The sequence below is a fragment of the Actinomadura geliboluensis genome (genome assembly GCF_043197915.1).
In the GTDB taxonomy this organism is placed as follows: domain Bacteria; phylum Actinomycetota; class Actinomycetes; order Streptosporangiales; family Streptosporangiaceae; genus Spirillospora; species Spirillospora geliboluensis.
This window is the reverse complement of sequence record NZ_JBICUA010000005.1, coordinates 57,672-115,342: the sequence shown is the minus strand read 5'-3', so window position 1 is coordinate 115,342 and position 57,671 is coordinate 57,672. Positions and strand designations below refer to the sequence as shown.

45 protein-coding genes (2 of these 45 cut by a window edge) are annotated in these 57,671 nt (G+C 70.0%); 14 read left to right on the top strand and 31 right to left on the bottom strand.

The genetic code is table 11. The features are described from left to right. The 13 genes from ACGFI1_RS18050 to ACGFI1_RS17990 all read right to left on the bottom strand — a co-directional run. Nucleotides 1-3,449, bottom strand: the 5' portion of a protein-coding gene (locus ACGFI1_RS18050; RefSeq protein ID WP_392786437.1) for a phosphotransferase. The gene continues 13 nt to the left of window position 1, outside the view; 3,449 of the gene's 3,462 nt are visible here — the first part of the coding sequence; its start codon is at nucleotides 3,447-3,449; its stop codon lies beyond the left edge, outside the window. A 116-nt stretch (nucleotides 3,450-3,565) separates the two neighbouring features. After that, the gene (locus ACGFI1_RS18045; protein WP_392786435.1) at nucleotides 3,566-6,307 is read right to left on the bottom strand and encodes a BTAD domain-containing putative transcriptional regulator; all 2,742 of its coding nucleotides are present in this window, start codon (nucleotides 6,305-6,307) and stop codon (nucleotides 3,566-3,568) included. Then, nucleotides 6,304-6,699 carry a pilus assembly protein TadG-related protein gene (locus ACGFI1_RS18040; protein ID WP_392786433.1) on the bottom strand — a complete coding sequence of 132 codons (396 nt, stop codon included), beginning with the start codon at nucleotides 6,697-6,699 and terminating at the stop codon, nucleotides 6,304-6,306. The genes ACGFI1_RS18045 and ACGFI1_RS18040 overlap by 4 nt, the downstream gene beginning before the upstream one ends. Before the next feature lie 44 nt (nucleotides 6,700-6,743). After that, nucleotides 6,744-7,196 (bottom strand): TadE family protein, encoded by a 453-nt coding sequence (locus ACGFI1_RS18035; RefSeq protein ID WP_392786431.1) that lies wholly within the window; start codon nucleotides 7,194-7,196, stop codon nucleotides 6,744-6,746. Next, nucleotides 7,193-7,582, bottom strand: a complete 390-nt coding sequence (locus ACGFI1_RS18030) for a TadE/TadG family type IV pilus assembly protein (protein WP_392786429.1) — start codon at nucleotides 7,580-7,582, stop codon at nucleotides 7,193-7,195. Before ACGFI1_RS18030 ends, ACGFI1_RS18035 begins: the two co-directional genes overlap by 4 nt. A gap of 2 nt (nucleotides 7,583-7,584) precedes the next feature. Continuing rightward, nucleotides 7,585-7,809 (bottom strand): hypothetical protein, encoded by a 225-nt coding sequence (locus ACGFI1_RS18025; RefSeq protein WP_392786427.1) that lies wholly within the window; start codon nucleotides 7,807-7,809, stop codon nucleotides 7,585-7,587. Nucleotides 7,810-7,845: 36 nt separating this feature from the next. Then, nucleotides 7,846-8,736 (bottom strand): hypothetical protein, encoded by an 891-nt coding sequence (locus tag ACGFI1_RS18020; RefSeq protein ID WP_392786425.1) that lies wholly within the window; start codon nucleotides 8,734-8,736, stop codon nucleotides 7,846-7,848. Continuing rightward, nucleotides 8,733-9,614: a type II secretion system F family protein gene (locus ACGFI1_RS18015; protein ID WP_392786423.1), complete on the bottom strand. Its 882-nt coding sequence runs from the start codon at nucleotides 9,612-9,614 to the stop codon at nucleotides 8,733-8,735. The genes ACGFI1_RS18020 and ACGFI1_RS18015 overlap by 4 nt, the downstream gene beginning before the upstream one ends. Beyond that, nucleotides 9,614-10,990, bottom strand: a complete 1,377-nt coding sequence (locus ACGFI1_RS18010) for a CpaF family protein (protein WP_392786421.1) — start codon at nucleotides 10,988-10,990, stop codon at nucleotides 9,614-9,616. The genes ACGFI1_RS18015 and ACGFI1_RS18010 overlap by 1 nt, the downstream gene beginning before the upstream one ends. Further along, nucleotides 10,987-11,820, bottom strand: a complete 834-nt coding sequence (locus tag ACGFI1_RS18005; protein ID WP_392786419.1) for a hypothetical protein — start codon at nucleotides 11,818-11,820, stop codon at nucleotides 10,987-10,989. Before ACGFI1_RS18005 ends, ACGFI1_RS18010 begins: the two co-directional genes overlap by 4 nt. After that, nucleotides 11,817-12,410 carry an SAF domain-containing protein gene (locus tag ACGFI1_RS18000; protein ID WP_392786417.1) on the bottom strand — a complete coding sequence of 198 codons (594 nt, stop codon included), beginning with the start codon at nucleotides 12,408-12,410 and terminating at the stop codon, nucleotides 11,817-11,819. The genes ACGFI1_RS18005 and ACGFI1_RS18000 overlap by 4 nt, the downstream gene beginning before the upstream one ends. Before the next feature lie 119 nt (nucleotides 12,411-12,529). Continuing rightward, nucleotides 12,530-13,294, bottom strand: coding sequence for a hypothetical protein (locus ACGFI1_RS17995; protein WP_392786415.1), 765 nt, complete (start codon nucleotides 13,292-13,294; stop codon nucleotides 12,530-12,532). A 3-nt stretch (nucleotides 13,295-13,297) separates the two neighbouring features. Beyond that, a complete protein-coding gene (locus tag ACGFI1_RS17990; protein WP_392786414.1) occupies nucleotides 13,298-13,648 on the bottom strand; it encodes a hypothetical protein in 351 nt (116 codons plus the stop codon). Nucleotides 13,649-14,507: 859 nt separating this feature from the next. Here ACGFI1_RS17990 and ACGFI1_RS17985 point away from each other — a divergent pair. Then, nucleotides 14,508-19,349 (top strand): DEAD/DEAH box helicase, encoded by a 4,842-nt coding sequence (locus tag ACGFI1_RS17985; RefSeq protein ID WP_392786412.1) that lies wholly within the window; start codon nucleotides 14,508-14,510, stop codon nucleotides 19,347-19,349. Between the two features lie 292 nt (nucleotides 19,350-19,641). Beyond that, a complete protein-coding gene (locus ACGFI1_RS17980; RefSeq protein ID WP_392786410.1) occupies nucleotides 19,642-20,358 on the top strand; it encodes a GIY-YIG nuclease family protein in 717 nt (238 codons plus the stop codon). Between the two features lie 88 nt (nucleotides 20,359-20,446). Here the strand turns inward: ACGFI1_RS17980 and ACGFI1_RS17975 are convergent, their stop codons facing one another. Further along, on the bottom strand, nucleotides 20,447-21,247 hold the full coding sequence (locus tag ACGFI1_RS17975) for a helix-turn-helix domain-containing protein (RefSeq protein ID WP_392786408.1): 801 nt from the start codon (nucleotides 21,245-21,247) through the stop codon (nucleotides 20,447-20,449). Between the two features lie 128 nt (nucleotides 21,248-21,375). Between ACGFI1_RS17975 and ACGFI1_RS17970 the strand changes: the two genes are divergently transcribed. After that, nucleotides 21,376-21,576, top strand: coding sequence for a hypothetical protein (locus ACGFI1_RS17970; protein WP_392786406.1), 201 nt, complete (start codon nucleotides 21,376-21,378; stop codon nucleotides 21,574-21,576). 96 nt (nucleotides 21,577-21,672) lie between these two features. Here the strand turns inward: ACGFI1_RS17970 and ACGFI1_RS17965 are convergent, their stop codons facing one another. Together ACGFI1_RS17965 and ACGFI1_RS17960 are read right to left on the bottom strand one after the other, a co-directional pair. After that, nucleotides 21,673-22,971: an AlbA family DNA-binding domain-containing protein gene (locus ACGFI1_RS17965; protein ID WP_392786404.1), complete on the bottom strand. Its 1,299-nt coding sequence runs from the start codon at nucleotides 22,969-22,971 to the stop codon at nucleotides 21,673-21,675. Between the two features lie 365 nt (nucleotides 22,972-23,336). Then, on the bottom strand, nucleotides 23,337-23,984 hold the full coding sequence (locus ACGFI1_RS17960; RefSeq protein ID WP_392786959.1) for an ArsR/SmtB family transcription factor: 648 nt from the start codon (nucleotides 23,982-23,984) through the stop codon (nucleotides 23,337-23,339). On the opposite strand from ACGFI1_RS17960, the gene ACGFI1_RS17955 reads away from it, so the two are divergent. The 5 genes from ACGFI1_RS17955 (at nucleotide 23,880) to ACGFI1_RS17935 (ending at nucleotide 27,417) form a co-directional block, all read left to right on the top strand. Then, nucleotides 23,880-24,224, top strand: a complete 345-nt coding sequence (locus ACGFI1_RS17955) for a hypothetical protein (protein ID WP_392786402.1) — start codon at nucleotides 23,880-23,882, stop codon at nucleotides 24,222-24,224. The two genes, ACGFI1_RS17960 and ACGFI1_RS17955, sit on opposite strands and share 105 nt — an antisense overlap. A 74-nt stretch (nucleotides 24,225-24,298) precedes the next feature. Further along, nucleotides 24,299-24,775 carry a hypothetical protein gene (locus ACGFI1_RS17950; protein ID WP_392786400.1) on the top strand — a complete coding sequence of 159 codons (477 nt, stop codon included), beginning with the start codon at nucleotides 24,299-24,301 and terminating at the stop codon, nucleotides 24,773-24,775. Nucleotides 24,776-25,090: 315 nt separating this feature from the next. Then, a complete protein-coding gene (locus ACGFI1_RS17945) occupies nucleotides 25,091-25,450 on the top strand; it encodes a PadR family transcriptional regulator (RefSeq protein ID WP_386870297.1) in 360 nt (119 codons plus the stop codon). Further along, on the top strand, nucleotides 25,450-26,943 hold the full coding sequence (locus ACGFI1_RS17940) for an ATP-binding cassette domain-containing protein (protein WP_392786397.1): 1,494 nt from the start codon (nucleotides 25,450-25,452) through the stop codon (nucleotides 26,941-26,943). The genes ACGFI1_RS17945 and ACGFI1_RS17940 overlap by 1 nt, the downstream gene beginning before the upstream one ends. Nucleotides 26,944-27,021: 78 nt before the next feature. Then, nucleotides 27,022-27,417, top strand: coding sequence for a hypothetical protein (locus ACGFI1_RS17935; RefSeq protein ID WP_386870291.1), 396 nt, complete (start codon nucleotides 27,022-27,024; stop codon nucleotides 27,415-27,417). A 13-nt stretch (nucleotides 27,418-27,430) separates the two neighbouring features. Here the strand turns inward: ACGFI1_RS17935 and ACGFI1_RS17930 are convergent, their stop codons facing one another. Both ACGFI1_RS17930 and ACGFI1_RS17925 read right to left on the bottom strand, forming a co-directional pair. Then, nucleotides 27,431-28,759, bottom strand: coding sequence for an HEXXH motif domain-containing protein (locus ACGFI1_RS17930; RefSeq protein WP_392786395.1), 1,329 nt, complete (start codon nucleotides 28,757-28,759; stop codon nucleotides 27,431-27,433). Beyond that, nucleotides 28,728-30,026, bottom strand: coding sequence for an FxsB family cyclophane-forming radical SAM/SPASM peptide maturase (locus tag ACGFI1_RS17925; RefSeq protein ID WP_392786394.1), 1,299 nt, complete (start codon nucleotides 30,024-30,026; stop codon nucleotides 28,728-28,730). The genes ACGFI1_RS17930 and ACGFI1_RS17925 overlap by 32 nt, the downstream gene beginning before the upstream one ends. A 137-nt stretch (nucleotides 30,027-30,163) precedes the next feature. Between ACGFI1_RS17925 and fxsA the strand changes: the two genes are divergently transcribed. Continuing rightward, on the top strand, nucleotides 30,164-30,352 hold the full coding sequence (fxsA, locus tag ACGFI1_RS17920) for an FxSxx-COOH cyclophane-containing RiPP peptide (RefSeq protein ID WP_386870285.1): 189 nt from the start codon (nucleotides 30,164-30,166) through the stop codon (nucleotides 30,350-30,352). A gap of 33 nt (nucleotides 30,353-30,385) precedes the next feature. Here the strand turns inward: fxsA and ACGFI1_RS17915 are convergent, their stop codons facing one another. Genes ACGFI1_RS17915 through ACGFI1_RS17905 form a run of 3 tightly spaced genes read right to left on the bottom strand, consistent with a single transcriptional unit; the run spans nucleotide 30,386 to nucleotide 33,498 of the window. Beyond that, nucleotides 30,386-31,300, bottom strand: a complete 915-nt coding sequence (locus ACGFI1_RS17915) for a TIR domain-containing protein (RefSeq protein ID WP_386870283.1) — start codon at nucleotides 31,298-31,300, stop codon at nucleotides 30,386-30,388. A gap of 25 nt (nucleotides 31,301-31,325) precedes the next feature. Beyond that, a complete protein-coding gene (locus ACGFI1_RS17910) occupies nucleotides 31,326-32,459 on the bottom strand; it encodes a hypothetical protein (protein ID WP_392786392.1) in 1,134 nt (377 codons plus the stop codon). 10 nt (nucleotides 32,460-32,469) lie between these two features. Further along, nucleotides 32,470-33,498 carry a TIR domain-containing protein gene (locus tag ACGFI1_RS17905; protein WP_386870279.1) on the bottom strand — a complete coding sequence of 343 codons (1,029 nt, stop codon included), beginning with the start codon at nucleotides 33,496-33,498 and terminating at the stop codon, nucleotides 32,470-32,472. A gap of 365 nt (nucleotides 33,499-33,863) precedes the next feature. On the opposite strand from ACGFI1_RS17905, the gene fxsT reads away from it, so the two are divergent. Together fxsT and ACGFI1_RS17895 are read left to right on the top strand one after the other, a co-directional pair. Continuing rightward, nucleotides 33,864-37,799: an FxSxx-COOH system tetratricopeptide repeat protein gene (gene fxsT, locus ACGFI1_RS17900; RefSeq protein WP_392786390.1), complete on the top strand. Its 3,936-nt coding sequence runs from the start codon at nucleotides 33,864-33,866 to the stop codon at nucleotides 37,797-37,799. A 43-nt stretch (nucleotides 37,800-37,842) separates the two neighbouring features. Further along, nucleotides 37,843-38,838: a hypothetical protein gene (locus ACGFI1_RS17895; RefSeq protein WP_386870275.1), complete on the top strand. Its 996-nt coding sequence runs from the start codon at nucleotides 37,843-37,845 to the stop codon at nucleotides 38,836-38,838. Between the two features lie 14 nt (nucleotides 38,839-38,852). On the opposite strand, the gene ACGFI1_RS17890 is transcribed toward ACGFI1_RS17895, so the two are convergent. The 3 genes from ACGFI1_RS17890 to ACGFI1_RS17880 form a co-directional block, all read right to left on the bottom strand. Next, the gene (locus tag ACGFI1_RS17890) at nucleotides 38,853-39,728 is read right to left on the bottom strand and encodes a DUF4231 domain-containing protein (protein ID WP_386870273.1); all 876 of its coding nucleotides are present in this window, start codon (nucleotides 39,726-39,728) and stop codon (nucleotides 38,853-38,855) included. 53 nt (nucleotides 39,729-39,781) lie between these two features. Beyond that, nucleotides 39,782-40,888 carry a hypothetical protein gene (locus ACGFI1_RS17885; RefSeq protein WP_392786387.1) on the bottom strand — a complete coding sequence of 369 codons (1,107 nt, stop codon included), beginning with the start codon at nucleotides 40,886-40,888 and terminating at the stop codon, nucleotides 39,782-39,784. A 566-nt stretch (nucleotides 40,889-41,454) separates the two neighbouring features. Continuing rightward, nucleotides 41,455-42,495, bottom strand: a complete 1,041-nt coding sequence (locus tag ACGFI1_RS17880; protein WP_392786385.1) for a helix-turn-helix transcriptional regulator — start codon at nucleotides 42,493-42,495, stop codon at nucleotides 41,455-41,457. A 62-nt stretch (nucleotides 42,496-42,557) separates the two neighbouring features. Between ACGFI1_RS17880 and ACGFI1_RS17875 the strand changes: the two genes are divergently transcribed. After that, nucleotides 42,558-43,700, top strand: coding sequence for an epoxide hydrolase family protein (locus tag ACGFI1_RS17875; protein ID WP_392786383.1), 1,143 nt, complete (start codon nucleotides 42,558-42,560; stop codon nucleotides 43,698-43,700). A gap of 52 nt (nucleotides 43,701-43,752) precedes the next feature. Further along, nucleotides 43,753-44,382, top strand: a complete 630-nt coding sequence (locus ACGFI1_RS17870) for a LysE family translocator (RefSeq protein WP_386870265.1) — start codon at nucleotides 43,753-43,755, stop codon at nucleotides 44,380-44,382. Nucleotides 44,383-44,409: 27 nt separating this feature from the next. Here the strand turns inward: ACGFI1_RS17870 and ACGFI1_RS17865 are convergent, their stop codons facing one another. The 7 genes from ACGFI1_RS17865 to ACGFI1_RS17835 all read right to left on the bottom strand — a co-directional run bounded on the left by ACGFI1_RS17865 (nucleotide 44,410) and on the right by ACGFI1_RS17835 (nucleotide 57,435). Continuing rightward, nucleotides 44,410-48,630: a CHAT domain-containing protein gene (locus ACGFI1_RS17865; protein WP_392786381.1), complete on the bottom strand. Its 4,221-nt coding sequence runs from the start codon at nucleotides 48,628-48,630 to the stop codon at nucleotides 44,410-44,412. Between the two features lie 36 nt (nucleotides 48,631-48,666). Then, a complete protein-coding gene (locus tag ACGFI1_RS17860; protein WP_386870261.1) occupies nucleotides 48,667-49,743 on the bottom strand; it encodes a hypothetical protein in 1,077 nt (358 codons plus the stop codon). A gap of 323 nt (nucleotides 49,744-50,066) precedes the next feature. Next, nucleotides 50,067-53,006 carry a protein kinase domain-containing protein gene (locus tag ACGFI1_RS17855; protein WP_392786378.1) on the bottom strand — a complete coding sequence of 980 codons (2,940 nt, stop codon included), beginning with the start codon at nucleotides 53,004-53,006 and terminating at the stop codon, nucleotides 50,067-50,069. Beyond that, nucleotides 53,003-53,563: an FHA domain-containing protein gene (locus tag ACGFI1_RS17850; protein ID WP_386870257.1), complete on the bottom strand. Its 561-nt coding sequence runs from the start codon at nucleotides 53,561-53,563 to the stop codon at nucleotides 53,003-53,005. Before ACGFI1_RS17850 ends, ACGFI1_RS17855 begins: the two co-directional genes overlap by 4 nt. Beyond that, on the bottom strand, nucleotides 53,551-54,189 hold the full coding sequence (locus ACGFI1_RS17845) for a 4Fe-4S single cluster domain-containing protein (RefSeq protein ID WP_386870255.1): 639 nt from the start codon (nucleotides 54,187-54,189) through the stop codon (nucleotides 53,551-53,553). The genes ACGFI1_RS17850 and ACGFI1_RS17845 overlap by 13 nt, the downstream gene beginning before the upstream one ends. Further along, nucleotides 54,177-56,135, bottom strand: a complete 1,959-nt coding sequence (locus tag ACGFI1_RS17840) for an AAA family ATPase (RefSeq protein ID WP_386870253.1) — start codon at nucleotides 56,133-56,135, stop codon at nucleotides 54,177-54,179. The genes ACGFI1_RS17845 and ACGFI1_RS17840 overlap by 13 nt, the downstream gene beginning before the upstream one ends. Next, nucleotides 56,125-57,435, bottom strand: a complete 1,311-nt coding sequence (locus ACGFI1_RS17835; RefSeq protein WP_392786375.1) for a hypothetical protein — start codon at nucleotides 57,433-57,435, stop codon at nucleotides 56,125-56,127. The genes ACGFI1_RS17840 and ACGFI1_RS17835 overlap by 11 nt, the downstream gene beginning before the upstream one ends. A 212-nt stretch (nucleotides 57,436-57,647) precedes the next feature. Here ACGFI1_RS17835 and ACGFI1_RS17830 point away from each other — a divergent pair, with 212 nt between their 5' ends. Next, nucleotides 57,648-57,671, top strand: partial view of a hypothetical protein gene (locus ACGFI1_RS17830; RefSeq protein ID WP_386870249.1) — the start only. The gene runs 609 nt beyond the window's last position; only the first 24 of its 633 coding nucleotides appear in the window; the start codon lies at nucleotides 57,648-57,650; the stop codon falls past the right edge of the window.

Genomic DNA, 57,671 nt, shown 5'->3' with positions numbered 1-57,671 from the left:
GCGAGCAGGTCGGGGCGGTGGTCACGTAGCCATCCAGTGATCCATACCCCGTCGGTTTCGGTGAGCCCAACGGCTGGGGCGTCGATTAGGCGGCGCAGCATCATCAGCGGCAGTAGTCCTGTCAGGGCTGCTTGGTCGACGGCGTCGTGACCGTAGCCGTCCAGGAGGGGACCGGGCTCTGCGCCGCGTGGCATGTCGACAGCCAGCGACCAGGCGAGGTCGAGCATCGGGGGCCCTACCTCGGTCGCGCCCGGGTCGAGCAACCCAGTCAGGACGTCGCCGTCGAACAGCGCGTTATGGCAAACGGCGACGTCACCGTGAATCGCGGTCATGGGGAGCCCTCGGCATGCTTCGTCGACGTGTTCGGCGATGGCCGGGTAGGCGTCTGGTATTGAGGTCCGCACCCACCCCAGCAGGACGCCCAGCGCGCCGGGGTCATCCAGGCGTAGGCCCTCGCCGGGCGGTTGGGAATGCCAGAGTCGAAGCTGGTGGCCCAGGTCCCGCTGACGTGCGGGTGTCGGACGGTCCGCGGGCGTACCTGGCAGGCGTTCCAGAACGGCCCACCAGGACTCCCCTGTCCTTCCGGCATCCAGCAGACGCGGCGCCAGGATGCCGGCCGTGACGCGTAGCTCCTCGAAGGTATGGACGGTCTCCAGTCGTTCGTGCTGCCGTCGGCGCACCTTCACCACCGTCCGCACGCCTGGCACGACGCCTTCAGAACCGAACGTCGCCAGCGCGGCGCCAAGGTCCCGTGGGCCATCGAACGACGGGCTGGCCATCGCGCCGCGGATCGCGGCCTCAACGAGGGTGTCGGGTACGCGTCCTGTCGGGATCAACCTGCGGCGATCGTCTATGTCCAGGGGGCCGCATATCGGTGCCTGTAGTCGGGACAGTGCTTCCGACCATCGGCGCCGCGCGGACTCAGGGTCGTCCAGCCACTCGATGGTTGCGAAGTCGGCGTCCAGTCCGACCCATGATCGAGTGACAGGCTTCCAGATGGGAAGGCAGTCCTCGCCCAGCCGTTGTGCGGTGCGCACGGCCTGCTCCGTACGTCCACTGGAGACGTTCAGCAGGATCTGCAACGCTTCGACGGGCAGCAGTTCACGGGAAGCCCCGAGTTCACCAAATCGGCGCGCCGCCGTGTCCAGGAGTTCGGCGGCGGTGCGGCGCTCGCCTCGCAGCGCGCGGGCCATCGCCTCAGCCATGTCGCACTGTGCGAGCCCGATCGGTTCGCCGGCGGTGTTGTTGAGTTCGCGCGCCCGGCCGAGGAGCGACAGCGTGCGGCTGGGGTCGAACCACATCAGCGCTAGGAGCAGGTGCCGCAGCGCACGAGCTTCCCACAGCGGTGCGTTGGCTTCGCGTGCCGCTTCCAACGTCGATTCGAAGAAGCGAGCTGCCTCGGCGAACCGGGCGTTTTGCAGGTGGGTGTGGCCGAGCAGGTCGGCGGCCCGCACCTGGTCCGGGCCGGTCTGCGATGTGCCGTCCATCAGCCGCGCCACGGACCGGTAGTCGCTACGGCGTAGCGCGTTGTCGGCCAGGCCGAACCGCGCGTTCGCGCCGATCAGCGACGTGGGCTCGATGCCGGACAGGTGCGCGGCGGCCTCCTCGACCAGGCCGATGATGTGCGCCCGGCTGGCCAACTCGTGCCGGTAGTAGTCCGCGAACGGTCCGACGGGTTCGCCGATCAGCTCGCTTAGCCCGCGGTAACGGTCCTCGGCGTTGACATCACCGCGTGCCGTCAGCCGCGCGACTGCGGTCAACCGGTCCAGCTCCGGTGAGCCGGGCAGCTCGGGCAGAGACGACAGGACTTGCCAGTGCCCAAGGACGGTGAGGCTGTAGGCGACATCGCCGAGGGACTCCGGCGTCAGCCGATGTTCATCGGCGGCGCTGAGGACCAGCAGGAACGCGGCCACGCATCGCCGGCTCCGCACGCCTAAGGGCAATGAATGGTCGGCGTCGTCGTCCCAGACCGTCAGCGCGGCACGCGTCAGGTGCTCAATGGCCCGTTGGGCGTTGCGGGTGCGCTCGGCCGGTATCCAGCCGTCGTCGGTGTCGGCGTCGCAGTCGATGACGCTGCGGCGCAGGTTCTCGTGCAGGCGGTACGGCGGCCACACCGTCTCATCTCGCCGGACGAACGGGCGCTGCACGAACCTCTCGATCTGCCGGAGCCGTAGATGCGGCAGCACGGCGTGCAGGATGTCCTCGTCGAACGCCGCGAGTAGCGACGCGGCCCGCAACAGGTCGCGGTCAGGCGCGGACAGATCCCGCATCGTCCGCAAGACCAGCTCGGGAAAGCCCAGGCCGAACACGTCCGCGGTCGGCACTTCTCCCCGCGCGAGGTACTGCCCGAACAACTCGGCCGACAGATCGAGGTAGAGCGGTGAACCACCCGACCCAGTGATGATTCGCTCCCGGATCGCGGGCCCGATCGCCGGGGTTCCGTCCACGGTGAGCCGTGCCGTCAGGTAGGTCTCGGCTGCTGCCCTGTCGAACCCGCCGAGGTTGAGCTGGTCATCGTGTGCGAGCCCCGGCCAGCGGCGCTCGCCGCCGTAGGTCAAGGCGACGGCCTTTCCCGGGTCGTGCCAGCGCAATGCCAGGCGTCCGGCCGCGATGAACACCACGTTCGGCATCAGGTACACCAGGCGCGAGACCAGGTCCTCCAGGCCGCCGCGTTCGGTGGGTGGACGCTGGACGTTCTCCAGTGTGTCCAGCACGCACAGCGCCAGCGACGGGTGTTTGCGCCGCGCTCGTTCCAGGTCAGCGGCCAGCAGTACCGGCATGTAGCCCAGCATCCGATCCGGGTCCTGCTCGCCAAGGATCGGATCTAGGGCGGGCAAGTCCGTGCGCAGCCGTTTCAGCCGGGCCTTCTGCGTGGCGGTCTTACCGAGGAGGTTCAGCGCCCGGTAGGCCACCGAGAGCGCTCCGAAACCGCCCAGAAGTTGATCGACAGCGTTTCCAACCTGGTCGGCGACGCCGAGCGACTCCGCTGTGGTCTCCTTCTGCAGAAACGCCGTCAGCGATTCCCCGGGGTGCTTGCGCTGCCAGTAGATGGCTAGTGCCACGTCGAACGCGGGCCAGGACTTGGCCAGCGGTGCGAGGGCGGCACGTACCCGTAGCAGGACGGCCTCGAAGCTGGAACTGGCCGGGTCGGCAAAGTCCAGTACTGCTCGCGCGCCGCGCGGCGGTAACCCGTCGAGCTTTCCGGTCACCGCCAGTTCCGCGACGTGCCGGGCCAGCGTGGACTTACCGATCCCGCCCTCGCCGGACACGGCGATGAGGTTGGAAGCCGGCCGCTGGAAATCGAGCAGTTCGTCGACGGTCCACGATCGTTCGGCCAGTTGGACGAACCGGTCTCGAAAGGCCTGGATCGGCCCTTCTCGGTCGGTGAAGACCTGTCGGACTTCGAATGGAGCGCGCGGCCCGTAACTGAAGAACTGGTCGACGTCCACGCCGATAGCCGATCACATCCCCTCGGTCCTGACAACGCGTCTTCCGTGCACCGGCCCTTGCTGGATGTTTGCACGAAACCAACGCTCGCGCGTGTGTTGAGCGCAGGCTCCGTTCCTCAGCTTCGGTTCGACGCCCGCATTGCGGAATTAGCGAGCATACGAGTCTCGTCGTCGGGTTCCGCGTTGAGTTCATCAAGGCGGGCTGCGAGGAGTGCGTATGTACGGCGGACGGCGTCCGGACGGTCGAGACGGGCTTGTAGCCGCATGACGTGTTGGTACAGGGGCTCAGAGTAGGGGTCGTGGGTGATGGCCCGTTCCAGAACCATCAGTGCCTGCTCTGGCTCCTCTTCCTGACGGAGGCGGGCGAGGTCCGCGAGGGCGTCGCCGACGGTACGGCGGAGGTATTCGCGATGGGCCTCGGCCCAGTCTTGTGCGAGGCCCTGCGCGAACTCACCGGCGCAGCGGTCGGCGAATATTGTGAGCGCCCTGATTCTGGCGGCGTCGTCGGTCGCCTGCTGGGCATCGGCGAGGGCGGCTGTCAACTGCCAGAGGTCGATCTCGATTACGTCGGGATCGATGCGGTAGCGGCCGGCGGTGTGGATGACGTACATGGGGCTGCTGAGGCCGGTCGCGTTCCGAATGACGTTGCGGATGTTAGTGACGGCGGTGTTGAACGCCGTGACGACGGTTTGGGTGCTTTCATCTGGCCACAGGTCGGCGCTGGCCCGGTCGCGGCTGACGCCGTCCGGGTGTAGGGCGAGATAGGCGAGCAGGTCGCGGGCGCGCTGGCGTAGCCCCGTCCTGATCGGGCCGTGCGCGGTGGAGAGCCGGACGTCGCCGAGCACCTCCAGTCTGACCGGGCGAGGCAATGCTCCTTCGGATGGGCGCGGCGGAGGGACGACGGCCGAGGGAGCCTCCGGTTCGGGCGTGTGGCCCGCGTTTGTCGGCGAGGGTGCTTCTGCGCCCGTGGCGGTTCGGATGGTCCGGAGCATCTCTGCGGCATCGTCGGTGGTGAGGTGGAAGAGGCCGGCTCGGGTGAACCGCGCGGCATTGGGGCCGTCAGTGTCCGTGACGGTCGCGTCGATGGCGAGTTCCACGCTGGTGCCGGACGTCCAAGCACCGAGCACCAGGACGCCAAGGCCGAAGCGGCGCCCGAGTGCTGCGAGGGCGTCCACCCGTGCGTTGTCAGAGGGTATGGAGGCGACCAGGAGCACGGTCGGCAGTGGCTCGGCGGGGTCGTCGGCGCGTAGTGCGGCTACATCGGGCTGTTCGGTTGTCTCCAGGATTCGGCCACGGTGAAGAAGTTCGACTTCTAGATGGTTGATGGCCTCGTGTAGTGAGGGCTTGAGGGTCAATCCGTCGTGGGCCGTGGACAGGTCGGCGATGTCGTCGCCGGGGAAGAGCGCCTGTGCGTCGGGCTCCGGGATGATGACCTCGGCGCGGTAGCGGTGAGCCTTGGCCAGGAGTTCGGTGGTGATGGCTCGGGCGGCGGCGTGTGCGCCGTCTCCGGTGAGGCCGAGGCTGAGACCTGCCAGGGGGATGGTGACGGCTTGGCCGTCGCGGGTGCCCACGACGAGGTGGTCGGGTTCCGGGGTGAGCAGGTCCTCGCGGATGAGTTGCGGGTCGGACGGGGCGGCGGTCTCGCGAACGACGTAGGTGTCCAGGTGCGCTTTGTGGGCTTTGAGGACGGGGGTCGGGATCGGGGGCTCGGGGATGTGCTCGGCGGCTTCGGGATCGCTTTGCAGCGGACGCCGGCGGCGTCGGTGCAGGCGGGTGGCGGCTACGGCCACGCTGAGCGCGGCGGCGAGGCCGACGCCGATGAGCGAGCCGGACGGCAGGGAGATCGCCAAGGGTGAGCCCGCATCGTCCCGGTCGTCCGGTGCCGAGGGTGCCTGGCTGACGAGGTCGTCGGCGGGCGGCGCCACGACCGGGTTCGGCACCGGCGACGCCGTCGCCCTGCCGGACGTTGAACCACTCGGAGTTGAGGCTCGGGTTCCGCTTTGATTGTCCTGCCCGGCTGGGGACCCGTGTGCACCTGCATGCGGGGCGGCCGACCGTGCGGACGAAGGTGCGCCTTCTGGCGTACTGGGGCTTGGGAGCTGTACGTGCTGGCCTGGGTGGATGACGTCGGGGTCGGTGAGCGCGGGGATTCCGTCTGGTTGGTCGATGTTCCTGCTGTTCTTGAAGATCTCGGGGTAGCGGTCGCCGGAGCCGTAGGTGCGGCGGGCGAGGCCCCAGAGGGTTTCGCCTCGCTTGACGACGTGTGTTCGCGCCTCGTGATGGTCGGGCTTCGGCTGGGTCGCGGGCTCGTCGGCGAGCAGCGGCGTCCATTCCGATTCGGTCGTTTCCCGTGGCGGTGTGTCTTGCCTGGGCGACAACGGCTTGTGAGAGCCCGCCTCTGGAACGGCGGCGGCATGGGCATCGGCGGCAACAGCGTGCGTGTGCGTCGCGGCGGTGGCGGAGGCCGAGGTGCTGAGGGAGGCGACGGCGCTGAAGGTGAGGGTGGCTGTGGCGACCAGGGTTCTGACCAGTTCTTGGAGCGGTCGCACCGGGCGCGGCGCGGCGGTCCTGGATCGTCCGGCGAGATAGTTCACCGCCTCGGAGCAGACGGTGACGATGAACAGGCACCACGCGCCCCAGCCGATGAGGAAGAGCGTGGCCAGGAACACACTCTGGTCGGTGTCCTGCCGCATCAGGGTCGCGCTGATCTCCTCCCATGATGGAATCCGGTCCGGGATGGGCGAGCCGCCCATGGCGTACATCGCGACCGGACATCCGACCAGGAAGAACAGGAAGACCACAAGAGCGGTGAGCCCTCGCACGAAGTCGGCAAGGCGGCTGCGTCCGGTGTAGGTCACGGCTGGCGGGTTCCTTCCACTCCGGTGGTCAGGTTCGCGGTCGCGGTGGCGTCGGCGCGCAGGACGGATATCCCGATCACCGGCAGGAACCGCGCGGGGCGGGTGGTGGTGACGTGGACATGGATGGCGCGTGTTTCGGCCATGGTCACGGTGCCGCTGTAGCCGCTAGACCGCAGGTAGGCGCGCGCCGATCGGATCGCGGCCTCACGGTCTACGACGAACTGTCCACGGGTGTAAGCGCGGTTCCGGTCGACGCGTCCGGCGCCGGCACGGGCGGCTTCCTGGGCAACGGTGTTGGCGTCTTGCCGGGCTTCGAGAGCCTGTTCGAAATCGACCACGGCACCGAAGAACACCACGACAACCAACGTGATGATGACCGCGAAGACGCTCATGCTTCCGCGCTCGGGCCGTCGCCGAAGCAAGCACAGACGCCTGCTCATCGAGTGCCCCGGTAAGGGTCAATTGGTGATCGATGGGTCTTGGTGACCGTCCGGGCACCGGGCATCCCGGGAAGGCCGACATCGCTGAGCCGGATTACGCAGTTCACCTGTGCCGACACCGTGGCCGGCTGCCCAACAGGACGGTTGAAGCCCGACACGTCGAGTCGAATCGACGGCGTGCAATGCAGGCCCCGGTCCCGCAAGGTGTGCATGACGCTGCTGCTCGCCTCGGCCCGTGCCTGATGGGCGGTGCGGGCGATGGAGGCTTGCCGTGCGGCGTCGGCGGCGGCTTGTGCGACTACGGCACTGCCGTGCGCTACCCGCATCACCACGAGCAGCCCGGCGAGGAGGGTGATGAATACCGGCGCGAGGATCGCGGTCTCTACGACCGCGTTGCCCGCGTCCCGTGGCCGGTCCGCACGTACCGGCGTCCCCTTTCCCGCGATCACGTCGGCCCCGGGGTGGTGAAGCGTTCACGGGTGCCGCGCGCGGTCCCGGTCACGGTGATGTTGACGCCCGGCAGCAGCGACGGCGCGTGTCCGGCCACCCGTACGGTGACGGTGTTGGCGCCGGACACGGTGACGCTAGGTGCGTCCAGGATGGGTTCGTGGTGGGCGAAGGACGCTGCGGCGTCGCGTCCTGCGGCGAAGGTGCCCTGGCGGGCGCGTGCGACGCGAAGCCCTTCTTCGGCTGCCGACTGGGCCACATTCCGCGCCACTGAGACCATGACCGCCTGCGCGAGCGCCAGGAACAGCAGCCCGACGACGGGGAAGGTGATGGCCGTCGCGACGGTCGCTGATCCCTTGTCCCGTCGGGCTCGTGCTCGTCCGGGCACGTTCACGGGCCGCTTGCGCCGGGAATCTTGTCGATCCAGCCGTGCACCTTGTTGGACACGGCCAGGTAGACGGCGAACGCCAACCCGGCGAATCCCGCCACGATGATGATCGTCTCGACCACCCCGGAACCGCGGTCACCGCGGTCTCGCAGGTCAGTAGCGAGACGCCGACCTCGGTCATGGATGGCGAGCGCTACGCGGATCGCCGCGGCGTTGAGTGTGTTCATGGTCCCCCGATGCGTTGGTCTGGTCGTCTGGGGCGCTCAGCCGGACGCGAGAAGTTTGGAGAAGAACGGGAAGCCGACCAGGATCACGAAGCCGAGCATGAGCAGGCTGGTCGGCACCCACATGGCGGTGGTCCGCGAATTGGCCTCGGCGCGCGCGGCGGCGGACGCTTCATGGCGCATCGAGGTGATCTTGGCGACCAGGACGTCATGCATCTTGGCGCCCTCGCTCCCGGCGATCTCGGCTGTGTGCGCCAGGTCGATCAGGTCCCGGACACCGATCTCCTCGCCGAGTTGGGCGAGGGCCCGCCAGGGCTGCTGCTGGGCGTGACGTGCGCGCGTCAGCGCCTCGTGGACGCGCTGGAACGGCCACCCCTCGGTGATCTTCGCGGGGTTCTCAAGCGCGGCGTTCAATGCGGCTCCGGCCTCGCGTTCGAGGACGACGAGTTGGAGGTAGGACGTGAAGGCGTACCGGAAGTCGCGGCGGCGCTGGCGGGCCTGAGACCGCACGTTCCAATCCGGGACCATCCACAGGATCGCGGCCAGGACGAGCCCGGCAAGGACCGGAAACGTCCACGACGGTGAGCCGCCGGCCAGTGCCACCAGGCCACTGAAGACGGACGGCACGACGAGTCCGGTGATGAACAGGGTCAGCTTGTCGAGCATGAACCGTTCGACCGGGCGTCCGAGCAACGCCAGATCAGTCCGAGGTAGGGCGAGCAGCCCGGCCGGACGCACGACATGATCGGCAAGCCACCGTCCGACGCTGTCGCGGACGTTCAGACGCTCGCCGGTCGGCGGGTGGTTCGGCACGGGCTGGATGCGGGCCAAGGCGGCGTCCAGACGCGGCGGCGCGGGTCGAAGTTCGCCGATGAGCACGATGAGGCCGACGGCGCCCAGGCACCCGGCGACAGCGGCGATCACCGTCACAGCTCGGCTCCCTGGTCGGCGGACGCGCGACGAGCGGTGTGCAGGAACCGAGCCCCAGTCGACAACACAGACAGCCGCCGCATCCACCAGAGTCCCGCCGTGTAGATCGCGGCGACCACGGCCATGACCATCTGCCCGAGGGCGGTGCCGTAGGGCGCGGCGAACGTCTGCGACGAGGCGAACAACGCGCTCAAGACGACGACGGACGCGACGATGACGATCAGCGTCGTACGCAGCCCCGCGCGTTCTGCCTCGACGTCCCGGCGGACGAGAACCTCGTGTTGCACCGCGTCGGCCAGCAGGCGCAACGCCTCCCGTGTCCCAGGACCGCGTCGGCGTGAGGCCAGCACCAGCGCGCACGCGATCAGATCCGCGATCGGGTCGTCCAGCTCGTCGGCGAACACCCGGAGCGCCTGCTCGGTGTTGGCGTGGTTGTTCAGCCGTTCCGCCAGGACGGACACCGGTGCGCGGATCGCCTCGGGCGCGATGCGGGCGCTGTCGGCCAGGGCTTGTTCCAGGCCGCGGCTGGCGCCCATCATCTCGGCCAGTCGGCGGGACCATTGCGCCAGCGCCTCTAGGCGCGCGATCCGGTGTTGCGATGCTCGTCCCGAGAGCATCGGCGGAACCGCGTACACCCCGGCACTCATCGCGAGAGCGGCGACCGGCCAACCGGACAGCAGAAACACCGTGAGGGCCGCCACGGCAGCACCGACCAACCGGTTACGGCGCCCAGGCCAGGCCGACGAGCGAAGAACCGCCTTCAACCGCGACGGCGGGCGCACTCGCCGTTCCGCGGGCTCGGGCGCCCGAAGAACAACCACGATCGCGAGAACGGCCCCGGCGGCGCACAGGCCAGCCAAGCCGGCGAGGAGGCTCATCACAGCCAGCCCCCTGCGTCCGGACCGTGCTTGAGCATCTCCGGGTCGAGGCCCTGCGCCACCAGTTCGTCGAGCAGGGCGGCGCTTATGTGCCCACCCGCCGGAGTGGCTCGTCCGTCAGGCCCAGGGGCGAAGACCAGGTTGCGGGTCGGCTCGACCGCGTCCGCAGGTGGCCCGATCTCCATCACCTGCGAAACGAACCGTTTGTTACTCGCCTGGTCCCGCTCCAGGTAGACGATCACAGGCTCGGCCAGCCCGAACATCAGATGCACGTCATCTGCCCCGAGGCCGAGATCGGCACGGCGGCCGAGCTGGACAACGCGGCTGAACACGTGTTCCGGCCGGTGGACGTGAAGGGTGCACATCGAGCCGCGCGCCCCGGAGTACATCACCTCCAGCATCGGCGCCAGCTCCCCGTGCCGCGCCTCGCCCACGATCACCCGGTCGGGATTCAGGCGCAGGCACGCCGGCACCAGGTCCTGCAAGCGGACCTCGCCCGCGCCCTCGGCGTTGGCCTGCCGGGCCTCCATCGCAACGACGTCGTAATGCCGGTGCGCCAGCCGCGGGTCGTCCAGGAACAGCTCGAAGTCGCTCTCCAACGTGATGACCCGCTCCTCGGGCGGAATCTCGTTGGCCAACGCACGCACCAACGTTGTCTTGCCGGTGTTGACCTCCCCGCACACGATGACGTTGCGCCGGGCCCGGATCGCCGCTTTCAGAAACGCTTCCAGCGGCTCGGTCAGGGTGCCGATGTCGGTGAGCTGCCGCAGCGTGACATCGACCAGCCGGTGCACCCGGATCGCCAGATGTGGGCGCCTGGACACCCAGCCCACCACGGCCAACCGGACGCCATCGGACAGCGCGGCGTCCAGCAGCGGCGAGGCGTGGGAGAACTCCCGGCCGGTGTTCCCGCGGCGCGCAAGCAGTTGAACCCACTCGATGAGGTCCTCATCGGTTTCGGCAACCGGTGGCCCCGGTCGCTTGGTGCCATCGGTATAGCTGATCCAGGTCTGTCGGCAGCCGTTGACGACGATGTTCTCGACGTCGGAACGGTCCAGGTAGGGCTGCAGCGGGCCGAGCCCGAACCGGCGGTCGAAGACCAGCCGAGCGATCTCGCGCAGCGCTTCCGCCGACATCACCCGTCCGGATGCCAGCAGCCCATGCGCCCACGCCTGGACCTGCGCGTCGATCAGCTGCCGCGCCCGTATCCGGTCGATGCCGTCGGTCAGGGCGTCCACGAGCTGCGCGGACACCTCGCGGACCGCCGCCCACACGTTCACGTCGTCCGCCTCATCCGGCGAGGCTGTTGCAGCGGACGCGGGGCCGGCGTAGCCGACTCCTTCCGGCCTGGCGAACGTCCAGCCGGACGCGCTCACCGGTCGCCCCAAGCACCGGCACCGGCACCGGCACCGGCACCGGCACCGGATAGAACCGCGCCGCCCTCGCCTCCGATGTCCTCCGACAATGACTCGGTGGTCGCGCGGAGGCGCCGACCGAGACACTTGAACGACCGCAGGAGGAGTGACGTCCTGAAGGTCCTGCGGGGCCGAGCACCGTCCGAGAGGACTTGGGCATCGGTAGGTGAGCACGGCAGTTCAGCCAGCACCGGCGTCCCAAGGACGCGCTCGACCTCCGCCGCGCTGTACGGCCCATCCACGAGCAGGCACAGCCCGATCGTCGCGCGATCGCCCACTAGATCCCTCAGGGCGTCGAGTCGTGGACCGGCGACATCGACCTGCGTCAACGTCGGCTTCAACACCATGACCACGGTCTGCGCAGCCCGCAGCAAGGCGTCCGGTGTGTCCCGTCCGCCGATGCGCCCGAGATCCGCGATCACATCGCCTGGCCGCGAGGCCAACGCCTCGGCCAGTCGGCCCCACAACGGCTCCAGGCGCACGCCGTGCCGAGGATCTCGGACACCATGCAGCACCGTCGCGGAGTCCGCGCCCGGTATGGGAACCAGATAGTCGTCCAGCGGAAGCGGGACGTTCGGACCGGACTCTGCGGCCATCGCCAAGCCGAGCAGCCCCGGACCGGCCGACTCTCGAAGCCTGTCCGCCATGAAGCCCGGCAGCACACGGCGCCCCATCGGGTCGCACTCGGCCAGCAGCACCTCGCTCGGCCATGTCATGGCCAGCCCCAACGCGGTAGTCGTGACGCCCGGCGATCCGCCCGGCGAGACCACGCAATGCAGCGCCATGGTCAACCCCGCCTTTCCGTCACCACGAGGACGAGCATCCCGGCAGCCGCCTGCCGCGCCACGGCGCTGCTGTCGGCATCGGGCACGATCAAGGACACGGTCATCGCGCCTTCGGCGTCTGGTCCGTCCACCTCATCGACCACCGCGGCGACGTCCCGCAGGGCGGTGGTCTGTGCGCGGCTCTGGGAAGCGCTGACCAGGGGCTCCTGTCCCTGATTGCCGAAGCTGAACACCACGCGGACACTCCAGCCGGGAGCCAGCCCGGGCGGCATCCCGCTCGCCTTCAACGGCACGGTGACCAGTGCCCGTCCCTCAGGAGGGCTCTGCTCCGCCGTCAGCTGCGACGCCGCCAGAAGCGTCCCCTTCCGCAGCCCCACGGCGGCCCGCTGCCCAACGACCTGCTCGAGTTGACGGCCCGGGATCACCATCACGCCCGGCACCACCGGGACCCGAGCCCTGTCGAGATCGGCCTGAGTGATCTTGTGCCCCACCGCGACATCACGCGCCACCCTGACGACCGAGACTCGATCACCCGAGGAGCGGAACAGATACACATTGGTCGCCACAGCCAGCACCAACAACAGCACCGCCGCCACGATCACCCCTGGACGACGCTGCCGCTCCAGTCGCTTGGACAACGGCGTACCCCCACCGCCCACGGTCTTGGCAGCGATCGGCCCCGGCAACACTCGGCCACTCGATTTCATACCTACCCTCATCCGTAAAGCGCCTGCGCCTCGGCCACCCGCAACAGGAAAGTCGTAGACCGGCTCAATGGCGGAAGCGCACCACCGGACCCATCCGAACCGCGCCACGTGCCGCCCCACAGCACGGTCACTCGCACCCGATACGCCTGACCGGGCTCATGCAACGACGACCGCGCGAAGGTGTAGGAGCAATCGGTGCGCTGCAACGCGGCCGACCGGGTCTTGTCATAGGCCGTACCGGGCCCCGAGCAACGGACGACCGGCTCCCCAGGCCCTGGGGCGATCGTCATGCTCTGCGGACGAGCAGTCACCTCAACCCACACGTTCCGAGCCGACACGCGACCGCTCAACGAATGCCAGTTGGTCACCCAGAACCACTCCGGCAGCCCCACCAGCCCGCCCCTCCGGCGCGGCGGCGCCGTCCGCACCACCGGAGCGGGAATCGGCATACGCGCCCACTTGGTCAACGCCAGTTCGGCCGGAGACACCTTGGACGCCTTGCCGCCCTCACCCGCTTCCGGGCAGACCACCTGCACGTATTCGCTCAGTGCCTGGCAATCACGCGGCCCCGGCTCCTGCGGAACACCCGCGTGGTTCCCTTCCGGCGCAGCGGCAGACGTTCGCCCACCGCCTGCCGGCCGACTGCCATCCTGGGCGCCGAAGTTATAGCTGTACGAGTTCGCGTTCGGTGGCAGCGGATCTCGCGGAGGGGGCGCAATGCCGGAAGAGGAAACAAGCAGACCGACTCCGAGCATGGGTGCAACGACTTCCACTCGTCAGCACCCCTCGCCGATCGTAATGGACTTACTTACCCGCCACTGCCCGTCAGAGCCCTTCACCAGCAGCGCCTTAGTGTTCCCTTGCCGCACCCCGCGATTGATCTTCTTGCGCGTTATCGAGTTGAGAAGCCCCGAGTTGCGGGAGTCTTGACAGTCGTGCACTGTCGCGCCGGTCGGAGTAAGTTGGACACTCTGCACGTGCACGATGATGTGGCCGTAAGTCGCGAGCCGTTCACTTTTCATCTTGTCGATACGTTGGAGCACTCGCGAAAGCTGCGGATCGGTCATGACAGTAGCGAGTTGGCGCTTGCGAGACTCAGCGGGCAGAGAATCCGCACGATCGAGCATGGCGACGAACCTTGTGTAAGCCGACGCTACAGCCCTCTCTTCCGCCGCAGTCGATGACGAGGGCAGTGGCGTACTGGAATCCGTCAACGAGGGCAAAGCAACAGCGCTCGGTTCACCCCCGCAGCCCGAAGACATCAATGCGACGCCCATGACACTAAGCCAGCAGAGCCGATTCGCCACCCAACGACCGGTACCCGACAACTCCACACCTTCGCACTTGATCATCTTGCACGCTGACGCGAGTCGTCACGCCAGCACCGCGACAGCAACGTCGAGCGATCGTAGATGCAGCATGGAAGCTTGGGCTACATTTCGTGGCACCAGGAAGGTAAATCTCTCCACAATGCGAATTGGACCACCCTCCTCAAACCGCCTGATACGTTCCATTTGGACAACAAGGCGTGCTCAGCGCCTGGCGCGTCCCACCAACGACCACAGGTGATGGTCCACAGGACGCCGGCCGTCGAAAGGTGCGCCCTGGGCAATGCCGACAGCAGCCTCAGCTGATCAGGCTCTCCGCACAAGGTCTTCTCCCGTCCTCGAACGACCTTGTTCGTTGCGCTCCGAATGAAGCGGATGATCAATGTGGGCAAGGCTGAGCCGCGGCAGGGGGGCGACCGCTCCCTTTCCGGACACCGAGCACCTGGGTAACCAGTGCGACCTGACCATGTCGACTGACGCCATCCCGACCACGCTGAGCCGGTGGCACACGCCAGCCGCTCCCCGAGATGTCGGGCAACATGAACAACTCGGGCCGAGTAAGGTGCCCATGAACTCTGGAGTCGTTCGGCGTGCGCCTGCACGCCGACGGTTGGGTCGGGAGCGAGGCGCGGTGGCTACAGCGACAACGGTTCACGATGTGCTCAAGGCGATCCGTGACAACTCCAGCGTGAACCGCGACCGTGGGACACGCTTCGAAGAGTTGATGGTCCGCTACCTCAGCACCGACCCACAGTGGAGCGAGCAGTTCAGCCGGGTGTGGATGTGGGCCGACTGGCCCGGTGCTGAGCAGGACAAGCGTGACACCGGCATCGACCTGGTCGCCCAGGACCGAGAGACCGGCGGCTTCTGCGCCATCCAGTGCAAGTTCTACGAGCCCCAGCACACGGTGCGCAAAGAGGACATCGACTCCTTCTTCACCGCTTCCGGCAAGGGCGGCTTCACCCGCCGACTGATTATCTCCACGACGGACAAGTGGAGCGATCACGCCGAGGCCGCGTTGAAGGACCAGCAGATCCCGGTCAACCGCCTCGGTCTGGCCGACATCGCCGCCAGCCCGCTGGAGTGGCATCTGGCAACCACGGCCGAAGCCGAGATCGGCATGACGCTGCGTGCGAAGAAGTCGCCTCGTGCGCACCAGCGCGAGGCGATCGACGACGTCTTCGCGGGCTTCGCTGAGCACAACCGCGGCAAGCTGATCATGGCGTGCGGTACCGGGAAGACGTTCACCGCACTGAAGATCGCCGAGCGGTTGCAGCAAGAGCGCGCCAAGGCCGGGCAGGGCGACCACACGACTGTGCTGTTCCTGGTGCCCTCGATCGCGTTGCTCTCGCAGAGCCTCCGTGAGTGGTCAAACGAGGCCGCGGCATCGTTGCGGGTCTTCGCAGTGTGCTCGGACGCACAGGCCGGCAAGCGGCATGCTCAAGGCGACGACGCGGACATGGCCGTCCACGACATGGGGCTGCCCGCCACCACCGACCCGGATCGGCTGATCTCGCAGATGGCGAGCGTGGAGGCAGTTCCGGGGCTGACCGTGGTGTTCTCCACCTACCAGTCGATAGGCACGATCTCGGCCGCGCAGAAGCAGGGGTTGTCTCGGTTCGACTTGGTCCTTTGCGACGAGGCTCACCGAACGACCGGCGTCACCCTGGCCGGGCACGACGAGTCAGCATTTGTGCGCGTCCACGACGACACCTTCCTCGGCGCGGACCGCCGCCTGTACATGACGGCCACCCCGCGCATTTACAGCGAGGACACACAGAGCGAGGCGAAGAACGCCAGCGCTGCCGTGGCCTCGATGGACCGCGAGGACCTGTACGGTCCCGAGTTCCATCGCCTGGGGTTCGGCAAGGCCGTCGAGCAAGGGTTGCTCACCGACTACAAGGTGCTCATCCTCACCATTGACGAGGGTGTCGTCGCCGACACCCTCCAGCAGGGCATGGCGGGCGGAACGTCCGAGCTGAATCTGGACGATGCTGCGAAGATCATCGGCTGCTGGAACGCGATGGCGAAGCGGTCGGGGACCTTCGCCGATGGCACGGGCTTCGGCGCCGACGAGACTCCGATGAAGCGTGCCGTGGCGTTCGCCCGATCTATCGCCGATTCCAAGGCCATCACCGCACGCTTCAACGAGGTCATCGACGCCTACGACGACGCTGATGACGAAGTCCTGCGCTGCAGCGTCGACCATGTGGACGGCACCTTCAACAGCCTCCAGCGCAACCGGCTGCTGGACTGGCTACGCCAGGACCCCGGCCCCAACCAGGCCCGCATCTTGTCCAACGCCCGCTGCCTGTCCGAAGGCGTGGATGTTCCCGGGCTGGATGCGGTGCTGTTCCTGCACCCGCGCAACTCGGTGGTGGATGTCGTCCAGTCCGTCGGTCGCGTCATGCGGCTGGCCCCAGGCAAGAACTATGGATACATCATCCTGCCGGTGGCGGTCCCCGCCGGGATGGCCCCGGAGAAGGCCCTCGCAGACAACAGGCGCTTCAAAACGGTCTGGCAGGTCCTGCAGGCGCTTCGCGCTCACGACGACCGGTTCAATGCCACCGTCAACCAGATCGAACTGAACAAGAAGAAGCCCGAGAACATCGGCGTTGGGCACATCGGCCCGGGCGACGAGTCGATCGGCGACAAGGACGGCTCAAGCACCCCCGAGACCGAGCAGGCCGCCAAGGATCAGGAGGCGCAGAGCGCCCAGCACGTCCAAGACGTCCTGTTCTCGATCAGTGACTGGCGGGACGCCATCTACGCACGCGTGGTTGACAAGGTTGGCGAGCGCACCTACTGGGAGGACTGGGCGAAGGACATCGCTGACATCGCCGACCGCCACGTCACCCGCATCCGCGCTGCCCTCAAACTTCCTGGCAAGCGGGCTGTCTTCGAGGAGTTCGTGGACGAACTCCGGGCAAATATAAACCCTGGTGTCAGTGACGACGACGCCATCGATATGCTCGCTCAGCACATCGTCACCAAGCCGGTGTTCGACGCCCTGTTCGCCGGCTACGGGTTTGCTGAGCACAATCCTGTCTCGCGGGCCATGCAGCAGATCCTCGACGCCATGGACGATCAGGGTCTCGACGCCGAAGCCAAGACCCTCGAGGGATTCTACAAGTCGGTCCGGGTCCGGGCTGAGGGCATCGACAACCACGAAGGACGCCAGCGCGTCATCGTTGAGCTGTACGACAAGTTCTTCAAGACCGCTCTGCCTAAGACCGCCGACGCCCTCGGCATCGTCTACACACCTGTCGAGGTTGTGGACTTCATCATCCGCTCGACCGAACAGGCCCTGAACAAGCACCTCGGCCGCTCACTTACCGACGAGGGCGTCCACATAATTGACCCCTTCGTCGGCACCGGCACCTTCCCCGTACGCCTCCTTCAGTCCGGACTCTTCAAGGCTGAGGACCTACTCCGCAAGTACACCAGTGAGATGCACGCGAACGAGATCGTGCTACTCGCGTACTACATCGCGGCGGTCAACATCGAGGCCGCCTTCCACGACATCGCTGGCGGCGACTATAGCCCCTTCGAGGGAATCGTCCTCGCGGACACTTTCCAACTCGCCGAAGGCGGCGAAGCTCAACTGGAGGGAATGGACGCTCTCGAGGGCAACAGCGAACGGGCGAAGAGACAGAAGGCTCAGCCGATAACCGTCGTCATCGGCAACCCGCCCTACTCGGTGGGCCAGGACAGCCAGAACGACGACAACCAGAACGTCAAGTACACGAACCTGGATGCCCGCATCCAGGAGACGTACGCAGCGCGGAGCAAGGCAACCTCACGACGAACCCTCTATGACTCCTACATCCGCGCCATCCGCTGGGCTTCCGACAGGATCAAGGACGAGGGAGTCATCGCCTTTGTCTCCAACGGCGGATACATCGACGGCAACACCGCCGATGGATTGCGCAAATCACTGGTAGACGAATTCGACGCGATCTACTGCTACAATCTGCGCGGCAATGCGCGTACTGCTGGAGAGCAGCGCCAGAAAGAGGCAGGCAACGTCTTCGGCTCGGGAAGCCGGAATACTGTCGCTATCCTGATCCTGGTTAAGGGCAGACAGAACGTCGGGCCAGTTGCCGACTACGAACTGCACTATCGAGACATCGGCGACTACCTCGGCCGCGAGGACAAACTTCGCATCCTCGGCTCCCAGAATCTCGATATGGTGGAATGGTCGTCGGTAACGCCAAACTCTGATGGCGACTGGATCAACCAACGGGACGAAAATTTTTCCGCCTTCCAGTCCATTGGAAACAAAGAGTCCAATCCTAACGCCATCTTCACCTCCTACTCCCTGGGACTGGGAACTAATCGCGATTCCTGGGTCTACAACTTCTCCGAAGATCGATTGAAGGAGAACGTAAAGTCAACCGTCGACTTCTACAATGATCAAGTGAAGGGCTTTGTCGACTACTGCAAGGCACAGGGAATCGCCAATCCGAACCTCGAAGACACCGAAAGGTTCATCGACCGCGATCTAAAGCGAATCAGTTGGTCCTCCAGCCTTATCCCAAAGGTAACACGGGCGAGAGAGATCAATTTCGACCCGACGCGTATCACCAACAGTATGTATAGGCCATTCTGTCGCCAGGTTGTTTATTTTGATCAGGACTTGAATCACAGGCGCGGCAAGCTACCTCACATGTTCCCGACATCCGAGCACGAAAATTTCGGGTTCTACTTGAATGGCTTTCACGCCACTAGCGAATTTGCACTGCTGGCGATAGATGTTCTTCCTTGCCTTGATCTCTTCGGCAAAGGCGGCTCCTTCTTTCCGCGCTACACCTTCCGGGAGCTGGCCGTTGAAGGCGGCTTCGACTTCGGCGACGATGCGGGCGCCTACGAGCGCATCGACAACGTCTCCGAGGTGGCCTTGGCCGACTACCGGAAGGTGTACGGCATCCCGTCCATCACCAAGGACGACATCTTTTACTACGCCTATGGACTGCTGCACTCCACGGAATATCGTGAGCGTTTCGCTGCGGACCTGAAGAAATCTCTGCCTCGCATACCCAAAGTGCGAGAGTTCCACAGCTTCGCCGAGGCCGGTCGTAAGCTCGCCGACCTGCACATCGGCTATGAGGAGGCGGAGCCCCACAAGGGTATTGTCGAGACCGTCACCGGCGACGCCTCCGCGACTCCGCTGGGCGAGCTGTACCGGGTCGCCAAGATGAAGATCCCCAAGGTCAAGGGCCAGGCCGACCGCTCGACGATCGTCTACAACAACCGCGTCACGCTGACCAACATCCCGGACGAGGCGTACCGCTACCAGCTCGGTGCGCGCTCCGCCATCGAGTGGATCATCGACCGATACCAGGTCAAGGTCGACAGGAAGTCCGGAATCACGAACGATCCCAATGACTGGTCAGCCGACCCGCGCTACATCATCGACCTGCTCAAGCGGATCGTCACGGTCAGCCTGGAGACGATGAAGATCGTTGACGCTCTGCCCCCGCTCGACATTCTCGAGTAGCGGTGGCACCTCGCGCAGCTCCCGTATTGGAGGCGGGGAGGGGCGATGACTTATGCAGCACAGCCGAGTAGAGACAGCCCCGCCGCGGACCAAAGCCAGGTGACGAGCTCCTGCTTGCCGCCGACGGTGTCGATCCCGGCTCCTGTTGCAGGGGAGTGTCGGGCATACGGCTATGCTGCGGTGCCCACTCGGTGCGTTTCCGCCTGAGCAGACCCACTTCAAGGGACCATCAGTGTACTGACGCGCCGGTCCCAGGACGAGGTCGGCCTCTTGGTCCGTACGCACGTGCCTCGTGCTCTCACCTCGTGGTCTATGGCTTAGACTTCCGCCGATCACCCAACAGAAGGAGACGCCCCCCTTGCCTGCTGGTTTTCTATACGCACTGGAGTTGAGCACCGGGATCATCAAGGTCGGCAAGACCGATGACTGGGAGCGTCGACTCGGCGAGCACACCCGCGACTGCCTCAAGCGAGGCGTCACTATCGTCCGTCACGCACACGTCCTGGTCCCAGCCGCCGACAATGCAGAGACCGAACTGATCCACTTGATCGGTCGACAACTCTCACGCACTAGCGCCGGGCGCGAGTACTTCCAGGGCGACTTCGCCGTCGCGCGACGCATCCTGAGCGAGTTCGGACAGGTCCGAGCCGACGAATCCACCGTTATAATCAGCGGCGACTTCAACGCGGTGAGTGGGTTCAGCTACAAGAACTATCCGGACCCGGCGTGGATCGTTCAGCGTGTTTCTGGCGCCTGGACGAAAACCGACGAAATTAGAGTGTTCTGCGATAGTCCGGACGTTGACGCGGTAAAGAGTGCTATCGGCGTTGCCGGAGGGTGGGTGCTTGCCGAATCACGATCGTTCGAGGAGTGGCTGCGTCGGACGCTGGACAACGATGAATACGCCCGCGATGAGCACTTCGACGACGAACGGGCGGCTGGCAACACCGTCCTTCTCTATAAGCGGAATGCCTCCCAACGGCCTCTTTTTGCCTCCAGCGCCAGCTAAGAAAATTCTAAAAGGGCCGTCGATTGGCTCATGGCGCTTGAGGCGTTGATGGGCCTATCGAAGTGCTCGCTGGAAACTCGCATGGCTTCTACGTAGTGGGAGAAGAGGGATCTGAAAAGAGGCTGGCTCCCTCTCGGAGTCCATGGATGAATCCGGCAACTGCTGCTCGTTCGCGAGCAGGCATCGCCTCGACTGCAGAGAGGATCCATGCGACGTCGGGTGGAAATGCCTCCGGGTGGCGCCTCACCGTTGACTCGGACGGGACAGGCCGGGCCAAGGGTTCCGGGCACGCGTAGCTAGCCATCAAATCGGGGGACTCCTCTGAGCCACCCTCTTCCGATGCTGCTGCCCACATTTCGATGATGACCGCTGCAAGGCGCCCGTCAATAGGGTCGTGTAGGCCAATCTCGCGTTTGTAGTCCACCTTCCAAGAGTCACCCAGCAGGCGCCTCAGGATCTGGCAGATCGCATGGGCGAGGGTGAACAACTCCAGCGAAGGCGCGTAAAAATCCTCGTTCGGGGTCCAAATTTTTTCGGCAGCGGAAACGGCTTGGTGGTAGTCAAGTTCGACCTGAGGTTCCGCCCACAAGTCACGCCACCATCGCGCACCTGCGCGCTTCTCATCCCCATCGGGGTCTTCGACCATCCCCTGCATCGCCCACCAGAGCTCAAGCAAAGCATCTTCGTCAAGCTCCAGGGCGACGGCGTAGCCACGGACCATCGCCTCGGTCTTAGGTGGACGGTTGCCACCTTCGGCCATGGAGACAGCGGCCACGGAGAGCTTGGGGGCGAAGGAGCCGGCGACCTCAGCTTGGTTCTTCGCCAAGCGTTTGCGGACAGCCCGCAACACGTGGCCGAAGGCCACCGCCGAACTGGATCCTGCTTTCACTTCACAGACTCCTCGTGAACCGTGTAGGATGTATTTCACAACACGTGGACCTTGTGAAACTATCACAGGTGTGTCCTCGATCCGAGAGTCCAACGCAGTCACTTCTGCGAAGAGAAGGGAAGTTACACATGAACCTCCAGTACCCGATCGATCCCGTCGAGCGTGCTCGCGCCATGGCCGACTTCGTCGAGCAGATGGCCCAGGAACTCGGTCGGGCGGTGGTAGCAGTCCAGCAGCACGCCGATAACCTCAAGCTCTTCTGCGAAGTGGTATCTCCACTCATCAGACGGCTCAAGGCGACTTTGGGCGACCCTCCGGCCAACGTTTAGGTTCTGGCCTCGTCATCGTGGGCGTCGCCCGCTACTCCTCCCCACCCCTGCTCGCACCGCCTCCACTGTCTCGCAGCTCATCGATGAAGTCTCGACTCAGTTGGTCGCGCCTGGCGAAGGACGGCTCGCCCGGCGTTCCTCCATACCGAGCAGACCAGCGTCCAATGCCGTCTGGACCAACCAGGCGTCGACCTGCTCTTGTCGGCTGGCGGGATCGGTGAGATCGAGCCCAGGGTCCGCCAGCAGATGCGCACCGTGAGAGTTGCCTGCCTCTGGAATCGTGGCGAGTCCGCTGGTGTCCAGGATCTCTGGGATCGGACGCCGGGCGGCGACCAAATGCAGGACGCGTGGTTGAGGAACGGCCAGTGAGTTGATCTGCGCCAACTCAGCGAGTGCGCTGACAACTTGCTGGTCAACGAGCGCGGCGACCAACGCGTCCATCAGTCCCCCGAGATCATCGACGTTCATCTGCCAGTCAGGCTCGGAGCAGTTCTGCTGGGTGCCGTTGGCGGGAACCCAGCGGGCCTCCTCCATCCTGAGCCAGCTGGCTATGCGGATGATGACGTCCAGATGCACCAGCAGGTGGGTGGCCGTCTGGCCATAGCCGCCTGGGACCTCAGCCGACAACAGCGCTTCGACGGGAACTGGGTTGTCTGAGGACCAGCCCACTGGGAGTCCTTGCCACTGGAGCCTGACGATGCGGGATCGGTTGTGTCCGCGGCGGTGGAACCGGCGAATGCTACAGCCGGCACCACCTGAGATCAGGTCGGTGAGTTGGCCGACCAGATCCGAACGGTTCAGCGCGTCAGCCAACTGGTTGACATCTTGCTCGCGCAAGGGGCGCCAGGCGGCCTGGGGATCGATGGCGATGTTGAGGCCGGAGCGGACGATGAGATCCACGTGCTCGTCCGCGTTACCGAATCCATCACGTAGTAGATCCGGAGCGCGGATGGCCCACGGGTCGGACTGCACTCGCGCATCGGTCTCGGCGAATAACGCGGCGAGCTGCTGCCAGCTGGCTGGATGAGTGGTGTTGTGGTGGCGCAGGGGCGCAGCCCCTTCGATGAGCAGCGGTCGCGGTCCGACGCCAGGGACCACGCGAATGACTAGGACGTACTTACCCGAGCCGTCGTCCATCGGGACCGGGACAATATCGGGTACCCACGGGGGCTCAATGGCGCTGTAGCAGTGCTCGGACACACGTTCGAGCGTCTTCTCCTTAACACCGATGATCTTGCGGTCATCGGTGACACCGACCAAGACCAGACCACCATAGGTGTTAGCCAACGCGGCCACGGCCTTGGCGATGCTGGTGCTCATGTCGGCCTTGTACTCCAGGGTCGGGCTCTCAGGGCCGACCATCGCCACCAGCCGACGAATCTGGTCGATCGTCACTTGGGAAGGGGCGCTGTGCAGGAGAGTCTGAGCCAAGGACACGAGATTCATCATCGTGGATGGTCGACCGGTTCCGCTCATAGTTTTCGGGCACGCGCGTAGGCATCGTTCCGCCCGCCGACGTGAACTCCCATGAACGTCCACACAGATCACTGGTTCGCTTGAGACGAGGCGAGTCGGTGAGCCATGTGTGGTCGGGTGCGTGCCGCCACCGGCACGCACCCGCCGCGATCATCTGGTCGTGAACCGGGACGGGATCGTTAGTTGGCAGCGGTGGGTGGCGGGGTTGTGGGTGCAGCCATGCGCGCGGTTTCCCGTAGGGGGTACACCGTAGACAGGCGTGCGATCGTCGCCGTCGACGATGCTCAGCGCAGTAGGGCGGCCAGTAGGTCGGGGCCTAGCGCTGTCAGTTCGGGCAGGTTGAGGGTGTAGCGGACGTAACGTCCCTGCCGCTGGGCTGTGAGAAGGCCCGCGTGGCGCAGGACGGCGAGGTGGCGGGACACCTCTGGGGGCGTGAGTTCCCAGGCTTGGGCCAGTTCGCCGGTGGTGTGGGGGCCGCGGGCCAGGGTGCGCAGCAGCCGCAGCCGTACCGGATGCGCTAGGGCGTCCAGACGTCGCGTGACCGTTTCCAGTGATATCGGCTCCGGTGGGCTCGCCTCGGCCACGGGGTACTGCACCACCGGTCGCCATCCGGGCGCGTGGACCGCGACCAGGTGCGGGCGGCCGAAGACGCTGGGGAGGAAGGTGACCCCGGTGTCGTGGGCGGTGGTCGCGTTGTCCTGCAGCTTGTCCACGATGATGCGGTCGCCGTCCGGTGCCAGGGTCACGGCGCTGGAGACCGATGCGAGCGCCGCCCCGATGCCCTGGCGCTTCAACAGGTCGTTCTTCAGGCGCAGGTCGGTGGCCAGTTGCACGGCGACGCTCGTCCAGGCGGCGTCGAAGAAGGCTTCGGCGCACTGTTCGAGGGTGTGGCGCGTCCGCGCCCGCACGGCGGCGGCCGGGTCCGCGAGCAGCCGCTCCGCGAAAGCCTCTTGGAGCGCGCCGCGGGCCTGGGCCCGGTCCAGGGGGCGGGGGCAAGCACCGCCAGGCTCGCCATCACCCTGGACGGGAAGGTATTGGCCCTGCCCTATCTCACCCGCCCCATCACCGACAGCAAGATCACTATCAATGGTCCTCCCACCCTGTTCACCAGGGCCTACACGTGGTCAGCGCCGGCGGTGCCGATGTCGCCGTCGGGCCGGCCGGGGCCGTGATCGTCGCGGAGGCCGGGGGCGATCCGGAAGCCAGCGGGGTACGAAATCGCGACACGTTCGCACTCGTGGGCCCTATGCCAGGTGAGGTGGCCGCCCGGTTCCCGGCCGGCTGGCCCAGCGAACCATGGCTGCGATCCGGGCCCGAGTCGCAGCCGATCCACCTGTTCGTCCGAGTCCGGGAGGGCGCCCTTTATCTCGGGACGGTCGAACAGTCGCAGAGCGGTTGGGGCACTGATCCCTACACACTCGAGGACTGCGTGCTCCATCTCGACCCGCCTTTGGACGTCGACGTACTGGACCGGGTGCGTCCACCGAGCCCCACTCCCGACGTCTTGCCGAGCCTGGAGTGGCTTGACCACCTCGACCGTGACCGCGCGCTGCGGACGTTCATCGAGAGTTGGTACCCGGTGCCCGCCGAAGAGTCGGCACCCGCCACGGCGGCCGAGGTGCCACCGGCACTGGCGGAGTTCTACCGGCTCGCCCACGGACGCCCGCACATTCTGGGCAGGCAGAACTTCGAGCACCCCGGCAGCCAGAGCACGAGCGGCTGAGCGGCTTTCTGGTCTAGTTCTCGCTGCACGAAACCGTAACGAGCGCCCCCACAACGCCATGACCGCCCCGAACCCGCGGCCGGTCGCCCATCGGCTGACCGACACGATGCGTCGAGTACCGCTCAGGACGTGGCTGTGGTCCCAGCACGAGACCTCCTTCTAGGTGGCGCCCGGTCTGATCGCCCGCGTCAGTCATCAAGGCGACGGCCATCGCGGCATATGGGTCGGTGCCGCGCACCGCCGCAACGCGCGGCGATGTTCGCTTGGCCAGTTGGTAGTTAGACTAGGGACTGGTAGTCAGTTAGGCTACTTAGCATGCCACGGAACATTCCGCAGCAGTGGCTCCACGGATTTCTGGACGTGTGCCTGCTGTGCCTGCTCGCTGATCGTCGGGACTACGGGAGGGGGCTGGTGGAGCGGCTCGCCGACGTGGGCTTCGACGAGGTTCCCGGAGGAACCCTGTATCCGGCTCTCCTGCGGCTGGAGAAGCAGGGGCTCGTGCGGACGGAGAAGGAGGTCTCGCCAGCCGGTCCTCCGCGGAAGTACTACGAGCTCACCGACCTCGGCCGGGCCGCTATGCACGAGCGGCGCAGTGCGTGGATGCAGTTCCGCACTGCGATGAGCGCCGTAGTCGAAACCCCAACCGGGACGCACGCGCCGTCAGGGAGCATGTGATGAACGACGCCTGGGGAGCGCTGCTTTACCGGCACCTGAAAGACGCCGGGATCGAGGAAGCCGAGGCCGGCGAGCTGACCAACGACGCACTGGCCGAGGCGGCGGCCGCCGGGGTCGAGCCCGATTCGATGTACGGGCCGGCACTGTCCTATGCGGGCGCTCTGGCCCGGACCGTGCGGCAGGCCACGAGGCACGCGGCGCCACCGCCACGTCGGCGGGGCGCGGTCGTTCTCCGTCTGAGGAACGTGACCAAGCGCTATCGACGCAGGCAGGTCCTGCGCGGAGTGGATCTGGATCTGCACGCGGGAGAGGTCGCCGCGGTCGTCGGAGCCAACGGCTCGGGCAAATCAACGCTGCTCAACATATGCGCGGGGCTGACTCGCGCCTCGTCCGGGACGGTGCAGCGCACTGAGCGGATCGGGTACGCACCCCAGCACGACGGGGTGGCACCCCTGCTGACCCCGTCAGAGCACTTCAGACTCTTCGGTGCCGCCTACCGGATGAACCCCAAGGAAGCCGTCTCCGTCGGTTCCCATCTGGCCGCCCAACTCGGATGGTCTCCTCGGAAGAACGTGATCGCCTCTCTCCTCTCCGGTGGGACGCAGCAGAAACTCAACGTGGTACCAGGACTCCTACGTCGATTTCTGGGACCAGGTCTTCCGGTGGCGCGACGGAGGCGCCGGCGTGCTGGTCGTCACGCACATGCTCCACGACCTCGACCGTGTCGACCATGTTCTGGAACTGCAACCGATAGGCGAGAACTGATGCTCCTGACCGTTGCCTCCATCAGCCTGCAAGAGATGATCCGCCGCCGCGTGGCCCTGCTGTTCGTCTTCCTGCTGCCGCTGGTGTTCTACCTGGTGCGCATCGACGTGCACTGGCAGGCGATCCGCTTCTTGTCCATCGGTGTGGGCTGGGCGGTCGCGACGCTGGCCCTGTTCAGCCATGTCGGAGCGCGCCGCCTCGACCAGCGCCTCAGCGTGATCGGAGCATCGCCGACCGCCTTGTTCTTCGGCAGGCAGTTGGCGCTCGCGGCAGTCGGAGTCCTCGTGGCCGGGGTCTACTTCGGGCTGGTCGCCGTAACCCAGGACGATCTACCGCGGCTCGCCGGAGTGGCCCTGCTGCTGGTGACGACCATGCTGATCGGCGCGCCGCTGGGCGCCCTCGTCGGCCTCGCCATCTCCCGGGAACTCGAAGGCGCCCTCGCGCTGCTCTCCATCATGGCCCTGCAGCTTCTAGTCGATCCCGCGGGGGCGACGGCCAAGCTCCTGCCGCTGTGGTCGACCCGAGAGCTGACGGCGTACGCGATCGAGGAGCACGGGTCCGGCAGCCTGAGCAGCGGGACGAGCCATTTCGCCCTGATGATGACGGTGTGCGTGCTCATCGCCTGGGCCGCCAGCGTCCTCCGGCTCAGGGCCATCCGCGTCAGCCCGGTACGCGTGCAGGAATCACCCCACGCCGCCTCCTGGGCATCTAAATCTCAAAGGAGATAGTCTCAGCCGAGATTTTCTTGTACATTACCTATGGGCGGCTTGCAGTGCACGATCACCGATCGCTGTAGTGGAGGAGACATGCCTGCTCACGGCTCCGCGCGCGTCGGCACGGACCAGGCCGCTCAAGTGCCCGCGACCGTCAACTGGGCGCTGGCCTGCATCGGGGTACTGCTCGTCGGGCACGTGTTCGCCTGGCTGTACCCGCCGCAGGGACTGACGGACGTCTTCCATCTCGTCTGGGGCGTGGCGTACGCCTGGCTGGCGCTGCTCCTGCGGCGGCCGCGCCGCTGGGCCAGGGCCTGGCTGACGGGCCTGCTGGCGGTCCAGTTCACCGGCAGGTTCGTGGTCTTCGCGCTCAGCGACGAGGTTCTGCTCCGCACGCTCGTCGTCATCGGCTGGCTGGTGACGCTGGCGGTCTTCATCCTGCTGTGGTCGCCCGCCTCCAACCGGTACTTCGCGTCCGCTCGGGACTGATCCGGCGGGACGGTCATCCAGGGTTGCGTGGGGCCGCGAGGTGGTGGCCGTGGCGGCGGAGCCAGCGGGCGCGGTGGCGGGCGGCCCGGCGGCGGGCCAGCCGCATCGCCGGAGCGGGCACCGGTTCGCGGCCCCACAGCCGCAGGGTCTCCAGCATGCCGCCGACGAAGCCGGCGCCGGCCGGTGACAGGCCGCGGCCGTCGAGAAGGCTCTCGGACGCCAGCAGCGCCGCCGTGCGCCAGCGTTCGAACTCGGTGTGCGCGTGCATGTCGTACGGCGACCAGCGGCGCTCCCCACGCCAGAAACCCGCCACGCCGAGGTGGGCGTAGGCGCCCTGGAGCAGGCCGTAGACCGGGCGGGGGTCGTCCCGCCACGGCGCGTAGTACCGGCGGTCATGGCCGGGACGGACCATCGGGACCGCCTCGATGAGCGCCGCGAGCTTGGCGTGCTGGACCTCGTGGGCCAGGATCAGGGCCAGCTCGCGGGCCTCGCCGGTGGTGGAGAACGCGAGGCTGCCGTGCGCCTCGCGGGAACTGGCGCTGACCTGCCCGGTGCCGGGGCCGGTGAGCGGCGTCACCGCGCGGATGCCCGCGCCGATCTCCGCGGCGGTCGGACCGTGGCGGTGCACCAGGATCCGCCAGGCCGCAGCGAGGTCGTCCTTCCAGCGCGCGAGTTCGGCCCCCGCGAGCCGGCCGCGCACCGGCATGCCGGGGAGGCGGTACGGGTCGAGGTCGTCGACCAGCACGTCGAGGGTCAGGCCGGCGGAGGCCACCCTGAGGCGGCGCAGCCCGAGCCAGCCGGGCGCGTCCGACTCCGGATCGGCGGGGATCGCGACCCGGGTACCGGACGCCTCGACGACCCCTTGGCCGGACGCCACCCGTACCGTCGCATGCGAGACGGGGCCGAGCAGGGCCATGCCCAAGGACGGCAGCATCAGCCGCCCGTCCGGCGCCGGGACGCTCACGGTGGCGCGGGCGCCGGCCCGGACCGCCGCCGCGGCGGCGAGCGCGCCCAGCCGCTCCAGGCCGCCGTACGAGCAGTGGAGCCGCGCGTCCCGGATCGCGCGACCGGCCCACGCGCCGACCGCGGGGTGACAGATCACCTGCCGCACCGCCTCCGGGTGGGCTGCCTGCAGGTCGGCGAGCATCCCGTAGGCCGCCACGACCCGCCCAGCCGTCCGGGGGTCGCCGGACGCGCGCGCCGTCTCCGCCACGCCGCGCACCAGCAGCAGGTGCCGGCTGGCCTGGATCTCGCCGAGCATGCGCATCGCGGCGACGCCGCCACCGCCCGCGGCCATCTCCCGGAGGAGGTCAGCCGGCGGCCGGTGGTAGCGGATCTCCATCGCGCGCCTCTCGTCTCGCGGCCATGAGGGAAAGGTCGGAGGCAACCCTGGCACGGATGTGCATGATGAGCCGGAGAAGGTCAGAGCAATACACCGAAGGGTTGAGGAACCCGTTCCCGTCCCGGTAGCGGTGCGCGTAATGCCCGCCCCCGCACACCATTTTCACCGGGCAGGACGAGCAGGCCGGGCACAACGCGCGCAGACCGATCTGGCGGGCCGCGACGAACGGCGAGAGCAGCACCTCGTCGAACGAGTCGGTGAACACGTGCCGCCCCGTTTCGGGCGCGCCGGGGAATGCGGATTTGAGGCTGTCGGACTGCTCGATCGCCCCATCGGTCTCGATCACGACCACGCCGACCGGGGACAGCCCGATCGCCTCGGTGGTGGACGCCCCGCCCAGCAGCAGCTGGAGGATCTCCTCGAAGAGCCGCACGCCCGTCTCCCGCCGCGGCGCCGCGTACCAGCGGTCGAACACCGCGGCCAGCCAGTCGCCGTACGGAGTCTCGCCGCGGTCGCCCCGTCCGGGGGGCGGCTCCGACCAGTTCGCGTGCGGCAGCAGCAGGTCGATGGCGGGCGGACCGTGGCGCAGCAGGGCCTCGTAGGTCTCCACCGGCTCGTTGCGCGGGTCGATCGTGCACAGCAGCCCGGCGAACAGGTGGCGGTAGCGGCCGGAGGAGAGCCGGCCGAGCGCCGCCTCGACCTCGGCGTGGCTGCCCCGCCCGTCGGCGTGGCGGCGGTGCCGGTCGTGGGCGGCCGCGGTGCCGTCCAGGCTGACCCCGACCCGGACGTCCAGCTCGTCGAACAGTGCCAGTTCGCGGGTGCCGAGCCGGACGGCGTTGGTCTGCACGACGGCGCGCACCCGCTCGCGGCCGTCCGGGCCGGGGCCGGCGGCCCGGCGCACCGCGTCGCGGGTCGCGCGGACCGCGTCGCCGAGCAGGCCGGTCCCGGCCAGCAGCGGCTCGCCGCCGTGCAGGACGAGCGTGACGGAGTCGAGGTCGTGCACCCGGACGTGGTCGGCGATGCGCACGGCGGCCTGGCCGAGGACCTCGCGGGGCATGGCGCGCGGGCGGCCCCGCCAGCTCTGGTCGCGGAGCTCGTAGACGTAGCAGTGGTCGCACGCGAGGTCGCAGCGGCTGGCGATCTTCAGGACGAACTGGCGGAACGGGGTCGGCCGCCAGCCGCCGTCCAGCAGCGCGCGAACGTCCAGCACGGCCGGCCAGGCGTCGCCGAACGACGGGTGCGGCGATGCCCGAGAAGGGATTTTCATTGTCATCCGGATCCGTATCCCGGCACGGCGGCGGCCGCTTCGCCTCCCGTTCCGGGCGAAAACGGACCGCCCCTTACCCGATAGTCCGTCGCGGCGAGCCCCCACCACAAAATAACATCTAATTCGGAGGTGCACCCATGCCCGATCACGGAGGCGACTCGCCCGATCTTCTGCTCGATGTCAGCGCCATACCCCTGCACGCCCTGGATGATCTCGGAGATTCCGTGCTGGCGCGCGCCCTGGACCGCTTCTTTGTGTCACTTGACACAAACTCATTCGATGCGGTCGCCGCTTTCGAGTCCGCGTTCGAGGGCGATATGCAATGACGCGTAAATGCGCCGCGCCCGGCCGCGGCCGGGTCAGGGGTAGCGGATGGCCTTGATCTGCCGGATGAGCTCGCCGGCGCGCGGCAGCGCGGGGTCGTTCCCGGGCGCCTGGACCTGGAGGGCGCCCGAGAGGGCGTCGAGCATCGACGCGTCCTCGTGCCGGAGAGCGCGCTGGACCAGGTCGACGAGCCGGTCTCTCGTGCTGCTGCCGCGGATGTCGAGGATGCCCACATCGTCCTCGATCAGCCGGATCAGCTCTCCGATCTCCCCGGACCGGATGGGGTCCACCATGTACAGGGCGTTCACGAGGCGTCCCTTGAGCTGCATCGGCACGCGCCCGGGGGACGCGATCGGGGGCGGCGGCGGTGAGGCCGGTGCCGAGGCGTCGCCAAACGCGGGGGGCACCGCGCGGGCCTCGGCCTCGCCGAGCGGCGGCAGCGCGAGCGCGTCGGCCTCGACGATCCATCGCGCGATCTTGCCCACCGCGGTGCGGTACCGGTCCCCGCCCGCTCGCTTGAGGTCGATCAGCAGGTCGTCGCCGAGGCTGCGGTGGGTGCTGTGGAGCCTGGCCACCGCGGCGGGCGGCTTCGTCGCCCCGGACCAGCGCAGCGGCATCAGGCAGCGGGCGCGCGCCGTTCCGGGCGGCGCGTTCAGCCGCTCGATCCGCGCGGCGAAGATGCCCCATTCGCGGCCGCACCAGCGGCTCCTGCCGTAGTCGGCGGACAGCAGCGCGATCATGGACCGCGCGGTGCGGGCCCGCTCGATGAGGACCCGCTCCCAGTCGTCGCCCGGATACAGCCCCTCGCGGTCGAGGAAGCCGGCGTCCTTGCGGTCGCGGCCGAGCAGCAGCCGAACCTCCACGTCCAGATCGTCGAAGAACCCGGCGACGAGATCCTGGTCCACGTGGCGCGCGTAGCTGACGAAGAAGGCATAGGGCGTCTCGGACATGAGGCTCTCCAGAGGTCGCGAACGATCAGGGATAGCGGACGCGCTTGATCTGGTCGATGAGCTCGGCGACCCGGGACACCCCGGGCTCGTTCTCGGACACGACGTAGCAGAGGGCACCGACCATCGCTTCGAGCATCCGCGCGTCTTCGTGCCGGAGAGCGCGGTTGGTCATATTGACCAGTGTCGCCCGTATCGCCGGGCGCCGGACGTCTAATGGTCCGAATTCCTCTTCGATCGCCGCGACCCATGGGGAGAGTTGGTCGGCCAGAGGCTTGACCTCCTGCAGCGCGTTGACGAGCTGGGTCTTGTGCGCCATCTCCACCTTGGGAGGCGACGGCCGCTCGGACACGCGCGGATGCTCGATCACAAGCGCAGGCTCGCCCGAGAACGGCTGCTCCCCCGAGAACGGCTGCTCGTCCGGGAAGCGCGGCTCGTCCATGGTGGGAGGACGCGGAGGGGGCACGGCCGCGCCGAGGGCGGGCAAGCGGCGGCCCAGCCTCATCAGGGCGAGGCAGGTGTCCACGTCGAGATCCGGTTTGCCCAGCAGCAGGTCGCCCAGTTCGCTGAGCAGCGCGGGCCGGTGGCCCACCGCCTCGGCGAGCCGTGCCGCCCGCGCCGGGTCCAGCTCGGGCGCCTTCCGCATCAGCAGGACGATGGACTCCGCGGGGGTCAACGGGCCCAGCGGAAACGTCCGGACGCCGGTCGCGCCCCGGTCGCGGGGCCCATGGGCGCCATGCGAGGTCAGCAGGACGTGCGCCGGTCCGTCGGGCAGGCGGCCGTCCAGGTCCGCGGCGGACCGCACGCCGTCGTACACGCTCAGCCGCCACCGCTCCGTCCCGCCGGCGTCCTTCGCCTGCTCCCGGAAGGCGTCCTCCTGCGCGTCGAGGCCGTCCTCGGCGCGGCAGTCGAACCACCAGATCACGTTGTAGCGCTGGCCGAAGCGGTGGCAGTACTCCAAAGCGAACGCGGACTTGCCGGACCGCTCAAGCTTGTCGCCGTCGACGACCAGGACCCGCTCCGCGGCCAGCAGTTCACCGACCTGCTCCAGCTCGTCGTCGCGGCCCGTGAAATGGGGGTCGCGCGGGCCGCGGCGGCAGACCGGCGGAGGCGTGCCGGGGAGGCGCAGCGGTTCGGGCAGGCTCGGGGAGTAGAGGGTCATGGGGCCGCGGTCAGGCAGGGCGTCTTCGGACCGCGTCGAGGAACGTCCTGATCACCGCGTCGCTGAGGCCGTGCATGCGGATGGCGCGCTTGCTGAGGCCGCCGGGCAGGGGGCCGCTGTCGACCTGGACGGGGATCACGGGAACGCCGCTTCCCGGCGGCGCGGTCAGGGCCTCCTCCCAGCCGAGGGCGTCCTCGCGCACCAGCGCCTCCATGTGCGGGGCGACAAAGTTCTGGGAGAGCACGGCGACGACGCGCTCGCCGCTGCCGCGGGCGCGGTCGACGGAGTCTCGCAGGGGCTCGCTGCGGCCGGCGTTCCAGCGGACGAGTTCGACGTCGTAGTCATAGGTGCGCAGCAGGTTGCCGAGGTACTCGGCCCAGGGCAGATCGGCCCCGACGTAGCTGATCGACACGGTGCGCGGCGGGTCGTCGGCCTCTGCGCGCGCCGCCACCGGCTCGGTGGTGCGCTCCGCGGAGCGGACGCCGAACGCGGGCACGGTGGCCTCGGCCGCCGCCGGGTCGAGCGGTGCGAGGCCGGCGCTCTCGGCCTCGAAGATCCGTGCCGCGATCGCGCGCACCACGGCATAGTAGCCGTCCTCCCCCTCCAGCCGATGGGTGCGCATGAGCTCCAGCACTCCGGAGCGGGTGGCGGGCGCGATGGCCGCGGCGGTCCAGGCCTCCGGCATCGGACGCATGATCGTCGGCAGGTCGGCGGCGGGGTCGAGCGGCCGCCACCGGACGGGTATGAGGCACAGGTCGCGCGCCGGCCGGCGGGTGGCGAGCCGCTCCTCGAAGATCGCCCATTCGCGGCCGCAGTGCGCATCACGGAGGTAGTCGGCGGAGATCAGCGCGACCATCGCCGCGGACTCGGCCGCGCCGTAGACGCCCGCGCCGCCGGCCTCGGCCAGCCATCCCTCGGCGAACAGGCCGCGCCGGACGCGTACCTCGCGTTCGAGGTCGGTGTGGAAGCGGCCGACCCACGCCCTGTCCGCACCCCGGGCGTAGCTGGTGAAGAAGTAGGTCTTCACGTCACCTCGCATGCGCAGAACACCTCTGCCCGGGGCGAGCCCCGCGCGGAGTCCGGGACGGAGGTCGGGGACGGCCGTTGACTTTTCGTTCTCATCGTAAGGGATGAGACGCCGATGACCGCCCCGAAGTGCGGAGCGGACCATTGACAGGTCATAAAAGTCTGGCCATCACCGCACATCAGCGATCTAAACCGGCCCAATTCGGCCTGATGCGGTCATGTTTCACCGCATTTGGGACAGCCCTAAACTGGGATCACGTGATCGTTTGAATGGATGTCACGCCAAGAGGTGAGGCAGGGGCTCGGAGTGGATATACCATGGGCTATCCGTAGCATTTCTCGGCAGTTGTACACTTGTGTCCCAGAGTGGGGGCTAGGGTGACTCCACGGCACGAAGAGGCGCCCGCCGCGGCATCCACCGGAAAGATCATCGCATTCCACGGCGCCCAGCCGGGAATCGGCTGCTCCATGGCGCTGGCGAACACGGCGTGGATTCTGGCCGACCACGGCCACAATGTGCTCGTCGCCGACTGGGCCATCGGCGCGCAGCGGCCTTCTGTCGATCAATATCTCGCCGGATTCTTCCCCAGCGAGGAGATCGCCGATGAGCAGCCGGGGATCTTCGATGTGGTGCGCGACTACTGGGACATCGCCCAGCGCGACCCCGCTCCCGATTCGGGTCTCGACGCGCTGTGGGAGCGGCACGGGCGGATCGGCGGGCACATCCTGACCCTCGGCTGGCCCCGGGCCGGGCTCGATTTCGACCTCGCGGGAAAGCTCGCCTACCTCGGCCCCGGCCGGCGTTCCGACGACGGGTACTGGGCCGAAACGGAGAGCTTCGACTGGAAGCTGTTCGTCGAGAGCCGGCCCGGCCGCCACTTCCTGGCATCGCTGCGCACCGAACTCACGGAGAGCGGGTACGACTACATCCTGCTCGACAACCTCTCGGGGCGGCCCACCGTCGCCCAGCACGGCGTCACCCACCTCGCCGACGTCCTGGTGGCCTGCTTCAAACTCGGCTACGCCCAGGAGATCACATTGGCCGCCGAGCTGACGCGGACGCTGCGCCGGCTCACCGAGCGTCGCGCCGAAGGCCCCGTCCGAGTGCTGCCGGTGCCGATGTGGGACGACCGGAACACCGTCGAGGACATGAAGCCCTTCGCCCGCAGCCGGTTCGGCCCGCTGCTCCAGATGCCGGACGAGGGCGAGCGGGCGCGGTACTGGGCCAATGTCACCGTCCCGGAGTCGCCCTACTTCCGGCGGCACCCGATCATCGCGGCCATCGCCGAGGACACCGTCCAGCCGGGGACGGCGCTCAAGGCCTACGAGGCACTCGCCCAGGCCATCACCGGGGACCCGGCGACCAAGGCGAAGCCGCGCCCGGAACCGGTTCGGAGGGCGCTGAAGCGTTCTCTGACCGCCCAGCCCGCGGCGCCCGTGCACGACGTGGCGATCCTGTCCTGCGTGGCGGACGGCCCGTGGAACGACTGGATGACGTGGGTCCTGCGGAGTGCGGGTCTGCGGGTCAGGCCGTACGGCACACCGGGCACGCCCGTCGAGACCACCATCGTGCTGCTCTCGCCGGACCTCGCGGAGGCGCCTGAGTTCGACGAGGCATGGCCGCTGATCGCGGACCTGAAGGCGGGCTCCCGCGCACGCGACGACAAGCGGCTGATCGGCGTCCGGGTCCGGGAGGGCACGCTCCACGAGCACCTGGACTTCGCCGTCGACGTCGACCTGGTGCCCTACGGGACCGACGCCGATGCCGCGCGGCGGAAGCTGCTCACCACCTTCACCTGGTTGGAACAGCTCGAGCCCCGCGACGTCGACGCGCCGGACGCGCCGCGCTTCCCGAAACGCCCCCCGCGGGTCCGGGAGGTCAGCGCGCCCGCGAAGAACTTCGTCGGACGGGACGGTCTCCTGCGCGACCTCCGCGACGCGCTCGTGCGCGACCGCGGCACCGGGCGCCCCACGGTGCTCACGGGCCCGACGGCGATCGGGAAGAGCAGCGTCGCCGCGATGTACGCGTGGCTGTTCGCCCACGACTACGACGTGATCTGGTGGATTCCCGCCGAGGACGCCCACCAGGTGCGGACCAAGCTGGCGGAGCTGCTGCCGCGGCTGCGCGAGGGCGCCTCCACCGACGCCCACGACGCCGTCGACCAGGTCCGGCGGGCACTGGCGGCCGGCGACGACCCGGGCCGGTGGCTGCTGATCTACGACGGCGCCGACGACCCGCGCGGGCTGGCCGAGCTGATGCCGACCGGTGGGCCGGGCAACGTGCTGGTGACGTCCCGGCACGAGGGCTGGGCCGCGGCCGGGCACACCGTATTGCCCGTCGGCCGTTTCGAGCGCGCCGAGAGCATCCGGCTCTTCCTGGCCCGCATCGGGGACCCGGCCATCACCAGGGCGATGGCCGACCAGGTGGCCGAGCGCCTGCACGACCAGCCGCTCTCCATCGACCAGGCGGCAGGGTGGGTCGCCATGGCCTGGTCGGCGGCGCAGAGCCAGGAAGGCCCGCCCGCGGACCGCACGCCCAGTGCGCTCGTCGACGAACTCCTCGACATGCTCGGCGACAGGGGCGAGATCACCGTTCCGGCCGACAAGGAGCGGCCCGCGGAGCTCTCCCTGGACCGCCTCGCCGGCGAGCGGGTGGCGGCGCTCTGGCTGCTGCGCATCTGCGTGTACCTGTCCCCGGACGGTGTCGCCATGGAGCTGGTCCGCTCCGCCGGGATGCGCGAGCAGGTGGGGAGGCACGACCCGGACGTGGGTCTCGACGTCACCATCGACGAGGTCGTCCAGACGCTCAAGCGCTACTCGCTGATCCAGGTCGACCAGCAGCTCGGCCGGCTGTGCGTGCACCCGCACACGCTGCGGATCGTCCGCGGCCGGATGACGGCGGAGGAGCAGCTCACGGCCCGCACCTCGGCGCAGGCCGTGCTGGCGGCGGCCGTGCCCGGCGACGAGGCGTCCGGCGCCCTCCGGGAACGGCGCCACCGGGAGCTGCAGCGGCATGTGGCGGCCTGCGAGATCGGCGACACGGTGAAGGCCGCCGACCCGGTGCGCGCGTGGGCCGTCCGGCAGGTCAGGCACCTGTACCTGACCAACGACTGGCAGGTGGCCGTCGACCTGGCCGACCAGTTGCGGGCCCACTGGACCGGCGACTTCGGGGAGGGCGACCGCTACCGGCTGGAGCTGCTCGTGGAGCTCGCCAACGCGCTGCGCGAGCTGGGCGAGTACGCCAAGGCCGCCCGCTGGGACGAGGAGGCCGGGCGGCTGCGCGAGGAGCACCTGCCGGCCAACCATCTGCTCGGCCTGAAGATCCGGCGGGCCGCCGGCGCGGACCTGCGCACCCAGGGGCGGTTCGGCGAGGCGGCACGGCTGGACGAGCGGACGCTGGAGGAGTTCCGCCGGCGGCTCGGCGAGGAGCACCCGGACACGCTGCGCGAGGCCAACAACCTCGCCGTCTCGTTCAGGCTGACCGGCGCGATCGAGGCGGCCATGGAGCAGGACCGCTCCGTCTACGAGACACGGCGCCGGGTGCTGGGCGAGCAGGCACCGGAGACCTGGCACACGCTCGTGATGCTCAGCATCGACTACCGGGAGCTCGGCGACTACGCCAACGCCGTGAGCCATCTCGAGCAGGTGCTGGGCATGCTGCGCTCCAGCGGGAGGAACAACACTCCCGCCGCCCTGCGGGCGGAGCAGGCCCTGGCCGTCACCCAGCGGTACGCCGGCCAGGCGGAAGAGGCGCTCGAGTCCATCACCGGCACCTGGCACCGCAGCCGCCAGTTCTACGGTCCCCACCACCCGGCCACGCTCTCCTGCGCCGTCAGCGTCGCGGCGACCCAGGCGGCTTCCGGCAGGAGCGTGGAAGCGCTTGAACGCGGGCGGCTCAATCTGCGGCTCTACCGGGAGGGCTTCGGGGAGTCGCATCCGTTCACCCGCGCATGCCAGGCCAACCTCGCCGTGTACGCGCGCCGCAACGGCCGGCTTGCCGAGGCCCTGCCCAACGCGGAGAAGGCGTGGCGGGCCCTGCACGACGACGCGAGCGTGGGGCCGGAGCACCCGTTCACGCTCGCCGCGGAGATCGGGTACGCCAACGCACTGGCGGCCGTGGGGAGGGCCGAGGCCGCATGCGAGCACGAGCGCCACGTCTACGACAGCTACAGCAATCGGCTGGGGGAACGACACCCGCTCAGCCAGATCGCCTACACCAACTTGCAGGTCACCGAGGACCTGAAGGCTGGGGCCGATACCAGCCTGGACAGCGGTCTGCGCAGGGACATCGACATTGAGATTCCGTCGACGTGAGAAGCGTGGGAAGAGGGCGCGGCGACTGGGAACGGGGTATGTGATGACGACAGAGGTCCCCGAGAACGGCAACGGGCCGAGGCTGAAGAAGACCGAAGGGCAGCCGAACCGGTCGGCGACCGGCCTGGAGAAGCTCAAGGACCTGGCCTGGCAGGCGCTGAGAAGCCGCACGGTGCAGTACGTCGCGTACTACATCCAGGGCAACCAGCAGTTCTGGCAGGACACCTTCGACTCCGACGACGAGCCCGGCATCGACTCCCTGGATGACGCCAAGCGCAAGCGGGAGTCGCTGCACACGAGCGGCCAGCAACTGCACTACGTCGTGGCGCGCCTCGACAAGGCGTTCGTGCCGGTCCGGAGCGGCCGCCTGATCCGATGCGTGTTCGACGTCGGGGACGGGGCGCTCTTCTACCATTCGCCCTTCGCCGGAGAGTACCTGGTGGGCGCGGCTCTGGCGGAGACACCGGCGGACGAGGCCGACGCCGCCATGGGGCATCTCTGCGACCTGGTGCGGCTCGCCCGCGGCTACGGCGGCCACCTGAACCCGGGCGGTGCGGCCACCGAGTACGACGTCGAGGTCGAGGAGGCCGATCTGGCCGACGACGAGCCGTACATCGACGAGTTCGGGCTCGACGGGGCCCACCCGGAGCTCGGCGGCCACTTCCGCGCCGCACTCAGCCCCGAGGCGCTGCACTTCGTGATGTACCTGGAGGGAGCCGAGCCGGTCCGGTCGGCGGACCTGCTCCGGCATCCGAAGCTGGCGGCGCTCACCGTCCACACCGACCACGACGAGCGCAGGAAGCACTACGAGCGCATCGGCAAGCTGACCTACATCACCGGCAACCGGATGGACCGCATGCTCCTCCCGCTGCTCGGCGGGACGCTGCGGCGCGTGGTCCTCGACGTCGAGGCGGGCGCGCTGTACTACCGGCGGCTGGGAGCGGACGACGCCCTGATCGGCGTGACCCTCGACCAGGCCAAGGTCGCCGTGGCGGAGGCGGCGATGAACACGCTTGCGCAGGCGATCACCGCCCGCTGAGACCCGGCTGCGGGTCAGGGCAGGGCAGGGGCGTCGTTACCGGAGACCTTGGCCATCCACGCTTCGTTCTGAGCGGATATGACGAGCTCGCACTCGGCGAGAAAGGCATCGTCGGCGGTGGACGGGGCGTTCCGTTCGCGCCGGGCCAGCAGCCGGGTCAGTTGTTCGGCGGTCCGGGTGTACTCCAGTTCCCGGTACTCGTACTTGGCGGCGGCCGCGTGCGTGCCGACCGCGGCGGCCAGCATGGCGAACACGGCGACCCAGGCGGCGATCTCCCCCACCTGGAAGGCTCCCGCGACCGCGCCGGCGACGGCGCCGGCGGCGCCCAGCGCGGACTCGATCCGGCGGACGATCCGGACGTTGCGGCCCATGCGCAGCGCCTTGGGCCGGTAGTAGCCGTCCAGCTGTCCCTGGATGCGCTCGGTGATGTAGGAGCCGATGCCGGAGACCGCGGGAGGCGTCCGGGTGACCGGCTGGATGCCGGCGAGGCGGGGAAGCAGGTCGGTGCCATCGGCCTCGATGCGTTCGGCCTCGTCCAGCAGCGGTCCGGGGCCGGGCGCGCCCCGATACCTGCCCGCCCCCGCCAGGTGGACGTACACCTCCGATTTCAGTGCCTCGGAGATCGAGCGGAGGCGCGTCCAGTCGCGGACGGCGTCCGGTCCCGCGGACCTCGCGGTGAGCGGGACCAGCGCGGCGGCGACGGCGGCGCCGAAGGCGAGGATCTCGCCGAGCGGCCCGAAGGCCATCGTCTGGGCCGCCGCGGCACCCATCACGGCGGCGGCCGCGCCGAGCACCAGGCTCGCCAGCCGGGTCCGGCCGATCAGCCGGTTGAGCCGGTCGGCGCCCTGCGACCAGACGCTCTGCCGGTCCCAGACTCGTTGGACCGCCACGGGTCCGGTCTCCTCACCCTGCACCTGGTCGCCTCCCTGCGGCGGCTGGGACGTCATCGGTCGGCACGGGGCCCGGAGGAGCGGACGGGCTGCTCGTCGCCGGGCCGGGGTGGAGCCGGCGGCACCCGCGTCCCCCTCACCTCCACGGCGCCGGCGCGGTTCGTCCGGCGGGACGGAACAGACCGGACGAGCCGGCCCCGGACGGCCGCCCAGGAGCCGGCGCGGTCGTAGCCGGCGTTGGCGAGGGCGTGCAGCGCGTTGATGACGACGATCGCGGGCGCGACGGTCGCCACCACGCCGGGGAACAGCGGGGTGAGCAGGAGTGCGAGGACGACCGCCGTGATGCCGTTCTGCTGTGCGATCGCCAGTTGGGCGCGGTCATCGGCGTCCTGCCCGCGCGTCAGGGGAAGGCTGACGAGCGAGTGCGCCGCGAACGCGGTCAAACCGAGCACGATCCCGGCGGCGAACAGCACCCGCACCGACAGCAGGAAGCCGACCCCGAGCACGGCCAGCAGCAGGGCGGCCTGGGTCAGCTGCCCGAGCCGGCGTTCGAACGCCTCGGGCGCCCTGGCCAGGACCGGCCGGACGTACAGGCCGACGAGCGCCACACCGAGCATCCAGAACTGGGAGACCGCCACGACGGCGGCGGCCAGCAGCAGCCCGCAGCCCACCGCGAAGCCGGCGACCGTGCCCGGACGCCACTTCCGCAGCGCCCACCACGCCCCGCAGACCACCGCCGCGAAGGCCGCGTTGGCGGCCACTCCGATCAGGAAGCCGCCCAGGCCGCCGCTCTGGAGCGCGGTCAGCTCGCCGGTGCGGTCGAGGTCGTAGGCCGTCGCCGACAGCGTCGCGGCGTAGACGGTCAGCAGCGTGGTCACCGGATCGTCGAACGACGCCCACGCCAGCAGCAGCGTCCTGCCGCGCGGGGACAGCCGCGAGGAGTGCTGCAGCGCGGCGACCGAGAGCGGGTCGATCTGCGCGACCGCCACGCCGAGCACCAGTGCCTCGGGCCCAGGGAACAGCGCCACCATGACCAGCGTGATGATCGTCGCCTTGACCAGCACTCCCACGGTGACCGCGAGCACCACGACGCGCAGGTCCGCGCGCATCCGCGCGTACTCGATCCCGTGGGTGCTGCTGTAGAGCCCGATGGCGAGCAATGCCGAGATGGCGAGGAAATACGGATGGCCGTTGACCAGATTTTCGACCCGTCCGGCCCCGGCGGCACGGCCGACCGAGACACCCAGTGCGATAATGGCGACTGCAATGACAAATCGCCTGGCCGCCGGGCCGCGGACCATTCTTGGCGTTGTCATTTTGGACGACCCCTGTTCATACCCGTGGCCGCCCCCTCACGGGCCGCGTCGGCACCCACGATCTGCGTTACCACCGAGCCATTCGATGATAATCGGCGAGCCCGTCGGTTACCACCATCCGCCGGAAGATGTAACCGCGCGGTATGTGATCTTGATGGGCGGACTGTTGATCAGTTGAATGGCTCAATCGGAGCCGGAAATGGGGACTGCCGCAGGACGTGTCCGGATGACCTGTGAGGCCCCGATCGTCCATGGTTGATCTGTCGTGCACCCGCGCAGAGTCGCTCCCAGTGGGCGGCGGAGCACACCGCGATGGCGTCGAAGGGCAGGAGCGCCTAGCCCAAGGGGGCCTCTTCAGGAGCTCATGAGAGCATCCCGCGCGTGGCGTCGACCCTGGCCGGCTTGGCTGGTCATGCCGCACCGCCTCCCGGGTCGGCCCCGGGAGCCTCGGACGCGCTCGCGCGAAGGTAGCGGTGGCCGAGGACCGTGACGTGTTCGCGCAGCTCGGGCGGGGAGACGATGTCGAAGTCGAGGCCGAGCATCCCGAGGTAGGCGGCGATGGTCTCCAGGCTGTCGGCACCGGTGGCCAGGACGCAGAGGTCCGCGGCGACGGATTCGACCAGGCCGACCGTCGCGTTGATGCGGGCGAGGACCTGTTCGGCCGGGGCATGGACGGTCACGCGGGCGTGGACCTTCCAGCCCGTCACCGCCACATTCCGCAGGACGAACGAAGTGTAGTCGCCGCCCGGCAGCGGGGTGGGGGTGAAGGTGGGTCCGCCGGGCGTGCGCAGGGTCATCAGGTCGGCCCGGAAGGCCGCCCAGGCGTCCGACGCCGGGTCCCGGGCGACGAGGTACCAGCGGCGGCGCCAGCTCACGAGGCGGTAGGGCTCGACCAGTTTGCCGCCCGGGGGCGCGGCGGTGGCGGAAGGGGGCTCGTCCCCGGCGGGCTCGGCTGCGGAGGCGTAGTCGAAGCGGAGCTGGACGCCGTCGCGAATGGCGGAGGCGATCGCGGCGAGGAGCGCGCCATCGGTCTCCGGATCCGCCGCGTCGGTGTCGAGGTTCTCCGGTGCACGGGACGTGGCCTCGTGCACGGCCAGGACCTTGCGCCGCAGCCGGTGCGGAAGCACCTGCTCCAATTTCGCCAGGGCGCGGGCGCTGCTCTCGGAGATGCCGCCGACGCCGGCGGCCGCGCGCAGCCCGATCGCGACGGCGACGGCCTCCTCGTCGTCGAGCAGCAGCGGCGGCAGCCGGGTCCCCGCGCCGAGCCGGTAGGAGCCCGCCGCTCCCCGGGTGGCCTCGACCGGGTAGCCGAGGTCGCGCAGCCGCTCGATGTCGGTGCGTATCGTGCGGGACGTCACGCCGAGGCGCTCGGCGAGTTGCCCGCCCGTCCAGTCACGCTGGGACTGGAACAGGGCGAGCAGCGCCAGCAGGCGCGCGGACGTCGGCAACATCTCTCCAGTATCCCGGCACATATAGGAAGTGACTCTTCCTATATGGCTCTTACCGTGAGGGCATGACGAACAAGCAGGGCTCCACCGAGATCCGTCCCTTCACCGTCTCGATCGAGCAGGCCGAGATCGACGACCTCCGCGCGCGGCTCTCCCGCGCCCGCCTGCCCCGGCCCGCGGCGGCCGACGACTGGACGCTCGGCACCCCGAACGGCTACCTGCGCGAGACCGTCGCGTACTGGCGCAGCTCGTTCGACTGGCGCGCGGCCGAGGTGAGGATGAACGCATTCCCGAACTACCTCACCGAGATCGACGGCCAGACCGTCCACTTCGTGCAGGTGCCGTCGGCGGAGGCGGACGCGACGCCGCTGCTCCTGCTGCACACCTACCCGGGGTCGTTCTGCGACTACCTCGACATGATCGGCCCGCTCACCGACCCCGTCGCCCACGGCGGCCGGGCCGAGGACGCGTTCTCGGTGGTCGTCCCGTCGATCCCCGGCTTCGGCTTCAGCACGCCGCTGGAGGGCGGCGGCTGGACGCAGGCGAAGGTCGCCCGGACGCTCGACACCCTGATGCGCCGGCTCGGCTACGACTCCTACGGCGCGCACGGCAGCGACATGGGCGCGATGGTCTGCCGCGAGCTGGGCCTTCTGAGCCCGCCCGGGTTCCTCGGGATGCACGTCCTGCAGCTGTTCTCCTTCCCGTCCGGCGACCCCGCCGAGTTCGAGGGGTTCGGCCCGAAGGAGTACGCGGCACTGGAGCACATGCAGTGGTTCCAGTCGGTCGGCGGCTACAACGCGATGAACGCCGCCCGTCCGCAGACGATCGGCGCGGCGGTGGCGGACTCGCCCGTGGGGCAACTCGCCTACAGCGAACTGCTCAACTCCTTCGGCAACGGCACCAGCCTGGTGACGATCGACCAGATCCTGACCCAGGTGTCCCTCTACTGGTTCACCAACACGCAGGCCACCGCGAGCCGGTACTACTACGAGCAGGCCCGCGCGGAGGCCGAGCCCACGGTGAACACGGCCCCGACGGGCGTCGCGGTGTTCGCCGACGACTTCCAGACGATCAGGTCCCTCGCCGCGAGGGACAACACCAACATCGTGCACTGGAGCGAGTTCCCCGAGGGGGGCCACTTCGCCGCGATGGAGGCCCCCGGCGACGTCACCGCCGACATCCGCGCCTTCTTCGCCGGACTGCGCTGACCGGTCAGGTGCCCGTCCAGATCCTGGCGGCCGGGGATGGCATGATCGAGTCATGCCGATCGAGCCGCACCTGCTCGCCGTGTTCACGGCGACCACCGTCGTCGCGCTGATCACTCCGGGGCCCGACATGCTGTTCGTGATGGGGTGCGGCGTGCGCGGCGGCGCCCGCGCCGGGCTGCTGGCCACGGTCGGTGTGATCACGGGCGACGCGCTGTACATCGTCGCGGCCGCGGCCGGGCTCGCGGTGCTGCTGACGGCGTTCCCGGTCGTGTTCACGGTGATACGGATCGCCGGGGCCGCGTACCTGATCTACCTCGGCGTCCAGATGATCCGCCGGCGCAGGGACGGCCAGGCCGACGACCTGGCCGGTGGGGGGATGCGGGGGCGGCGCGCCTTCCTCAACGGCGTGGTGTCGTCCATGGCCAACCCGCAGACGTTCACGTTCATGGTCGCCTTCCTGCCCCAGTTCATCAGCCCCACGGCGGGGCCCGTCTGGGTGCAGTTCGCCATCCTGGGCGCCATCCTGATCGTCCTGGAGTTCCTGGCGGACGGAACGGTCGGCGTCCTGGCCGGGCGGATCGGCGGCTGGCTTCGCCGGCGCCAGGCGGTGCGCCGCAGGATCGACGCCGCGACCGGGAGCGTGTTCATCGGCCTGGGCGTCACCCTCGCCGCGGAACACTGACCGGGTCGCCCCGGCCTGCTCGACGGGTCAGCGGCCCTGGTGGGTGTAGGCCGCCCAGGAGTACACGTCGTACAGGGGGCCGTCCGGGTCGTCCTCGACTTCTTCCATCGCTAGGAGCAGCTCGTCGGCCATGCCCTCCGGTGCCTCGCGGGACGGGTCGAGCATCCAGAGCTGCGCCGCCCGCAGAGCGTCGCGGGGAGACAGCCCCCGATGGAGATGCCGGTAATAGACGAACATGAGCAGGGACGCCGCCCGGTCGGGGATCTTCCAACGCGAGCCCACGGCGGTGACCGGGCCCGCGGCGAGGATCGCCGTCGACAGGGTGAGCGCCTCGTCGTAGTCGCTCACGGCGAGGTCGCTGACGCACGCGGCCGCGGTGACCCGCCCGCCCGGCGCGGCGGGGTCGCGGCCGCGCGCGGTCCGCAGGATCCGCTCGATCGTCAGCGGCTGGCCACCCGCCAGGTGGAAGAACGCCGCCGTCGGCTCCTCCCGGGCGAAGGCGTGGCAGGCCAGGTGGACGTCCGACGCCCCCGGGCGGCCCGCCGCCGGGAAGCCCTCCAGCACCTCGTCCGGAGTGCCGTCGCCCGAGCGCTCGGTGAGGCCTTCGTCGCCGAGGAGGCGCGCCCCGGGGAAGAAGTGGCGACGTATCTCCTTGCATTCGATGGGGGCGTAGTAGAGGGTCCCGGACGTGTCGCTGACGATCAGCGGGTCGTCCCCGACCGGGCGGACGGGCCGCTGGGCGACGTCCACGAGCTGGCGTCCTGACACGGCGTAGGAGATGACCGCGTCGGCGCAGGCGTAGCGCGGCGGGCCCTCCTCGCGGGGGCGCCGGCGGGCGGCGTGCCATGGCACGACGCTCAGCCTTCCCACCGGGACCAGCACCAGCCGCGGCTCCCGGCCCCGCCACTGGTCCGCGCAGAGCCCGAGCAGCGGCCGCATCACGGCCGTATGGGCCCAGTTGCACAGGGCGTCGAGAGCCCGCCGCCAGCGGTTCGAGGCTGTCGGGTCGCGGTCGGCGAGCTCCTCGGGGGTCATGGTCTGCACCGCGTTGCCCGCGTCGATGTACTCGTCCAGGATGCCGCTGTACTCGTCCATCAGGAGCGGCATCGAGAGCGGGAGCAGCCGGCCGTCCGCGGTGACGACGATGCCGGTGCCCGCTCTGCCCGGTACCGGCGGCTGCAGGTAGACCAGCGCGTCGGCACCGGTCGCGGCCAGCGCCCGCGCGATGTCCGCCGTGGACGGCGGGTTGAGCAGGCGGGTCTCCGCGGAGCCGCCGGCCAGCGCGGCCAGCGCCCGGCGGCCCAGCTCGGACGGGACGACCAACCCGCCCTGCGACGTGAGCAGCTCCGCCAGGTCCTGGCCGCGCTCCCACGGCCGGGTGCCGTACGCGCCGGGGGCGGCGCGCCATTCGGCGGCGAGCGGGCCGTGGCCCGCGTCCGCCAGCAGGGACGGCACGTCGGCGGCGGAGGTCGCGGCGTGCAGGACGAGGCCCCGCCCGAGCTCCAGGGCGGTCACCGCCCCGCCGAGGTCGCCGTCCCGCACGTGCCAGTCGGCGATCTGCTCCGCCTGCGGGTAGACCGCGCGGGCCCGGGCGAGCGCCTGCCCGGTCCCCGTCTGGAGCAGGACGGCCTTGCCGTGCGCCCGCAGCGCCGCGAGACCGGCCTCGCGCGCGGCGTCGTGGTGCCCCTCCTCCCGGCGCGTCATGGCGAGCAACATCCGCATCCCGGCCTCGATGTCGGGGTTGGGCCGCACGCCGGGATCCGCCAGCAGCCCTTCCAGCCGGGACGCGGCCTCGGCGTACCAGCCGGGGTCGCGGGTGAGCCCCCCGAGCGCGTACCGCGCGGCCGCGGCGAAGAAGCCCAGCCGGACCAGGACGTTCGCGTCCCCCGCGCGCTCGTCCAAGCCGAGATCGGCGATCCGCATGGCCTCCTTGGCCGCCGTCCGGTCCTGGGTGCCCATCGCGATGAGCAGGTGCCCGCTGGCGGCGCGCAGCAGCGTGTACGGCCGGGCCGGATGGCCGGGCGGCTGCTCGGCCAGCCCGGCGCTCAGATGGTCGGCGGCCTCCAGGAGCGCGACCGTCCCGCCGCCGCGGCCCGTCAGCCCATGCATGATCATTCCGGTGCCGAGCTCGGCCCGCATGCGCGCGCGGTGCGGGTGCGACTCGGGCAGCGAGTCCAGCGCGGCGCGCATCTCCGCCACGCCGCGGCCGACGAGTTCGTCCCCGCCGCCGAACGCGCCACGGGCGATGGCGAGGCCGGCCTGGCCCGCCCGGAGCAGCGCCGGCGCGTCGGGCGAGAAGTGGTCCTCGCCCGCACCGGCCCGCCGGAAGTACTCCACGACGATCTCGCGGTAGTGCTCGGCGGCCCGCGTGTCCTCCAGGTCGCGGCTCTCGTTGAAGCGCCGCGTCAGCGCGCCCGCGAGGGCCTCGGCCACGGTGATCCGGTCCCGGTCGTCCGGGGGGAGCTCCCGGTACGCCGCCTCCAGGTGCCCGATCCCCTCGGCGAGGCCCGCGTCGTTCTGGCAGAGCATGATACCGAGCGCGGCCCGGGTCCATTCCCGCTGCCCGGAGCGGGGGTCGTCGAGGGCCGCGCGCAGCAGGCCGATCGCGGTCGCGGTGTCGGCCGAGGACATGTCGTACGCCGACCGGGTCATCAGCCCGATCGCCACGTTGCGGACGATCACGTCGCCGGGCCGGGTGCCGACCGGCAGCGTCTCCAGGGCGCGGGTCAGCCACGGCCCCGCGGCCCGCAGATCGGCCGCGTTCGAGGTCGCCTGGCCGCGCGCCGTGAGCAGCACCCCGATCATGGCCGCGACGGTCGAGCACGTGTCCGGGTCGTCCCGCCAGTCGGGCTCGACCTCGGTGAGCACGGCCGCGGCCCGCTCGATGTCGGCGAGGTCGGCGGCGCGGCCGCGGCGCGAGCGGGGCAGCCGGTCGTGCAGGGCGACCCCGAGCATGAGGCCGCCCAGCGTCCGGCCCTCTCCGGGTTCGAGCCGCTCCCACGCCTCCCCCGCGTGCTCGGCGATCCGGTCGAGGTCGTCGTCGGTCGCCGCGCCGTCGGCCCGCTTCCAGTACGTGTAGGCGAGGAGGCCGGCGAACAGCCCGCGGGCGTCGTCGCGCGCCGCCGCGAGCGCGGCCCCGTAGTGCTCGATCGCCGCGGTGAAGCCCTCGCGGCGGCCGTCCGGGGGCGGGTCGCGGTCGGCGCCGGCGAAATGCAGGTCGCCGAGCATCTCGTGGGCGTGCGCGGCCGTCGCCTCCCCGGCGCCGTCCAGCAGCTGCTCGAAGCGGGCGATGGCGGCGAGCCGGTCGTCCTCCGCGCCCCTCGCCTCGAACCGTCCCCTCAGCGCGTCGGCGAGGTAGCCGATCGTGCCGGGGAGCGCTCCGGGGGCGTCGGCGACGCGGCCGAGCAGCTCCACCGCCCGGTCGGCGTCACCGTCGTCGGGTTCGGGCGCGTCCGGCCAGGGATCGGTGCGGCGGTCCCAGTGCAGCTCGCCCAGGCGTCCCGTGACGATCGACAGCGTCGCCTCGTCTGCGTGCTCGCCGGACTCCATGGCGGCCCGCAGCCGGGTCAGCAGGTCGATCGCGGCGTCGCGGTCCGCTCGGGCCAGGGCGATCTGGCCGTCATCGGGGGCGTCGAAGGCGTCGAAGGCGTCGGCGAAGGCGAAGTAGCGGTGGTCGAAGCGGAAGGCCAGCGCCATGCCGTGCAGGTAGTCCAGCCATAGCCGCAGCGCGTCGCCGTCCTCGGAGTCGCCCGCCATGCGCCGGGCGCGTGCGCAGTGGTCGATGACCACGTCCAGCTCGGCACGCGGGACGTCCTCGTCACCGGCCGTCCGTTCCTCGTACCTGTCGAGGAGCAGGGCGGCCAGGTCGGCGAGCGGTTCGCCGCCGTCCGGATCCCCCGGGACCGACCGCAGCCAGGTGCGGAGGTGCTCGATCGCGGCGTCGCGGTCGGCCGCGGCACCGCCGAGGCGGTACCGCTCGGCCCTCGCCTGCCCGGCGAACGAGAGCGCGTCGGCGTGGCCCTCATCGCCGGGGTCCAGGGCGCGGACGGCCCACTCGGTGCAGTCGATGACCTCGTCGAGATCGGCGGCGGCCTCGGCCTGCTCCTCCGGGTCCGCGGACTCGTACCGTTCGGCCAGCGCGCTCGCCAGTTCCAGCCGCAGCGCCGCCTCGGCCCGGGGCCCGCCGGGCACCACGACGAGCCGGGTCCGCAGCCAGTTGATGTAGTCGTGCAGATCCGCCCGCGTCATGGCCTCACCTGTGACCTCATGGCCTCACCTGTGACCTCATGGGGTCGCCTCCGAGTCGCCGTCGCCCTGCGGCGGAGCGTTCCCCTGGCAGGGGGCGGCTTCCGGCGCAGGCCACGACAGTGGGACGGCCGGATCGTCGGCCCAGCCGCCGAGGTACTCCGACAGCACCCTGCCCGCCGCGACGTCCCCCGTGGTGGACGTGGGCTGAGCGAACCCGACCGCGGTGTAGATCCGATCCCGGTAGCAGGTCATGAGCGCTTCGATGAGGTCGCAGTAGTTCTCCACCGCTTCCCGGACGCCCCGCATCAGCAAGGCGGTGACCAGGGCGATGCCCAGCACCCAGCCCACCGCGTACCGGGACGGGCCGAAGGTGGGCGTCCACAGGACGGCGGCCAGGGTCCACACCAGGTTCTGCCCGCGCAGCGTGACACGGCGCGACTCCTGGGCGAGCCGCGCCCGCGCGTCCGGGGGCAGCACCATCAGCAGGTGCTCCCAGCAGGCGGCGAGGTTGAGGCCGTGCCGCCGCTCCACCCGTTCCACCATCGCCGCGAGCGCGCAGCCGATCCGGGTGGGCGCCATCAGCGCGTCGGCCGCCGGGTACCGGTACAGCTCGCCGATCGCGTCCCGCTCGATCCGGCCGAGCAGCGCGACCCGGGCCATCTCCCTCTCCGCCGCGTCGAGGGCGTCGGGCAGGGCGGCCTGTTCGGGCGGCCCTGGAGCCTGCGCCGCCCGGCGGCGCCGCGCGATCTGGCGGCGCAGCAGCCACTCCCACAGCGACCAGGCGGTCAGCCCGCCGGGCCGGGGCACGTCCCCCGCGATCACGTGGACGATCCGGGGCGTGGCCGCCGCGACCAGCAGCGCCGACCCGATCACCAGCGACCCCGCCAGGACGACCAGCGCCGCGTAGCCGACCGCGCCCGCCCCGTCCAGCCGGCACCAGGCCTGCCCCAGCGGATCGGCCGGCCCGCCGGCCCGGCACGCGGTGGCGGAGCCGCCGCCGCTGACGAGCCGGGCGCTCAGGCCGATGGCCCAGAACGTCAGCGCCGCCGCCGCGACGTGCCCGGTCCACCGCTTCGTCCAGGGCCCGGCGAGCGACTCAAGAAGCTTGTCCACCCGCCGCTCCCGCGTCCCCCTGGGCGGCGGGCGGCGTCCGCGTCAGCACCTTGCCGTGCTCGCCGCACCGGCCGCTGCCCAGCGACCCGTCGGGACGGGCGCGCTCCCTCGTCGGGCAGCCGGGCTCCGGACAGTGAAAGTACGTCCCGGACCAGCCCAATCCGGCGCCCGGCGGCAGGATGTCACCCGAACGAGTGCCGCTTCCGGGACGCCGCTTCTCTTCCGCGTTCTGGTCCTGCTCAGCGCCTTCGTCGCTCATCCGGTCCCCCTGAGATCGTCCGATCCGGTCATCGCCGTTCCCCCGTTTCCCCGCGCCGGTGCGGTCACCGATCGTCGACGACGAGGTAGCCGAGCACCGCGACGGGCAGAAACACCAGCACGGCCGTCCAGAAGGTGCCCGCGCCGCCGATCCCGGCCAGCCAGCGGGAGAGGCCCTCGCTGATCGGGTTGATGAAAATGTGCAGCAGCCCGCCGAGCACCGAGTCGGCCGTCGGGCTCTCGCCCGCCAGCCAGTCGCGGAGGGCGGTGACACCGCGGTCGAACAGGTCCGGCCAGATCGCGATGACGACCGTGGTGGCGAGACCCGCCTGGAACACGTCCCGCGCTTGCCCGCGCCGCGCTTGCCCGCGCCGCGTTCGCCCGCGCCGCGCCCCCCAGCCCGCGACCACCGCGAGCGGAACGAGGATCGGCAGGTGCGCCACCGACACGTCCGCCGCCGCCCGTCCCGCGCCGGAGGTGTCGGCGAGCGGCACCTCGCGCGCGTACACGGTGCGGACGATGATGCTCGTCCAGAGCAGCGCCGTGCAGGACGCGAACACGATGGCTCCGGTCCCGAGCGGCCGCTGCGCGAGGGTGCGGGCGCGGACGAGCGGCTCGTAGCGCCCGCGGGCGTCGACGCCGCGGCGCAGCGCGGCACGGGCGCCGAAGCCGAGTGGGAGGGCGCAGATCACCGCCAGCACCGCCACCGGCCCGATCCAGCGGCCGGGCACGGCGCCGACGTCGGAGAGCAGTCCGGCCGCGAAGTCCGGCACCGGCAGCGCGTGGCTCGCCGGCATCCAGCGCGGCAGGCACGCGGCGGTGAAGGCGAGGACGCCGGTCGCGGCGAGGAGCGGCCCATGGTGGCGCCACGCGGCGGCGATCAGCAGCGACAGCACGATGAGGGCGGGCAGCACCGCGACCGTGCCGTCCGCTCCCGCCCTGCCGAGTAAGGCCCCCGTCTGGGTCAGCCTCTCGGTCGGCTCGAGATCGATGTCGTCCCGGTAGACCCGGCCCAGGACCGTCCCCGACCAAGTGGAGAACATGAGCATGAGCAGCGCGAGCAGCGCACCGAGCAGGCCGCGGCCGACCGCCTCGGTAAGGTCGCTCCCGGCCCGCGCCTTGCGCACGGCCCTGCGGGCGATGTGCCCTTGGGCGGCCCGTTCGCGCAGCGCCTCGACCGTCGTGGCCAGGACGCGTCCCTCCAGGCTGGCCGGATCCGCCCCGGCCGCCTCGGTCCGCAGGGTTCGCCACCACGCGGGCCCGCCGATCAATCTGCCGCCGGTGAGCCGCAGGACCGTCCGCTGAGCGGTGCCGCCCCCTGTGACCGGGAGCGCGGACTCGCCCGCGCCCAGCGTGAGGGTGATCGCCGTCATGTAGGCGTTCGCGCGCTCGCGCCCGTTCAGCGGGTCCCAGGTCGTCGGGCTCTCGCCGGGCCCGGCCCGGACCTCGGCGCGCAGGGACGCGACGCGGTCCTCGACCAGTCGCATGATCATCGGGACGTCGTCGGCGACCCGCAGCAGGACGGCGCACCGGTCCTCGGGCCGCCCCTGGTGGTCGCACCCGGCGTGCCCGCACGGCCGCCGCGCCGCGATGCGCAGCGCGTCCGAGCCGAACAGCCGGGCGTGGACCGTGTCGTCGGTGTCGGCATGCGCGGCCAGGCCCTCGGCGTCGAGCCGCACCCCGTACAGGGTGGGGACCACGTCCGGCGCGTAGGTGACGACGAAGTCCAGTACCAGCAGCGGGGCGGTGTCCGGGCTCACCGCGCCCAGCGTGCGGAGGTCGACGAGCGGGTTCCCGACGTCCTCCAGCAGCCACTTGGCGAAGTCGTTCCCCCGCGCGAGGAGCCACCGGGCCGCCTCCTCGGAGTCCTCGGCCATCGCCTCGGCGAGCGACCGGGGGTTGTCGTAGGGGGCGCCGCGGAAGGTGATCGGGTTGGTGGCGCGCCGGGTGCCGTGCCCAGGGAGGCTCGTCGGCCGGATGACGTCGGGGTTCTCCCCGGCCAGCCAGGCGCGGACCTTCGCGCTGCCCCAGCGGTCGTCGTAATGCCGGGTGAACAGGCCCGCCAGCAGGCTGCGCCAGCGCCGATCGGTGACGCCGTCCAGCGGCATCTCCACGTCCAGGACGAACGTCTCCCGCACGCCGCGCTTGGTGATGTCGTTGGCGTGGTGCGTCGCGCCGGTCAGCATCAGGTAGACGATCTCGCCGAGCGACCACCACGGCGACTCGGGGCGGCGCAGCCCGATCACGCCCTCCGGCGCCGTGTAGCCGGGGGCCGCGATGACCTGCCCGTTCATCCCGGTGACGGTCGCGCGCGCGACGCCGCCGAAGTCGGTCACCACGATCTGCTCGGACCCGTCCGCCGCCCGCCGGAACATCAGGTTGTCCGGCTTGAAGTCGATCGGGATCCGGTCGACGGGGTCCCGCCAGTACTCCAGCGCTTCGGCGAGCGCGGCCAGCAGGGCGCGGACGCGGTCGTCCGGCATCGGCCCGCCGGCCCCCTCGGCGGCGATCACGTCTTCGAGGGAGGTGGTGAAGTACTCCATCTCGACCCAGCCGACCGTCCCGTACGGGGTGGTGACCTTGCCGAAGCCGCCCAAGCGCGGGGCGTGCCGGTCGTAGCCGTTCTGCTTGAGGTGGCGGAGCAGGTCGAGGTCGATGGGCCGTTCCGCCCAGTGCACCTTGACGGCGACGGTCTCATCGTCGGACCGGCGCCGCGCCTCCCACACCACGCCCTCCGTGCCGCGACCGCGCTCGCCGAGCGGCTCGTACTCGGCGAGCAGTTCGGGCGGGAACTGCGCGGCGCCGCGCAGCGCCTCACCCCCCTCGGCGGCCCCGCCTCCCTCCCCCTGGACGGCGGTGCGCGGGCTCCCGGCGGTGTCCCCGTGCTGGACGAAGGTGGGCGGGCTGACCGTCCCGCCTCCCCCCTGCACGGCGGTCTCGGGGCTGCCCTGGCGGACGGTGGGCGGACTGGCCACGCGCTCGGGCCCGTCGTCAGGCGGTGTCATGGCGTGCTCCTGAGTTCGCCGTTCTCATCGATCTCGAACACCGGCACCTCGACGTCCTGGGCGAGCCGCAGCACGTCGCCCGCGCGCAGCGGCAGCGGCGTGGCGGCCTTGCGGCCGTTGACGAACGTGCCGTTGGTGGAACGCTGGTCGGTGACCAGGAGGGTCTCGCCGTCCCAGTACAGGCGCGCGTGGTGGCGGCTGATCTGCTCGTACTCGGCGAGGCCGTCGACCTTCGCGCAGTCGGGCTCGTCCCGCCCGATCAGCAGGCCCTCGGGCTTCACCACGAGCAGGTCGCCGAGCAGCCGCACCGCGATCACCGGACGGCGGCCGGGCCGTGCGGCGGAAGGGGTGGACGACGCCGCGCCGTCCGGCCGCTGGTACACCGTGCGCGGCCCGGCCGTGCCCGGCGCCGGCCCGGGCTCCGCGCGCGGCTCCTCCGCGGGCGTCTCGACGCGCGCCGGTTCCAGCTTCACCTTGTGGGTGTCGCAGGAGCGCAGCACGGGCGAGGCCGGGCAGCCCTCCGGGTCCTGCGGGCAGCGGAAGATCATGGTCGCCATGTGACCCCCTCGAACGTGACACCGCGGGCGCGCAGCGCCCGCTCCAGCCTTGCCATCGCGCCGCGTTCCGGGACGCCGGCGAACCACACGTTCGGCCCGTCGACCGAGAACTGCATCGGCGGGCGTTCCGGTTCGTGGTCGAGGTGGCGGTCGTAGCGGGCGTGGCCGAGCTCGGTCCGCGGCGTCAGCACCTGGTTGGCCGACCCCCGCCAGATCAGCCGGGTGGGACGGGCCGCGTCGTACCGGCCGGTGATGACGGCGTCGGCCCGGCGCAGCGGCGCCATGTCCACCTCGTCCGGCTCGTAGCCGGTGTAGACGAGCAGGTCGGCCTCGCGGCCCAGCTCGTCGCGGACGGCGGCGGCCATCTCCAGCAGCTCCGCCAGCTCGTCCGGCTGGGCCAAAGGCTCTCCCCCGCTCACCGTGAGCCCGTCCATCCCGTGCTCCAGCGCCTCGCGCCACATCCGCTCCAGGGTGGCGACCGCCAGGTCCGAGCCGCCGGACGGGCTCCAGGTGTCGCGCGCCAGGCACCCCGTGCACGCCAGCGGGCAGCCCTGGAACCAGACGACCATCCGGCGTCCCGGGCCGAGGGCGGTGATGGGGCAGGACACCCGGCTCACGCGGGGCATCGGTCCACCTTCAGCCGCCAGGTGTCGCCCTCGGGCTCCATGTCGAGCACCGTGATCTCCTCACCGGGGGTGGGCGGACGGTCGAACAGCTCGGCCGCCAGGGGGTTGACCAGGGCCGCCTCGACGGCGTTGAGCACGCCCCGGCCGCCGTGGTCGAGCCGGGCCTCGGCCGCGTAGCGCAGCGTCTCGAAGGCCACGTCGCCGATCGTCAGGCGCGCGCCGTGCCGGTCGGCCACCCTGCCCGTGACGGAGCCGAGCGCGCTGTTGAGGATCAGCGGCACGTGCTCCGGCTGGAGGAAGTCCATGACGATGAAGTTGTCGCCGAAGCGGTTGCGCAGCTCGGGACGCCGGATCGTCTCGTCGAAGAACGTCCGGAACGCCTTGTCGAGCGCCTGCCGCACCTTCTCGGGGTCGTCGGTGTACTTCAGCCTGCGCTCGATGTCGCCGGTCTTGGTGACGACCCCGAGGTTGGAGGTGAACACGAGGACGGTCTCGGTGAAGTGCACGGTGGCGCCCCGGCCGTCGGTGAGCCGGCCGTCCTCCAGGATCTGCAGGAACAGGTCGTAGAGCCGGGGGTGCGCCTTGTCGATCTCGTCGAACAGCAGCACGCTGATCGGATTGGCCCGTACCGCGTTGATCAGCTCGCCGCCCGCGTCGAACCCGACGTAGCCGGGCGGCGCGCCGATCAGCCGGTCCCGCGCGTGCTCCTCGGCGAACTCGCTCATGTCGAACCGGATCGGCTCGGCGTCGTCGCCGAGGATCAGCTTGGCGATGCCCTTGGCCAGCTCGGTCTTGCCGACCCCGGTCGGGCCGGACAGGAACAGCACGCCGCGCGGCCGGTTCGGCGAGCTGGACGCCTGCGCGCCGGTGAGCCCGGTGACCGAGCGCTGGAAGATCTGCAGGGTCCGCGCGACCGCCCGCTCCTGGCCGATGACCCGGGCGTTGAGGATCTCCCTCCCCCGCTCGATCTTGGCGCGCAGCGCGGCGTCCGCCCACGGGTTGTCCAGCACGCCGACCCGGTAGAGGCGGACCGCCTCCTCCAGCCGCTCCAGCGGCAGGCCGCGGTGCTCGGCCATCCGGCCGATCGCCATCAGCTCCACAAGCTGCATCCCGTGGGTGATCCCGGCGAGCCGGCGGGCGGCCTGGACGCGCTCCTCCGGCCCGGCGGCCGGGTCGACGTCGCGGAGCGCGTAGGCGGCCACGCGCTCCCGCTCGCCGAGCAGCGGCTCGGGGATCGCGATGACCCGCAGCCGCCGGCTGTCGGCGCCGAACTCGGGGGCGAGGTGGTCCTGCCGCTCGGTGACCCAGAAGATCGTGTTGTACGGCGTGACGCCCTGGCCGCGCACGGGCATCGCGGTGTGCCCGAGCGCCTCCGCCACCGTGAACAGGTCGCGGCCGAGGTCGCCGGCCTCGGAGTCGCCGCGGCCCACCCTGGCGGCGTAGGGGAAGACGAGCCCGATCGCGGGGCCGCGCCAGCGCACCACGTCCACCAGGACCTGCCGGATCCGGGACAGCCGGACGGCGTCGGGGTTCTCGCCGCGTCCGGGCCGCGCCGCGTCGGCCTCCGACATCTCCCGCAGCGACTCGGGGCACGCGGGATGCTCCGCGTCGGTCGAGGACAGCGGCCACAGCACCATCAGCTGGTCCAGCGGGCTGTGCTCGCCGAGCGCGCCGTAGCCGTGCCCGCGGCACACCCGCATGATGACGTCCTGCAGCGAATGCATGACGATCTCGCCCGAGTCGTCCTCGGCCGGCAGCGGGTACTGGTCGCGGACGTTGCCGGTCAGCAGGATCTGCGGGTGGGTCAGCAGCGCCATGTCGACTTCGCGGACCCAGGCGGGCAGGGCGGCGGCGCCGGCCGGCACCGCTCCTCCGGCCGGCACCGCTCCTCCGGTCGTCGGCGCTCCCCCGGTCATCGGGGCCGTCACCGGCACGTCAGCGGTCATGGCGCCGCTCCCTCGCCCGCTCGTTCGTCCGCCCGGCGGAGTGCTTGCGGCGGCGCCTCGACCGGGTCTGCTCGACCGCCTGCCAGGACTCCTCGGCGGCGGCCGGCGGCGGCATCTGGCCCGGTTGCAGGCGGTAGGACTGCCGGATGTCGAGCCCGCGCCAATCCTTGGCCTTGCCCTGCACCTTGTCGTCGAAGCTCATGTCGCAGAACGCCTGCTGGGCGGCCGTGTCGACGAGCGGGTCGGGCTCCTCGCCGGGTGCGAGCACCACGCTCGTCCGCATGCTCCCCTGGCTCCCCCGCATGGTGACGCGCAGGGCGTAGCGGTCGGCGCGCCAGGCGCCCGGCGGGGCGCCGGCGTCCTGCTCGGCCCGCGCCAGCCGGTCGCGGAAGTCCTCGCCGAGGTCGATGATCCGGTCGCCGCTCGCGGCAAGAACGGTGGCGAAGTCCTCGCCGACCTCGCAGCCGATCTCCCGCAGCGCCTCGGCCGTGGCCGCCGCGACCTTGTCCGCGGCCCGCTCCCGGGCGGCGGCGCGGTCCGCCTCGGCGACCGCCTCGGTGACCAGGTCCGAGACGGCCTCCAGGTCCGATCCGTGGTCGATGGCGGCGAGCAGGCGGGGCCGGTCGGCCTCGGGGGCGTGCCGGGCCAGGGCGCGCAGTCCCGCACGGGTCCGCTCGTCCTGGTCGCTCTTCGCACGGCGCCGGATGGACGCGACCACACGCTCCTCCAGTGTGCGCAGCGCCGTACGCGCGGCCTGCACGGTCCGAGCCGCGGTGATGCCGGACGCCAGCGCGGCGAGCCCTTCGAGGTCGTCGGCGTGGCAGCGGGCGGCCTCCTTGGTCAGCAGGTCCTCGGCGCGCACCAGCAGCGACTCCCTGACCTCGGTGACGTCCCTCTCCCGCAGCGCGGAGCCCTCGCTCCGCGCCGCCGGCCCGCCGTCCGCCGCGCGGGTTCGTGCGGCCGGGGTCCCCGACGTGCGCGGGGGCCGGTTCCGCGACAGCCGTTCCGCCAGTTCACGCGTGGCCAGCCGGCCGGACTCGTCGCGGAGCGTCCCGACCGCGGTCTCGGCCGCGGCCACCCGCGCGGCCAGCGAGTCCGCGCTCTCGCCGTCGCCCGCCTCGGCGATGTCGGACGCCCCGGCGCGCAGTCCGCGGCTCCCCTTCTTGCGCAGCCGCTTCTCGAGCTGCCGGGCCTCGGCGCGCAGCTCGGCGAGGCGCGCGGCGAGTTCGCGGTGGCGGGCCTGCTCGCGCGCGGCCTCGGCCGCCGCGTAATTCCAGTCGTAGGCCCCGGAACCGCTCATGAGACCCCCTGTCTCCCCGTCGCGCAACGGCCGGCGTGCCTCCTCCGGCTTACCGGCGCGAATGATGATAAGACCGAATGCGATTTTTTCCAGGGGAATGCCGAGACCACTCAAAGCCATAAATGATCATTCGACTTGACAGAACGACGCGACGTTCGTCCGGAATCCGGCATACTGGAGGTTATTCGCCGATATAGCCGGGGAGGTCGCGCATGGCGGTACCGGACGCCATCAAG

Coding starts and splice junctions, on each gene's coding strand:
- ACGFI1_RS18040 (WP_392786433.1), bottom strand. CDS start 6,699: ATGAGCGTCTTCGCGGTCATCATCACGTTGGTTGTCGTGGTGTTCTTC.
- ACGFI1_RS18025 (WP_392786427.1), bottom strand. CDS start 7,809: ATGAACACACTCAACGCCGCGGCGATCCGCGTAGCGCTCGCCATCCAT.
- ACGFI1_RS18015 (WP_392786423.1), bottom strand. CDS start 9,614: ATGAGCCTCCTCGCCGGCTTGGCTGGCCTGTGCGCCGCCGGGGCCGTT.
- ACGFI1_RS17990 (WP_392786414.1), bottom strand. CDS start 13,648: ATGCTCGATCGTGCGGATTCTCTGCCCGCTGAGTCTCGCAAGCGCCAA.
- ACGFI1_RS17970 (WP_392786406.1), top strand. CDS start 21,376: ATGAACCTCCAGTACCCGATCGATCCCGTCGAGCGTGCTCGCGCCATG.
- ACGFI1_RS17950 (WP_392786400.1), top strand. CDS start 24,299: ATGCCAGGTGAGGTGGCCGCCCGGTTCCCGGCCGGCTGGCCCAGCGAA.
- ACGFI1_RS17945 (WP_386870297.1), top strand. CDS start 25,091: ATGCCACGGAACATTCCGCAGCAGTGGCTCCACGGATTTCTGGACGTG.
- ACGFI1_RS17940 (WP_392786397.1), top strand. CDS start 25,450: ATGAACGACGCCTGGGGAGCGCTGCTTTACCGGCACCTGAAAGACGCC.
- ACGFI1_RS17935 (WP_386870291.1), top strand. CDS start 27,022: ATGCCTGCTCACGGCTCCGCGCGCGTCGGCACGGACCAGGCCGCTCAA.
- ACGFI1_RS17930 (WP_392786395.1), bottom strand. CDS start 28,759: ATGGAGATCCGCTACCACCGGCCGCCGGCTGACCTCCTCCGGGAGATG.
- ACGFI1_RS17925 (WP_392786394.1), bottom strand. CDS start 30,026: ATGAAAATCCCTTCTCGGGCATCGCCGCACCCGTCGTTCGGCGACGCC.
- fxsA (WP_386870285.1), top strand. CDS start 30,164: ATGCCCGATCACGGAGGCGACTCGCCCGATCTTCTGCTCGATGTCAGC.
- ACGFI1_RS17915 (WP_386870283.1), bottom strand. CDS start 31,300: ATGTCCGAGACGCCCTATGCCTTCTTCGTCAGCTACGCGCGCCACGTG.
- ACGFI1_RS17910 (WP_392786392.1), bottom strand. CDS start 32,459: ATGACCCTCTACTCCCCGAGCCTGCCCGAACCGCTGCGCCTCCCCGGC.
- ACGFI1_RS17905 (WP_386870279.1), bottom strand. CDS start 33,498: ATGCGAGGTGACGTGAAGACCTACTTCTTCACCAGCTACGCCCGGGGT.
- ACGFI1_RS17895 (WP_386870275.1), top strand. CDS start 37,843: ATGACGACAGAGGTCCCCGAGAACGGCAACGGGCCGAGGCTGAAGAAG.
- ACGFI1_RS17880 (WP_392786385.1), bottom strand. CDS start 42,495: ATGTTGCCGACGTCCGCGCGCCTGCTGGCGCTGCTCGCCCTGTTCCAG.
- ACGFI1_RS17875 (WP_392786383.1), top strand. CDS start 42,558: ATGACGAACAAGCAGGGCTCCACCGAGATCCGTCCCTTCACCGTCTCG.
- ACGFI1_RS17870 (WP_386870265.1), top strand. CDS start 43,753: ATGCCGATCGAGCCGCACCTGCTCGCCGTGTTCACGGCGACCACCGTC.
- ACGFI1_RS17865 (WP_392786381.1), bottom strand. CDS start 48,630: ATGACGCGGGCGGATCTGCACGACTACATCAACTGGCTGCGGACCCGG.
- ACGFI1_RS17855 (WP_392786378.1), bottom strand. CDS start 53,006: ATGACACCGCCTGACGACGGGCCCGAGCGCGTGGCCAGTCCGCCCACC.
- ACGFI1_RS17850 (WP_386870257.1), bottom strand. CDS start 53,563: ATGGCGACCATGATCTTCCGCTGCCCGCAGGACCCGGAGGGCTGCCCG.
- ACGFI1_RS17845 (WP_386870255.1), bottom strand. CDS start 54,189: ATGCCCCGCGTGAGCCGGGTGTCCTGCCCCATCACCGCCCTCGGCCCG.
- ACGFI1_RS17840 (WP_386870253.1), bottom strand. CDS start 56,135: ATGACCGCTGACGTGCCGGTGACGGCCCCGATGACCGGGGGAGCGCCG.
- ACGFI1_RS17835 (WP_392786375.1), bottom strand. CDS start 57,435: ATGAGCGGTTCCGGGGCCTACGACTGGAATTACGCGGCGGCCGAGGCC.